Below are 51,744 nucleotides of genomic sequence, written 5' to 3'. Positions count from 1 at the left end.
TTATTACACTTCGTTTCTCACCACCGGGTTTTCCCCGACGGCGTGGTTGCACCCCGGCGCGGGGGGGCGCCCTGACGCGCCCCGCGCCCGGTCCGGGGCCCGCCCGTGGGGGGCCGGGCCCCGGACCGCCCTCCCTACGTGTCATGCACCTGAAGGGACGCACCGCCATGCGCAAGTACCTCGCCCTCGGCGCAGCCGCCGCACTGCTCACCGGCCTCGGCGCGACCGCCCACGCCACCACCCCGGCGGCTCCCTCGGCCGCGCCCCTCGCCGGCCTGCGCGTCCTCCTCTCCAACGACGACTCCATGCAGGCCGCCAGGGCGAGCAACTCCGACGGCCTCGGCCTGTACGAGCTCCGCCGCGCGATGTGCGCCGCCGGCGCCGACGTCGTCGTGATGGCCCCGTGGCAGGTGCAGTCCGGCAAGGGCACGGCCGTCAGCAACGGCGGCGTGCTCACCGCGCGGCGCCGCGCCGCCGCCGGGCTGCCCGCCGGGTACGAGGGCGACTGCGCGGCCGCCCCGGCCCACGGCGCGGTGTTCGGCGTGTGCCTGTCGGCCGGGCCGTGCGGCAAGGACACCCCGAGCGCCACGCCCGCCGACACCGTGAAGCTCGCGCTGCGCGGCGGGCTGAGCGCCGAGGCGGGCTGGCAGGACGGCCCCGACCTGGTGCTCACGGGCATCAACTCGGGCCCGAACGTCTCGGCGAACGTCAACGACTCCGGCACCGTGGGCGCGGCCGTCGCGGCGATCGACCAGGGCGTGCCGGCGGTCGCGTTCTCCTCCGCGGGCGACGAGAGCAACACGTACTTCCCGCGCGACAACTACCGCGCGAACGCCGAGTTCGGCGCCCGTTTCGTCGCCGGGCTCCGCACCCGCGGCCTCCTCACCTCCGCCTTCGCGCTCAAGGTCGACTACCCGGACGTCAGCGCCGGACAGCCCGCGAAGGCCCCGGTGTGGACCCGGGTCGGCGACGGGGCCGTGGCCCACCACGCGTACGAACGGCGCGGCACGAGCGACTCCTTCGACATCACGCTCGGCCTGTGCCCGGTGGACGGCGGCGGCGCGGGCGAGTGCGCCGAGGGCCGCGCGGACGCCGACTCGACCTGGCTGCTCGACAAGGGCCACATCACGGTCGCCCCGATCACCTGGGACCGCACCTACGGCACGCGGGTGGACGCCCGCCGCACGCTCGGCCGGATCGAGCACTACGTCACGCACGAGGCTCGTTAAGCGGTTGTCCCGGCCGCCCGCACCCTCCGAGGATGGGCGGGAGACAGCCACGTACAAGCGAGCCACGGAGTGAGCAATGAGCAGCCCCGTCACCCTCGAACGCCGTGAGGGCCCGTACGGAGAAGTCGTCCTGCGGCGGCGCGACACGGACGACGTGACGCACTACGAGATCATCGCCAACGGAACGTTCCTGATGGACACGTCCGACGGCCGCTCGGAGCGCCTGCTCGTCGACGCCGCCCTGGGCGCGCTGTCCGGCCCGTCGTGCCCGGCGGCGCCGTCCGTCCTCATCGGCGGGCTCGGCGTCGGTTTCTCGCTCGCGCACGCCGCCGCCGACCCGCGCTGGGGCCGGATCGTGGTCGCGGAGCGTGAGGACGCGATCATCGACTGGCACCGGAAGGGTCCACTCTCGGCCATCTCCGGTGCGGCGCTCGCCGATTCGCGCACCGTGATCCTGCACACGGACCTCGTGGCGCACCTGCGCACCACCACCGACACCTACGACGCCCTGTGTCTGGACATCGACAACGGTCCCGACTGGACGGTCACCGAGGACAACGAATCCCTTTATTCCGCCGAGGGTTTGGCCGTCTGCGCGGCCCGTCTGAACCCCGGCGGAATCCTCGCCGTGTGGTCGGCGCGGCCCTCCGCCGATTTCGAAGAGTCGTTGCGGAATGCCGGATTCAGCGGGGTACGGACCGAAGAGGTCCCGGTTGCCCGGGGCGTCCCCGACGTGGTCCACCTCGCCGTCCGGCCGGCGGGATCGCCTGCGTAGCCTTGACGCGGCGGTTGCCCCTAGGCTGCTGCACCGACATCGGCGACGCGAGGCGGGGCAATGGAGCAGACACACACCACGAACCACGGTGCGACGACTCCAGGGGCCCAGCGCAGAGTCCTCGTCGTCGAGGACGACGCCACGATCGTGGACGCCATCGCCGCCCGGCTGCGCGCCGAGGGCTTCCTGGTGCAGACGGCCGGCGACGGCCCGGCGGCCGTGGACGCCGCCGAGGCGTGGCAGCCGGACCTGATGGTGCTCGACGTGATGCTGCCGGGCTTCGACGGCCTGGAGGTGTGCCGCCGGGTGCAGGCCCAGCGGCCCGTGCCGGTCCTGATGCTCACCGCGCGTGACGACGAGACCGACATGCTGGTGGGCCTCGGCGTCGGCGCCGACGACTACATGACGAAGCCGTTCTCGATGCGCGAGCTGGCCGCCCGGGTGCACGTGCTGCTGCGCCGGGTGGAGCGGGCCGCGCTCGCGGCGGCGACCCCGCGCAGCGGGATCCTGCGGCTCGGCGAGCTGGAGATCGACCACGCGCAGCGGCGGGTCCGGGTCAGGGCCGAGGACGTGCACCTGACGCCGACCGAGTTCGACCTGCTGGTCTGCCTGGCGAACACCCCGCGGGCCGTGCTCTCGCGCGAGCAGCTGCTCGCCGAGGTGTGGGACTGGGCGGACGCCTCCGGCACCCGGACCGTGGACAGCCACATCAAGGCGCTGCGCCGGAAGATCGGGGCCGAGCGGATCCGCACGGTCCATGGCGTCGGCTACGCGCTGGAGACCCCGGCGCCGTGAGCCGGGCGGGGCGGGGGGCCCGGGAGAACGACCGGCACGACGACCAGGGCGGCGGCCGGCGGCGGATAGCGATATCGATCAAGACGAAGCTGGGCACCCTGGTGGTCGGCGCCGTGCTGCTGACCTCGGGGCTCGCCCTCGTGGCGATCCGGACCTCGACCGAGTTCCGCTACATCACGATCTTCGCGATGATCGCCACGCTGCTGATCACGCAGTTCGTGGCCCAGTCCCTGACCGCCCCGCTGGACGAGATGAACCACGTCGCCGGCTCGATCTCGCGCGGCGACTTCAGCCGCCGGGTGCGCGGCGCGGACCGCCGCGACGAGCTGGGCGACCTGGCCTCCACGATCAACCGCATGGCGGACGACCTGGAGGCCGTGGACCGGCACCGCAAGGAGCTGGTCGCGAACGTCTCGCACGAGCTGCGCACACCCATCGCGGCGCTGCGCGCGCTCCTGGAGAACGTCGTCGACGGCGTCTCCGCCGCCGATCCGGAGACCATGCGGACGGCCCTGAAGCAGACCGAGCGGCTCGGCCGGCTGGTGGAGACGCTGCTCGACCTGTCACGACTCGACAACGGTGTCGTCACGCTCCGGCGCAGCCGCTTCGAGGTGTGGCCCTACCTCTCGGGCATCCTGCGCGAGGCGAACCTGGCCGCGTCCCAGCGCGGGCTCTCCTCCACGTCGGGCCTGCACCGCCGTACGGACGTGCATCTGCACCTGGACGTGTCGCCGCCCGAGCTGACCGCGCACGCGGACGCGGAGCGGCTGCACCAGGTCATGGCGAACCTGATCGACAACGCGGTGAAGCACTCCCCGCCGCACGGACGCGTGACCGTGCGGGCGCGCCGGGGCCCGTATCCGGACAGCGTGGACCTGGAGGTCGCGGACGAGGGCCCGGGCATCCCGGAGGCGGAGCGGCACAAGGTCTTCGAGCGGTTCAACCGGGGCACGGTCCCGGCCCAGCAGGGCCCGGGCAGCGACGGCGGCACCGGTCTGGGGCTCGCGATCGCCCGCTGGGCGGTCGATCTGCACGGCGGTCACATCGGAGTGGCCGAATCGTCACGCGGCTGCCGCATCAGACTCACTCTTCCGGGCAGTCTTCCGCCGCGGGATTGACGTAGGGTTCGAACCGGAAGCACTCGTTCTGCGTGTACGTGGACGGGTACGTGGTCAGGGATGCGGCTGAACAGGGCCGTAGCCGCGCTTTCCCGTACCCTGACCGACGCAGAACCACGGTTGTTTCCCGCCATTCACGACCCCGAAACACCTCGTCAAGTGTGACTTGCGCGACGTTGGAGTGCCTGGCCTGCACCTCCCGGCCAGGGAGGCGTAGCCTTTATTTCCGCTGTCCATCACCTTGCGAAGCGGAAGAGGGCGGTTGCCGCCGTGTCGTCTCAGTCCCCCAGTACCCCGAGCTCCCCGGCCGACCAAGACGGGCAGGGCGTGAGCCCCGCAGCCGCCTTCGGTGCCAATGAGTGGCTCGTCGACGAGATCTACCAGCAGTACCTCCAGGACCCGAATTCGGTCGATCGTGCCTGGTGGGACTTCTTCGCCGACTACAAGCCCGGAGCACCGGAGACCCCGGCCGCCCCGGCCGCCACCACCCCGAGCGCGCCGGCCGCGCCGCAGGCGGGCCCCGCACAGGCCGCACCTGCCGCCGCCGTGCCCGCCCCGGCCGCCCCGGCCGCCCCCGCCCCGGCGAAGCCCGCGGCCGCCGCTCCGGCTCCGGTGAAGGCCGCTCCGGCCGCCCCGGCCCCGGCGAAGCCGGCCGCCGCCGCGAAGCCCGCCGCCGAGGCCCCCGCCGGCCCCGAGCTGATCACCCTGCGCGGCCCCGCCGCCGCGGTCGCGAAGAACATGAACGCCTCGCTGGAGGTGCCGACGGCCACGTCCGTCCGCGCCGTCCCGGTGAAGCTGCTCTTCGACAACCGGATCGTCATCAACAACCACCTGAAGCGCGCCCGGGGCGGGAAGATCTCCTTCACCCACCTCATCGGCTACGCGATGGTGCAGGCGATCAAGGCCATGCCGTCGATGAACTACTCCTTCGCGGAGAAGGACGGCAAGCCGACCCTGGTGAAGCCGGAGCACGTCAACTTCGGTCTGGCCATCGACCTGGTGAAGCCGAACGGCGACCGCCAGCTCGTCGTCGCCGGCATCAAGAAGGCCGAGACGCTCAACTTCTTCGAGTTCTGGCAGGCGTACGAGGACATCGTCAAGCGGGCCCGCGTCGGCAAGCTGACGATGGAGGACTTCTCCGGCGTCACGGTCTCCCTGACCAACCCCGGCGGCCTCGGCACCGTCCACTCCGTGCCGCGTCTGATGCCCGGTCAGTCGGTCATCATGGGCGTCGGCTCCATGGACTACCCGGCCGAGTTCCAGGGCACCTCCCAGGACACCCTGAACAAGCTGGGCATCTCCAAGGTCATGACCCTGACCTCGACCTACGACCACCGGGTCATCCAGGGCGCGGCCTCCGGCGAGTTCCTCCGCATCGTCGCCAACCTCCTCCTCGGCGAGGACGGCTTCTACGACGACGTCTTCAAGTCGCTGCGCATCCCGTACGAGCCGGTCCGCTGGCTCCGGGACATCGACGCCTCGCACGACGACGACGTCACCAAGGCCGCGCGCGTCTTCGAGCTGATCCACTCCTACCGGGTCCGCGGCCACGTCATGGCCGACACCGACCCGCTGGAGTACAAGCAGCGCAAGCACCCCGACCTGGACATCACCGAGCACGGCCTCACCCTGTGGGACCTGGAGCGCGAGTTCGCGGTCGGCGGCTTCGCCGGCAAGTCGATGATGAAGCTCCGCGACATCCTCGGCGTGCTCCGCGACTCGTACTGCCGCACCACCGGCATCGAGTTCATGCACATCCAGGACCCGAAGCAGCGCAAGTGGATCCAGGACCGCGTCGAGCGCCCGCACGCCCGTGTGGAGCGCGAGGAGCAGCTGCGCATCCTGCGCCGGCTGAACTCGGCCGAGGCGTTCGAGACCTTCCTGCAGACCAAGTACGTCGGCCAGAAGCGCTTCTCGCTCGAGGGCGGCGAGTCGGTCATCCCGCTGCTCGACGCGGTCATCGACTCCGCGGCGGAGTCCCGCCTCGACGAGGTCGTCATCGGCATGGCCCACCGCGGCCGCCTGAACGTCCTCGCGAACATCGTCGGCAAGTCGTACGCGCAGATCTTCCGCGAGTTCGAGGGCAACCTCGACCCGAAGTCGATGCACGGCTCCGGCGACGTCAAGTACCACCTGGGCGCCGAGGGCACCTTCACCGGTCTCGACGGCGAGCAGATCAAGGTCTCCCTGGTCGCCAACCCCTCCCACCTGGAGGCGGTCGACCCGGTCGTCGAGGGTGTCGTCCGCGCCAAGCAGGACGTCATCGGCAAGGCGGGCACGGACTTCACCGTCCTGCCGATCGCCCTGCACGGCGACGCGGCCTTCGCGGGCCAGGGCGTCGTGGCCGAGACGCTCAACATGTCGCAGCTGCGCGGCTACCGCACCGGCGGCACGGTCCACGTCGTCATCAACAACCAGGTCGGCTTCACCGCGGCCCCCGAGGCCTCGCGTTCCTCCATGTACGCCACGGACGTGGCCCGCATGATCGAGGCGCCGATCTTCCACGTGAACGGCGACGACCCGGAGGCGTGCGTCCGCGTGGCGCGGCTCGCCTTCGAGTTCCGCCAGACGTTCAACAAGGACGTCGTGATCGACCTCATCTGCTACCGCCGCCGCGGTCACAACGAGGGCGACAACCCGCAGTTCACCAACCCGCAGATGTACACCCTGATCGACAAGAAGCGTTCGGTGCGCAAGCTCTACACCGAGTCGCTCATCGGTCGCGGCGACATCACCCTGGAAGAGGCCGAGCAGGCGCTCCAGGACTTCCAGGGCCAGCTGGAGAAGGTCTTCGCCGAGGTCCGCGAGGCCACCGCGGCGCCGACCCAGGCCCAGGTCCCGGACGCCAAGCCCGACTTCCCGGTCTCCGTGACCACCGCGATCTCCCAGGAGGTCGTGAAGCGGATCGCCGAGTCGCAGGTCAACATCCCGGAGCAGGTCACGGTCCACCCGCGTCTGCTGCCCCAGCTGCAGCGCCGCGCGGCCTCGATCGACGACGGCACCATCGACTGGGGCTTCGGCGAGACCCTCGCCATCGGCTCCCTGCTGATGGAGGGCACCCCGGTCCGCCTGTCGGGCCAGGACTCCCGCCGCGGCACCTTCGGCCAGCGCCACGCGGTGCTCGTCGACCAGGAGACCGGCGAGGACTACACCCCGCTGCTGTACCTCGCCGAGGACCAGGCCCACTACAACGTCTACGACTCGATGCTCAGCGAGTACGCGGCGATGGGCTTCGAGTACGGCTACTCGCTGGCCCGCCCGGACTCCCTGGTGATCTGGGAGGCCCAGTTCGGTGACTTCGTCAACGGCGCGCAGACCGTCGTCGACGAGTTCATCTCCTCGGCCGAGCAGAAGTGGGGCCAGACCTCCGGCGTCACCCTGCTCCTGCCGCACGGCTACGAGGGCCAGGGCCCGGACCACTCGTCCGCCCGCCCGGAGCGCTTCCTGCAGATGTGCGCGCAGGACAACATGACGGTCGCCATGCCGACGCTGCCGTCGAACTACTTCCACCTGCTGCGCTGGCAGGTCCACAACCCGCACCACAAGCCGCTCATCGTCTTCACCCCGAAGTCGATGCTGCGTCTGAAGGCCGCGGCGTCGAAGGTGGAGGAGTTCACCACCGGCGGCTTCCGCCCGGTGATCGGCGACTCGACCGTCAACCCGGCCGACGTCCGCAAGGTCGTCTTCTGCGCCGGCAAGGTCTACTACGACCTGGAGGCCGAGCGGCAGAAGCGCGGTGACACGGAGACCGCGATCATCCGTCTGGAGCGCCTGTACCCGCTGCCGGGTGCCGAGCTGCAGGCCGAGATCTCCAAGTACCCGAACGCCGCGAAGTACATCTGGGCCCAGGAGGAGCCGGCGAACCAGGGTGCCTGGCCGTTCATCGCGCTCAACCTGATCGACCACCTGGACCTGGCGGTCGGCGCGGACATCCCGGCGAGCGAGCGTCTGCGCCGGATCTCCCGCCCGCACTCCTCCTCCCCGGCGGTCGGCTCGGCCAAGCGCCACCAGGCGGAGCAGGCGCAGCTGGTCGCGGAGGTCTTCGACGCCTGATCGCTCTGACCGAAGTCGTACGGAGTCGTACGACCGGAGGCCCGGCACCCCACTCGGGGTGCCGGGCCTCCGGCGTCTCCTGCCTTCGTACGGGCTGTCAGCCCAGGTTGGCCTCGAAGTCCCAGTACGGCCGGTTCCGCTGCCGCGCCGACAGCGTGTGCGGGTGCTGGGCGCCCAGCGTCCGGGTGAGGGTCAGCAGGGCGTCCTCCTCCAGCTTGCCCGCCTCCTCGTTCTCCCTGAGGCCGCGCAGGTCGGTGGCGAGCGCGACCTGGCAGGACAGGGTGAGCGGGTGCTCGTTGCCGAGGGTGTGCCGGGCCCGGCGCAGGGTGTCCCGGCTGAGCTCGGCGGCGTCGGCGACCCGGCCGTTGAAGTTGCGGGCCGCGGAGGCGTTGAGGGCGCAGCCGAGGACCCACGGGTGGTCGGGGCCGAGGGAGGCGGTGAGACCGGCGAGCGCGGCCTCCAGGATGGCGAGGGCGTCGGCGCGTTCGCCGGACGCCTGCAGGACCAGGGCGGTGTTGGCGAGGACTCCGGTGGCGACGGGGTGGGCGGGGCCGAGGAGGGCGCGGTAACCGGCCTCGGCCTCGTGGCTGAGTTCCCGGGCGTGGTCGAGGTCGCCGTGTTCGCGCAGGTAGTTGGCGTAGTTGTTGATGGAGGCGAGCGTCACGTAGTGGGTGCGGCCGTGCACCTGCTCCAGCTGTTCGAGCAGGCTGGCCATGGTGGCGCCGAGGTCCTGCTGGAAGCCGCCCTCTCGGCGCCGGCACAGGGCCAGCTGGGTGCGGGCGTAGAGGGTCTGCAGGTGCTGGGGGCCGAGGATCCGGACGTGCACGCGGACGCTGGCCTCCTGGCGGGCCAGCGCCTCGCGGTAGGCGCCGAGCAGCCGCAGGTCCTGGGCGACGTTGTTGCCGATGACGAGGGTCTGCGAGTGCCGGGCGCCGAGGACGTTCTCCGAACGGGCCAGGCAGGCGATGTCCTGCTCGTACGCCTCCTTGTAGCGGCCGAGCAGGCGCAGTGCGATGCCGAGGTTGTTCCCGGCGACGAGGGTGAGGAACTCGTTGTCGCCGAGCAGGCGTTGGGCCTCGGCGAGCACCTCGCGCTGCATCCGCTCCGCCTCCTGGTACTGCCCGAGGTAGCGGAGGTCGCTGGCGATGGAGACGGCCGAGCGCAAGGCGGCGAGCGGGTCGGGGGTCTCCGCCTCCTCGAGTCGGGCGCGCAGCGCGAGGTCGAGCTGGTAGGCGTCCCGGAAGCGTCCGTAGCGGCGCAGGATGTAGCTCTCCTGGCTGGTGAGTTCCTGCATCTCGGGGCTCACCGGGTCCATGAAGGTGGACCAGTTCTCCCGGATCCGCTCCGCGAGCCGGATGCCGGCCCGGAACTCGCCGCTGCGGAAGCAGTAGCGCAGGCAGTTGAGCACGGCGGTCTGCACGCGCGGGTTGCGGCTGGCCAGGGCCCCGGAGGGCTCCAGGTGCGGCAGCAGTTCGGCGTAGCGGGGCCAGTTCCGGCTGTCCAGCGGGTTGCCGGGGTCCGCCTCGGCGAGCAGGCTGCGGACGGCCTTGCGGTGGGCGTCGCGGTGCTCGCCGTCGGTGAGCCGGGACACGATGTCGTGGACGAGCCGGTGCATCTGGACGGACTCCTGATGGGGCACCATCTCCCCGGCGGTGACCGGGCCGCGGGACTCGCGGCTGAGCACGGAGTAGTTGACGAGGGTGTCCAGGGCCCGGGACCAGGCGGCTAGGTCGGTGACCATCCAGCGCAGGTCCTCGGGAAGTTCGGCCTGCGGGTAGGCGCGGACGATGCCGAGCGGGATGCGGCCGGGGGCGAAGGAGGCGCACAGGCTGAGCACGTCGATGGCCTGCGGCTGGGAGCGACGGAGCCGGTTGATCAGTATCGACCAGGAGGTGAGGGAGGCGTTGGGGATGCCGTCGCCGCCGGACGGCTCGTCCACGGCGGAGATGCGTCCGTCGCGGACCATGCGCAGGTACTCGCCGACCTCCATGCGGGACTCGCCGAGCCAGGCGGCGGCCTGGACGAGCGGCAGCGGCACGTCGCCGAACTCGGCGGCGACCTCGTCGGCCTCGGGCGCGGTGATGTGCGGGGCGCGCCGCATCAGGTAGGCGGTCGACTCGGCGCGGTCGAAGCCGGGGATCTCCAGGACGTCGGTGTAGTCGCCCCAGCCGCGGTTGCGGGAGGTGACGAGGACGTGGCCGGGGCCCTGGGGCAGCATGACGTTCGCGCCGTCGGTGTCGTCCCAGCCGTCGAAGACGACGAGCCAGCGGGAGTGGGGGTCGCCCCGGCGCAGCGCCTCGCGGACGGCGCGGATGCGTTCGCCGGGCTCGTTGCCGGTGGAGAGGCCGAGCTGGGCGGCGAGTTCGCCGAAGCGGTCGCGCTGCACGTTGCGGTCGTCGGAGCTGACCCACCACACGACGTCGTAGTCGGAGCTGAAGCGGTGGGCGTACTCGGCGGCGATCTGGGTCTTGCCGATGCCGGACATGCCGAGCAGGGTGCACGCGGCGCTGCCGCGCTCGGCGTCCATGAGCCGCCTCTGCAGCTCGGTGAGCAGCTCGTCCCGGCCGGTGAAGCGCGGGTTGCGGCGCGGGATCTCGCCCCAGATGTCGGGCGGGGTGTCCGGGAAGCGGACGTGCGCGCCGGCGGGCAGCCGGCGGCCGGCGGTGCGCCCCTGGTCGACGCCGAGCCGGCTGAGCAGCCGGGCCTCGGCCTCCTCCTCGCCGACGCCCCACAGGCTGACGGGTTCGAGGACGGCGGTGGCCGGGAGCAGGGTCCGGTTGGTGAGGTTGACCGCGGCGAAGCGCTCGGCGTTGGCGGCGACGAAGCCGCGCAGCACGTCGTTCCACTCGCCGGCCGCACGGGGGCCGAGCTGGAAGAACCAGTCGTCCAGGACGAGCAGCACCTGGCCGCGGGCGAGCAGCAGGTCGCCGAGCGAGTCCTCCAGGGGCACCTCGCGCGGCGGGTCCCAGCGCTGCAGGCTGGCCCGCACTCCGTGCGCGTCGAGTCGCTGGTTGATCCAGGTCGCCCACGGGCGGTGATAGCCGGGGAAGACCACGAGGACGTGCTCCGGCGCTCTCCTGGCTCCGTCCGCCGCACCGCCCGACCGCTGTTCCGCCATCTGTCGTGTCTCCCGTCCCGCTCCCGCGCAACGCAGTGTCATGTGCCGTGGGCACAGTGTTACCCAGCGGCGAGGGGAGCCGCGCCGAGGCTCGCATGATGCTGCCTCATTTGGTCCGCGAACTCCCGTCCCTCTGCAGTCAGTTCATCGGATTCAAGCAGGATCGCCAGCGCTTCACCCACCTGATCGTGGATGTCGTCGAACTGTTGCCCGGCGACGGACCGCCAGGACGCCGGCACGCCGTCGGCGGTGGCCGCCCGCCGCCACAGGTCGGCCAGGGCCAGATGCGCGTAGGCGCCGTGCAGCACGCCGGCGACGGGCCGCGGGTCCGGCCGCCAGCCGACCTGGTGCACGGCGTCCCGTCCGGGCCCGTACAGCGGCACGATCTCGTGCAGCGTGGCCAGTTTGCTGTGGTGCAGCTCGTGCACGAGCGTCTCGGCCGCCCCCGGCCCGTCGGCGGGCAGCGAGGTCAGTACGGCTCCGGGGGCCGCGCTCAGGGTGGCGCCGAGGTGCCGGGGCCCGCGCCCGACGAGCGGGACGACCACCCGGACCGCGCGGGCCACCTCGGCCGCCCGGCCGGGGTCGGTGCGCAGCAGCAGGTCGCGGGCGGCGCGCCAGCGCGCGGCCCAGGCGGCGTGGTCGGTGTCGGTGTGCTCGGCCGCGGTACCGACGAAGGCGCCGCCCGCGCCGGCCGGCACCCGGTACGGGTCGAGGTCGTCCAGGCGTGCGGCGCCGCCGGGCAGCGCGCGCACCGCGCTCCAGCCGGGCCCGTGGCCGGTGAGGACGCCGCCCGCCCGGCCGGTGCGGGTGAGGACGGCGGGTACGGCCCGGCGGGCGCCGGCCGGGCGGAACCGTACGGTCCGGTCGTCCGCGCTGATCCGGACGCGTTCACCGGCCAGCCGCAGCCGGCCCACGCCGGGCAGCGAGAGCAGGCCGTCCGGGGTCTCGACGGTCAGGTCGAGCGGGCCGGCGCAGCGCAGGGCCGCGGTGGCCGCGAGGGCGTCGAGACGGGCGAGGTGCCGGTCGAGGCCCGGCCCGGCGGGCTCGGTGAGCGCACCGGCCAGCCAGGCCCCGGTGGTCGGGTAGTCGAGGACGTCACGGACCGCGGCGGGACGCCGCCGCTCGACCCGTTCGAGCAGTTCCCAGGAGCGCTCGAAGCGGCCGAGCGCGCCCGGTTCGACTTCGGCGCGGAGTCGGTGGACCCGGACCAGGAGCGCCTTGAGGAGCAGCAGCCGCCGGGTGTGCAGGGCGGAGCCCAGAAGGGCGAGTCCGGCCGGATCGGGGCTGGTCCTGGCCAGTCGGGCGAAGGCGGCCGCGGACAGGGGCACGGCGTTCACTCCTGCCCCCCTGCCCACCTCGACGGACATCTGGCCGGAAACGACCGGTCGGTCGGGCCGTCCCACCGGAGGTCAGTCGCGGGCCTTCTCCCCGGCCTCCTCCAGCCAGGAGTCGGACAGGTCCTGCGTCTGCCAGAGCACCCGCTCGACGGCCGCGGCGAGGTCCGGATCGTCCATGAAGCGCAGGGTCCGCAGGTCCACGCCGGTGAGATCCGGCAGGCGCCGAGGCCGTCCGTCGGCCCTGTCGACGCCGGCCACCCACTCCATGTGCTCCAACACCCTCGGCTCCTCCTCACCGACCCTTGTCCCCCACGGTCGTAGCGGCGGAGCGGTTCTTCCCGACGGCCTGAAGTCAGAAACCCGTTCGACTCAACTGCGCCCATGTGCGCCCCCGTTATCCAGCCGCTCCGCCTCCGCGTCGCGCCACTCCCACCAGGGCGGCGCGATCCGGCGCCGTTCCTCGCGGGAGAGTTCGCGGGGCAGGCGGTCCGACGGGGTGCGGGAGCCGGCGCCCACCTCGGCGAGCAGCGCCCGGGTCCGCTCCACGTCCGCCCAGTCGACCTCCCGCAGCGCGCCGTCGAGCCGTCGCCACTGCTCGGCGGCGGCCGCGAGCGCGGTCCTGGCGCCGAAGGCGCGCCCCATCAGGTACAGCACCGCGCCCTGGGCGTGCAGGGCGCGGGCCAGGGTGCGGGTGCCCGGGGTGTCGCCGTGCGCGGTGTGGCTGTCCTCCGCGGCGCGCTGGTACGCGGTGAGCGCGTCGGCCAGCCGGCCGTCCCGGGCGACCTCGCTCAACTGGAGCCGCACCCAGCCCAGTTGCAGCCACACCTCGGCGCGCTCGGCGGGCCCGTCGGCCGCGCGGACGGCCTGGTCGAGCAGGTGTCGGCTCTCGAAGAGGTCGGGCAGGAAGCCGGCCCGGTCGTAGCGCAGGGCGAGCACGCTGCCGATCAGCACCCGGGCCCGGCCGCGGGCCGTGGCGTCGGCGGGCAGACAGGTGAGGGCCTCGCGCAGCACGGACTCGGCGCGGTCGACGGGCTCGGTGCCGCTGCCGGCGGCGGCCCGCCGCAGCAGGGACTCGCCCCAGGTGAGGAGCAGCCGGCCGCGCTGCTCGCCCTCGGCGGGGGTGAGCAGGGTGGCGGTCTCGTACGCCGCGTCGGCGGCGGGTCCGTCGCCGGTGACGTCGTGGAGGCGGGCCCGGGCGCTGGTCCAGCGCAGCCGGAGCGCGGTGGAGTCACCGAGCAGCGGTTCGGCCCGGTCGAGGGCGTCGGCCACGGTCGCGGGAGCGGCCGCCGCGAGGTGCAGGGCGTCGGCGAGGTCGAGCAGCACGGGCCCGGACTCGTCGAGGGCGAGCGCGGCGCTGAACGCGGCCACCGCCCCGGGCCCGTCGCCGCGCGCACCCCGGGCGAGGAGGAGGCGCCCGCGCCGTACGAGCAGGGCGTGGCGACGGGTCTCGGGCCAGTCGGCCGGGTCCCCGGCGAGCACGGCGACGGCGGCGTCGAGGCGGGCCGGGTCGCCGGTGTGCCGCCACAGGGCGTGCAGGGCGGCGGCCTGTTCGAGCCGGGCCTCGGCCCAGTCGGCGCCGCCGGGCCGGGCGGCCTCGGCGGCCCGTTGGAGCTCGGCGAGGGCCCGGGTGAGCAGCTCCTCGCGCTGTCCCCGGTCCCGTACGGCGGCGGTGCCGGCCTGCGCGTACAGCACCTGGCCGAGGACGAGCCGGGCGCCCACGGTGTCCTCGGGTCCGCCGGGCGGCCCGTCGGGGCCCTGGCCGGCGAGCGCGGCCTCGGCCATCTCGCGGGCGGTGGTGAGCAGCGACGGGTCGGACTGGCCGCGCCACTGGGCGAGCAGCCGGCGGGCGGCGGCGAGGGGTTCGGGGGTGACGAGGTCGGGCTGGTAGAAGCGCAGCACGCGGGCGGGGATGCGGGCGAACAGCTCGGAGGCGGCGCCCGCCGGCTGGTCGGGCTCCTCTCCCGGTCCGGTCGCCGCGGCCGCCTCCTCGTCGGTGGCGCCGTCGGCTCCGTGCCCGGCGAGGCGGGCGGCGGCGAGGGCCGGGAAGTTGCGCATGCCCTGGCCGAAGTGGCGCTCGACGAACTCGGAGCAGTGCTTGAGCACGAGCGCGGCGGCGCCCCGGTCGAGCGAGCCGAGGAGGTGCTCCTGCACGGCCGGCGGATAGCTGTAGCAGGGGTACGGGACGGGCCCGGGGAGGCGGCGGAGGAGGCCGCTCAGCAGCACCTCGGCGAGCTCCATGGGGCCGGTGTCGGGGAGCATCGCGCGCTGCACGAGCTGCATGACGGGCAGCGCGAGCGGGGCGGCGGCGAGATGGACGGCGAGCCGGACCGCGCCGGGGGAGGCTCCGGCGCGGAAGGCGCGCAGGAGTTCGTCGTCGCCGCGCCGGGCGGCGCCCGGCGTCCGTACGTCCGCTGTCCGCGCCGGCGCGGGGCCGATGCTGGCGGCCCAGCCGCGGACCGCTCCCCCGCCGTGCCCGGTGAGCAGCCGCGCCCAGGAGGCGAAGGCCTCGGGGGTGGGGGTGAGCACGGGCACGGCCCGGGGCTCGGCGGCGACGGGCTCCCACACCTCCTCGTCGGGCTCGAAGCGGACCTGGCCGCCGGCGGTGGCGGGCCGCAGCAGGGTGCCGGGCTCGACCGGCAGCGCCGTGCGGGCCCACAGCCGCGGCGGCAGCGGCTGGACCAGGGCGAGCGGGGAGTGCCGGGGCCACTGGGTGATGAGCTGCTGGGCGGCGCCGCGCTGCCAGAGCGGGCCGACGCAGTCGCTGACGACGAGGGTGAGGCGGCGGCCGGTGGGGTCGTGCAGCTGGTCGGCGGGGCGGAGCCTGGGGTGGCCGTCGCGGTCCGAGGTGGTGGTGACGAGCGGCGGGCCTTCGCCGGTGTCGTGCAGCCGGTGGACCTGGACGTCGCGGAAGGCGCCGGACTGCTGGCACGCCTGGCGCAGTTCCTCGACCATCCGCTGCCAGACGCCCATGGCGGGCCCGGTGTCCATGAGCAGCTGGATGTCGGGACGCGGGGCGGCGGCGGGGCGCAGTACGGGGGTGAGGATGCCGGAGGCGGCGCTGTGCTCGGCCGTGGCCTCCTCGTCGAGCCGGCCCTCGCCGGGCCGGACGGGCAGCCCGGTGGCGTAACGGCGCAGCGGGCGCAGCGCCTTCTGCAGGCCGAGGAGTCCGGGCAGGGCGTTCGCGCCGGGCGCGCGGACGGGCAGGGCGGCGCCGATGCCGGCGCCGGTGCGCGGGCGTGCGCCGCCGGACAGCCGGAGGTCGACGGTCTCGGGGCGCCGGGCGGGCGTGACGGCCGGGCCCTCCGGGTCGGACGCGTCGGGTGGGACGGTGTCGCCGATGGCCGGATCTCGACGGTGGTCGGCGGGTCCGGGGCCCGCGGCGCCGCCCGTACGGCCGGAGTCGCCGTGCTGTCCGGGCCCGGCGGACAGCGGCGGGCCCGGCACCGGATCGCCCGCCCGGACCTCCGGGTCGGCGCGCGGCAGCCACTGGGCGAGCCAGACGGCGTCCGCGACCTCCTCGGCCGTCAGGTCCTGCCCGGCGGCCCGCAGTCTGCGGGTGAGTTCTTCCAGCTGCATCCGGCGGGTCCGGTGCATCCGGCCATCACCTCGGCTGATCGAGCGGCTGCATGAGCATGTCCGCGATGCGTTCCCGGGTCACCCGCTCGGTGCGGGGGGCGTGCTGGGTCAGATAGAGCGCGTTGAGCAGCTGGTCGGTGGCGATGACCTCGCCGGGCTCGCGGTCCAGGAAGCGGTCGACGAGTCCGGGCTCGGCGGCCGCCGCGTCCGGCCCCAGATGGGCCTCGATCATGGCCGACAGCTGCTCCTCGCCGGGCGCTTCGAGCTCCAGGCGGATGCAGCGGCGCAGCAGGGCGGCCGGGAAGTCGCGCTCGCCGTTGGAGGTGAGCACGATGAACGGGAAGGTGGTGCAGCGGATCCGGCCCCCGTACACCGGCACCTTGCGGCCGTCGTCCGTGAGCACCTCCACCACTGGCTCGCGGTCGGCGAGCCGCTCCAGCTCGGGGATGGCGAACTCGCCCTCCTCCAGGGCGTTCAGGAGGTCGTTGGGCAGGTCGAGGTCGCTCTTGTCGAGCTCGTCGATGAGCAGCACCCGGGGCAGTTCGGAGGGCAGCAGGGCGGTGCCGAGCGGGCCGAGCCGCAGGTACGAGCCGATGCCGGCCGGGCTCGCGGCCGTGCCCGCGGCGTCGGCGCGGGCACGTTCCAGTTGCACGTCCTGGAGGCGGCCGATGGCGTCATAGCGGTAGAGCCCGTCCTGCAGGGTCGAGCGGCTGACGATGGGCCACCGGAGCACCCGGCCGAGGCCCAGCTCGTGGGCGACGGCGTGGGCGAGCGTGGACTTGCCGGTACCGGGATTGCCGGTGACCAGGAGCGGCCGGCGCAGGTACAGCGCGGCGTTGACGGCGTCGGTCTCGGCGGGCCTGGGGTGGTGGTTCTGCACCAGCCGGCGGCGCACCCCGAGCCGCCGGTCCGAGCCGGCCAGGGTGTCGTCGGCGCCGCCCGCGGAGAAGTCGCGCCAGGGCGGCGGCGGGGGCAACCGCCGTATCTCCTCGTGCGGATGACCGGCACCACGGTAGATCCGCCAATCGTTCACGCCTGCCCCCTCCTGGCCGCTGACACACGGGTGACTTCGCCGGGCGCGTCGACCGTACCGCTCGCCGCACCGGTCTGCCGACGCTCAAACCGGTCCGTTCGTGGCGAAGTCGAGTTCGAGGGGCGGGTCACCGGTCACCGCCCGGGTCGTCCTCGCCGAGGAACAGCGGGCCCAGCAGGGGCGCGTCGTGCGGTGGCCGGTCCGGCGGATCGCAGAGGACGGCCAGGCCCTCGGCCCAGGCGTGCTCGGCCCGGTCGCGCGGGTCGGCCTCCGTGTCGCCGGTGCGTAACCGCAGCGCGCGCACGGGCCCGTGCAGGCCCTCGGCGCCGTCGACGACCGCGAGGAGCTCGCCGGCCCGCTTGTGGAACTCGGCGCAGTCGGCGTGCTCGCGGGCCGAGTGGCGCCACAGCGCGACGGGATGCCCGGCGGCGAGCGCGGCCTCCATCGCGCGCTGGCCGTCGCCGCTGCCGACCGGCCCGCAGTAGACCGGCACGCTGCCGCCCTCCGCCTCGCGCAGGCGCGCGTACACGGCGTTCTGGCTCTCCTTGCGCCGGTGCGGGGCGTGCCCGTCCTCCGCGCCCGGGGCGAGCACCTCGGCGCGCAGCGGCACGGCGCGCAGCGGCCCCGTCTCACAGCCGCGCCGGCGCTGACGCCATTCCGGGGAGGGCTCGCGGTGGCCGCGGTGCCGGTCGCGGATGACCACCGTGCGCCGTCGGCCGAGCGGCAGCGAGCCCTCGCCGAAGGGTTCGTCGGGCGCGAGCCGCCAGGTGTCGACGGGCAGGTCGAACAGCTCGCGCGGCAGCACGGCTTCGACGCCGGCGAGGTGCTCGCCCCGGTCGCCGAGGCCGAGCGCCTGGGCGAGCGGGCCGCGGAGCGCCTCCTCGAGCTCGCCGGGGCGCACTCCCTCCGTGCCGGCGCGCACGGCGTTCATGGTGCGGCCGTCGAAGAGGAGCAGCACCTGCCAGGTGTAGCGCGGCGGGTCGCTGTAGGGCACGGGGTCGATCTCGATGCGCACGTCGGCGCGGGCGCGCGGCTCCCGCTCGGGGTCGGCGCCGGGGCGCGGTGCCGCGGGGTCGAGCAGGGCCCTGATGTCCTTGCGGATGCGCGCTCGGGCGTGGCCGGACTCGTTGTACGTCCAGGCGCTCAGCGCCCGGACGGCGGGCCCGGGGCCGTATCGCCCGGTGAGGTGGCGCACGAGGTGGGCCGCGTACAGCAGGACGGCGTCGATCCCCAGGTCGCCGGCGGCGGGGCCGTCCGGCCGCTGCGGGGCGTGCAGTTGGTGGAGCCGGACCACTCCGTCGGTCCACGAACGGGCGTCGGTCTCCAGGACGTCCTGGAACTCGTCCTCCGTGACCCGGTCCTTGACCTCGTCGACGAGGGCCATGACCTCGCCGGGGCCGGTGGGCCGCGGGAGTTCGGCGAGGTGGCCGTAGAGCTGGTTCAGCTGGACGGGGCTGACCCCGCGCGCGGTGGCGGGCCAGGCCCGCGTCTCGGCGTCGACCCAGGTGTTCCCCGAACCGGTCTGCGCGGTGAAGTGGTAGCGGTCGTGGGCCCGCAGCACCTCGTGCAGCAGCTCGCCGTCCTGGACGTCGAAGAGCTCGCGCAGCAGGGTCACCGGGGCGGCGGCGCCCTCGCGCGCGTTGCTGCCCTTGCTGACCCCGATGACGGCGGCGCGGTTCACGTCGACGACCGGGCCGCCGGAGCAGCCCTCGACGGGCAGGGACCAGCGCAGCAGCAGGGCCTTGTTCGAGAAGCCACTCGTCTCGCCGGTTTCGAGGCGCAGGCCGAGCTCGCCGGTCTGGTGGGCGTAGCCGTACAGCCGGACGGGGGCGGAGGTGACGGGCGGGCGGTCGGTGAGCCGTACGCACGCGGCGTCGTCGGCCCCCTCGACCCGGACGAGGGCCAGGTCGGGGAAGTGCCACGCGTCGAGCGTGTCCTCGGGTGCGGCGGGACGCGGCTTGGCCAGCACGACCCGGCCGACGGTCGCGCCGCCCGCCCAGGTGATGCCGACGGCCGGTTCCTTCCTCCACACCGCGCTTCCCCCTTTGGCCACGACGTGGGCGCAGGTCAGCACCCAGCCGGGGGCGATGAAGAAGCCGGTGCCCCAGAACCGGTCGCCGTGCGGGTCATACCCGTCGCCGGGCGCCGCGATGCGTACGAGCGCGGGGCGCACCAGCGCGTCGAAGGCGCTCATACGGCGCGCGGGCCGTTCTCCGGGGAGACGGCGGGCGGTGGGACGGCGGCGGCCTCGGTGGGTACGGGGCCGGGCGCGGGGACGGAGGCGGAGGTGGGATCCGGCGCGGGCGGGGGGCCGGGCGTGGGGACGGGGCCGGCTGCGGGGTCCGGCGTGGCCGCCGAGCCCGGCGCGGGACGGCGGCCCGGCTCGGTCCAGGTGAGCGAGACGTTGACGGACGCCTTGCCGCCGCCGTCCGCGAGGACGCCGATCACCTTGCCCGCCTGCGCGGAGAGTTCGATGCCGAAGCTGACGGCGACCTCGACCGAGCCCTCCGGGTCGAGCCCGGCGCGCAGCGAGCCGACCACCCCGCGCACCACGTCGGTCAGTCCCCCGGCCATCGACACGACCCGGTCGCCGAAGCCGGTGTCCTGGAAGCCGCTGCCGCGGTCCAGTTCCTCCGCTCCGCTGATCCGGGCCCAGACGGGCGTGCCGTCGTCCAGCCGTATCCGAGCGATCCCATGCGTCACAGCGGCCCCCGCTCCCCGAAACGATGATGAACGAGGCTAGACCGTGGTGCGGGAGAGGAACAGGGGACGCGGCCCGGGTCCGCGACCACGGCCTATTCTGATCGCATGTACTTCACGGACCGTGGCATCGAGGAACTGGAGAAGCGGCGCGGCGAGGAGGAGATCACCTTCGGTGAGCTCGCCGAGCAGCTGCGGACCTTCGTCGATCTCAACCCCGACTTCGAGGTGCCGGTCGAGCGCCTCGCGACCTGGCTGGCACGCCTGGACGACGAGGACGAGGACGAGTAACGCGGGTAACGCGGTAACTCCGGTCTTCCGGGGCTACGCGCTTCGCAGCCGGTCGTAGGCGAGTCCGAGCGCCCCGTCGGCGACGAGGAGCGCGCCGGCCGTCGTCCAGCCGCCGCTGCGGCGGGCGATGCCCCAGACGATCAGCGGCAGTCCGGCCGCCAGCTGGACGGCGCCGAGGAGCCGGGCCCGGGGTCCGCGGAGGTACGGGCCGAGCCGGCCGCCCTCGACCGCGTCGAGCTCGGCGCGCACGGCCTCCCGCCAGCCGGACCCGTCGAGGAGTTCGGCGCGTACGGCGTCCCGCCGGCCGGACCCGTCCAGGAGTTCGGCGCGTACGGCGTCCCGCCGGCCGGACCCGTCCAGGAGTTCGGCGCGTACGGCGTCCCGCCGGCCGGACCCGTCGAGGAGTTCGGCGCCCTGGGCGTGGGCCACGGACCGCAGCCGGTCGGCGCTCTCGCCGGGCGTGAGCCCCGCGGGCAGGGCGAGTCCGGTGCGGGCGAGGACGGCGGCGAGGCCGACGAGCCGGGCGTGCGCGTCGGCGTCACGATCGGGCCGGGTGAGCGGCTCCAGGGCCTGGACGTCGAGCACCGGGTCGAGCGCGAGGCGGGTGGCGAAGGTCCGCATGGCCTCGTCCTCTCCGGCCGGGGTGCCGTCGGCGAGCCAGACGTAGCCGACGGTACGACGGAAGCCCGAGGCCAGCGTGAATCCGGCGCGGTCCCGGTCCCACCACAGCGCGAGGACGGGCCAGCCCGTAGCGGCCACGGCGAGGGCGGTGGCCCAGCCGGTGACGACCCGGTCGACGTGCTCGCCGTCGTCGAGCCACGGCTTCCCCTCCGGCACGAGGACGCTCCACTCGGGCCCGGCGGGGGCGAGCAGCAGCTGTTCCCGCAGCAGCCCGGCCGGCGGGCGGACCGCCTCGGGTTCGGCACGGCAGAGCAGCAGCGCCCCGGCGGAGCGGGGTCCCTGTGTCGCGTTCATGGCCCTACGCTAGGCCAATTTGTCCCGGTAAGCGGGTGAATGAGGCACCCTGAGTCGACCCTGTCAGGGGTGAATCGGGGTTGACTTGACCCGACCGCGATATATCGTGTCTATCGAGAGACGCGATATGTTGCGTCGGCATGGTCCGCCGACGCGAGCCGACGACACGGGAGGCCAGCACCATGACAGAGTGGTCCGTCACCGAGCCCAGGAAGATCCCGCTGACCGACCCCGTGAGCCGGCTTCAGATCCGCATCGTCAGCGGTGTGGTGAACGTCGTGGGCACGGACGAGAGTTCCGCGCGCCTGCAGATCACCGAGATCGACGGCCCGCCGCTCGTCGTCACGCAGGAGGGCTCCACCCTCACCGTGACCTACGAGGACCTGCACTGGAAGGGCTTCCTCAAGTGGCTCGACCCCAAGGGCCACAAGCGCAGGGCGGTCGTCTCCGTCGTCGTCCCGGCCGGTGCCGACGTCGAGGTCGGCGCGGTCGCCGCCGAGACGGTGATCTCCGGCATCAGGGGCCGCACGGCGGTCCGTGGCGTCACGGGCGACACCACGCTCGTGGGCCTCGCCGGACCCGTGCGGGCCGAGACCGTCTCCGGCGCCCTGGAGGCCCAGACGGTCACCGGAGCGCTGCAGATCAACTCGGTGACCGGCGATGTGACGGTCGTCGACGCCGGCACCGCCGTGAAGGCCGAGACCGTCAGCGGGGACCTGGTCGTCGACCTCGACCCCGCCGCGGGCCTGGACGGGCCGCCCGCCGACATCCGGCTCGCCAGCGTCTCCGGCGAGGTCGCCATCCGGCTGCCGCATCCGGCGGACGCCCGGGTCGAGGCGAGCACCACCAGCGGCGCCGTCTCCAACGCCTTCGAGGACCTGCGGGTCGGCGGCCAGTGGGGCACCAAGTCCATCACCGGCACCCTCGGCGCCGGGCGCGGCACGCTGAAGGCCACCACGGTCTCCGGCTCCATCGCCCTGCTGCGCCGTCCCGACCCCGAGCCCGACGGCGACGACTGGACCGCCCCCTCCCCCGCGTCCGGAAAGGTCCTCTGACATGCCGCCCGTCTTCGCCCACGGCCGACTGCGCCTGTACCTGCTCAAGCTGCTCGACGAGGCCCCCCGCCACGGGTACGAGGTGATCCGTCTCCTGGAGGAGCGCTTCCAGGGTCTCTACGCCCCTTCGGCGGGCACGGTCTACCCGCGGCTCGCCAAGCTGGAGGCCGAGGGCCTGGTCACCCACGCCACCGAGGGCGGCCGCAAGGTCTACTCGATCACCGACGCGGGCCGGGCCGAGCTGGCCGGCCGCGGCGGCGAGCTCGCCGACCTGGAGGTCGAGATCCGCGAGTCGGTCTCCGAGCTAGCCGCCGAGATACGGGACGACGTGCGCGGCGCCGCCGGCAAGCTGCGCAGCGAGATGCGGGCGGCCGCGACCGCGTCCCGTTCCACCGGGGCCTCGTCGTTCGCCGAGGCCAAGGAGGAGCTGCGCAAGGCCAAGCAGGAGTGGAAGGAGCAGGCCCGCCAGGCGCGCGCCGAGGCCCAGTCGGCCAAGCGCCAGGCGAAGGAGTTCCAGCGCATCGCCAAGCAGGTCCAGGAGCAGGTGCAGCAGCAGGTCCAGGACGGCATGAGCCGCGGCGAGTGGCCCAAGGGCGTCTGGGAGGGCATCTCCGGCATCACGGCCCAGCTCGGCGACCTGGTCACCGGCGCCTCCCACGGCCGCACCGCCGCCCCCGAGGAGGCCGTCTCCGAGTGGGCCGCCGACATAACGGACCCCGCCGAGCCCGCCCGCGAACTGGACCGCCTCCTCGACCGCTTCCGCGACGACATCCGCGACGCGGCCCGCGACCACGGCCTGACCCCCGCCCAACTCGCGGAAACCCGCCGCCACCTGGGGGCGGCGGCGGACAGCGTCCTGTCACTGCTGGGCCGCTCCGGAAAGAAGCTGTAAGGAAGTACGGCGCCGGCCGCGGCCCCGAGCAGCACCCGAGCGCGATGGCCGCACGGGCCGAGCCGGGGCCGGGCCGGGCACGGCCGAGCCGAGCCGTGCAGTGGCCGGGCCGTGGCCATGGCCGGGCCGGACCATGCGGGGCCGAGCCATGCCGTGGCCGGGGCCGCGCAGTGGCCGGGTCATGGTGAGCCGTGGCCGGGCCAAGCCGTGGCCGGGCCGGACCATGCGGGGCCGAGCCATGCAGTGGCCGGGACCGGGCAGTGGCCGGGCCGGGCTGTGGCCGGGCCGAGCGGGCCGAGCCGAGCCATTCGGGGCCAAGGCCAGGCAGTGGCCGGGGCCAAGGCCAGCCGGGCCCGCAGGGCCCCGGCCCGGCCCGCCGCGCACCGACCCGCCGCGCACCGTCCCGCCTCAGCCGCGGGTCACCGTGACCGTGACTCGCGCGTCCGGGGCGGCGAGGACCACCGCGCGGCCCGGTTCCGGGCGCAGCACGATCGCCCTCCCCCGGGCCGCGACCTGCCACGCGCCCGGGGGCAGGGAGAGTTCGGTGGCGCGGGGGCCGCGGCGGGCGGAGTCGTACTCCAGGCGGTAGACGCCGGCCCCGGAGTCGTACGCGGAGGCACGCACGGTGCCGGCGACGGCCTCGGCGTAGGGCTCGGCAGTGAGCTCCTTGTTCGTACGGAAGGCGCCGGCGCCGTCCACCGCGCAGTAGCCACCGCCGTAGCACCACTCCCAGCCCGCCCAGCCGGAGGAGTAGCGGCCGAGCGAGGCCATGGCCTCGCGGTAGAAGCGGTGCATGTTCGGCAGCGAGTTGTTGAGCGGGCCCCACTCGCCCACCACCACGGGGACCTGATACTCCTTCGGGTACTGGGTGACGGCCTGCTCGTAGTTCTCGACCCAGCCGGCCGACGGGTCGTAGTCCCCGCCCGCTTCCATGGCGGAGTTGTAGAAGTGGGGGGCGTAGACGACCTTCGGGTCGTCGATCCGGCCGAGCCCGGTCGGCACGCCCTCGCCGACGATCGGGGTCGGTTCGACGAAGAGCCAGCCGTCCCGGTCGGCCGACCGGACCGCGTCCGCGATGCGGTTGTACATCGGGGTGAGCTGCTCGCGCTCGATCCGCCGGGCGGCGGTCGCCAGGTCCTCGCCCTCCCGCATCTCGCCCATGGGCTCGTTGATGGGGTCGTAGCCGAGGACGGCCGGGTGGTCGTGGAAGCGCTGGGCGAGCACCCGCCACATCCGGGCCTGGGCGAGCCTCAGGTCGGGGTCCTCGTAGAGGTGGGTGAAGGCACGCTGGACGGCGGGCTCGAAGTACTCGGAGAACCAGTCGTCGGGGTGCGGGGTGAAGGGCAGCCCGTCGGTCCTGGTCGCCCACGCCGGGATGCCCCGGCTGCCGAACGCGGGCCCGAAGACGTCCTGGTGGGCGTCGAGGACGACCTTCATGTCGTACTTCCGGGCCCAGTCCAGGACCCGTTCGATCTTGCGGAGGTAGTCCTTGCTGTACTGGCCGGGCCTGGGCTCCAGGTCGTCCCAGAAGACCAGCACACGGGCGAGGTTGAAGCCCTTGGCACGCATGTCGCGGAAGTGCTTCTCGGTGATGCCGGAGAGGGCCTGCTCGCCCCGGTGGGACTTGTCGGCGACGTTCCAGCCGCGCAGCTGGAGGGTGCGCCCCTGGGCGTCGGTGAGGACGGGTATCGCCTCCGCCGCCGCCTCACCGGTGTCGGCGCGGGCGGCGGTCGGAGCGAGGAGCGCGGCGACGACGGCGGTCGCGGCAAGGGTGGTTCGCAACAAGGAGAGCCTCCGGCACGACGAGGTGAGCGTTGTTCACGTTTCGCGTGCCGGAGATCCCATCAGTATTACTGGCGGGTCATCAAGAGGTCGGTCAGGAGGTCTTCAGGACGATCTTTCCGAAGAGCTCGCCGGACGCCATCTTCGCGAAGCCCTCCCGGGCCCGGTCCAGCGGCAGCACCTCGTCGATCACCGGCCGCACACCCGTGGCGGCGCAGAAGGACAGCAGGTCCTCCAGCTCGTCCTTGGAGCCCATGGTCGAGCCGACGACCTTCAGCTCCAGGAAGAAGATCCGGGTCAGTTCGGCGTGCGAGGGCCGGTCGCCGCTGGTGGCACCGGAGATGACGAGGGTGCCGCCGGGCCGCAGCGACTTGACCGAGTGCGACCAGGTGGCGGCGCCGACGGTCTCGATGACCGCGTCGACCCGCTGCGGCAGCCGCGCGCCGGGCTCGTACGCCTCCAGGGCGCCGAGCTCGACGGCCCGCTTCCGCTTGGCCTCGTCACGGCTGGTGGCGAAGACCCGCAGACCGGCCGCCTTGCCGAGGACGATCGCGGCGGTGGCGACACCGCCGCCGGCGCCCTGCACGAGGACCGAGTCGCCGGGCCGCACGCCGGCGTTGGTGAAGAGCATCCGGTACGCGGTGAGCCAGGCGGTCGGCAGACAGGCGGCCTCCTCGAAGGAGAGCTCCTTGGGCTTGGGCAGCACGTTCCAGGCGGGCACGGCGACCCGCTCGGCGAAGGTGCCCTGGTAGCGCTCGGTCAGGATGGAGCGCGGCTCGTCCGGGCCGACACCGTGGCCGGTCTGGCCGATGACGGAGTGCAGCACGACCTCGTTGCCGTGCTCGTCGATGCCCGCGGCGTCGCAGCCGAGGATCATCGGCAGCTTGTCCTCGGACAGTCCGACCCCGCGCAGCGACCACAGGTCGTGGTGGTTGAGCGAGGCGGCCTTGACGGTGACGGTCGTCCACCCGGGGCGCGCCTCGGGTTCGGGCCGTTCGCCCAGTTCGAGGCCGTTCAGGGGCTGGTCGCGGTCGATTCGGGCAGCGTAGGCAGCGAACATGCTCCTGACCCTAGGGGCGGACGGGGAGCTCGCGGAACCACGCCGAGGTGTGACGCACGTCCCTCGGGGCGATCTTGCCCCCGGCCCGCGCGAGAGCCCGCCACACGCGCCCACCCGCGCACCCACGCACCCACGCACCCACGCACCCGAGGCCCCGCCACGCGCGCCGGCCCGTACACGCGAGAGCCCCGCCCCGTACCCATGGTCGGCATACCCGAGCCCCACTACACGCGCCCACCCGTGCACCCGCCCACCCGAGGCCCGTGCCTCGTACTCTCCCGGCACACGCGAGGGCCCCGCCCGGTTCGCTTTTTCGAACCTGGCGGGGCCCTCGGGGGTGTGTTGCCGGGCCCTGACTCAGCGGCGGGCGACGCCCTCCGCGCGCGCGGCGGCGGCGACCGCGGCCGCGACGGCCGGGGCGACCCGCTCGTCGAACGGCGACGGGATCACGCAGTCGGCGGACAGGTCGTCACCGACCACGGCGGCGATCGCGTCGGCCGCGGCGATCTTCATGCCCTCGGTGATCCGGGAGGCCCGGACCTGGAGCGCGCCGGCGAAGATGCCGGGGAACGCGAGGACGTTGTTGATCTGGTTCGGGTAGTCCGAACGGCCGGTGGCCACGACCGCCGCGTACTTGTGCGCGACGTCCGGGTGCACCTCGGGGGTCGGGTTGGCCATGGCGAAGACGAACGCCTGCGGCGCCATCGCGGCGACGGCCTCCTCGGGGACCGTACCGCCGGAGACGCCGATGAAGACGTCGGCGCCGGCGAGGGCGGTCTCCAGGGAGCCGGAGAGGCCGGCCTTGTTCGTCAGCTCGGCGATCTCGCGCTTGACGTCGGTCAGGTCCTCGCGGTCCTGGCTGACGATGCCCTTGCGGTCGGTCACGGCGACGTCGCCGATACCGGCCGACAGGAGGAACTTCGCGATGGCCACACCGGCCGCACCGGCGCCGGAGATGACCGCGCGCAGGTCGCCGAGGGTCCGGCCGGTCAGCTTCGCGGCGTTGCGCAGCGCGGCGAGCGTGACGATCGCGGTGCCGTGCTGGTCGTCGTGGAAGACCGGGATGTCCAGGCGCTCCTGGAGCTTGCGCTCGATCTCGAAGCACCGCGGCGCCGAGATGTCCTCCAGGTTCACGCCGCCGAAGGACGGGGCGAGCCGGACGACGGTCTCGACGATCTCGTCGGTGTCCGTGGTGGCGAGCGCGATCGGCACCGCGTCCACGCCGCCGAACTGCTTGAAGAGGATGGCCTTCCCCTCCATGACCGGAAGCGACGCCTCCGGGCCGATGTCGCCGAGGCCGAGCACCGCCGTGCCGTCGGTCACGACCGCCACGACCTGGGACTTCCAGGTGTAGTCGTTGACCAGCTCGGGCTGCTCCGCGATTGCCGTGCACACCTTGGCGACGCCGGGCGTGTACGCGAGGGACAGGTCGTCCTTGTCCCGCACCGGCACCGTGGCCTGGATGGCCATCTTGCCGCCGCGGTGCAGCGCGAAGACCGGATCGAAGGGCTCGCCGGGAGCCCCTTCGGTACCGCTCTCGCTGCGAGGATTGACGATCTCCGCTGCCATTGGGTTGACCCCTTAAGTCTTCTTCATTTGAGGGTTGCCACTCCCTGGTAAGGAGGGGTGGGCGGGTCCCGCGGCCGCCGTGTCTGGCAGCCGCGCGGGCGCGCCGCACAACGCGCCCTGAGCCCCGGATGAGGGGTGTAAGGATCCTTCTTACCGGACGGACGGGTCCGGAGACGAGTCCATTCGGCCTCGGTGACGCGACTCATACCGAGCGCTACCGGACACGGACAGAGAGCGACACGTCACTCGATGTCCGGAAACATACTTTCCCGACCCGAATAGCGGCGTTCATGTCGTCCGAATGGCGAGATGGACGGAAGATTTTGCGGTGGTGACCCCACCCGCCCGCAGAAGATTTCGCTAGGGACGACTGGGCAAGCTCATTCCGAGGCCACCCGTTATCCGATTTTGACATCCTTGGCCGTCGGATTCGGGCAGTCCGAATGGCAAGATGCCAAATCACACGAGGTCGCGGCACTCGAAGCTGCGTGCACGACCCCTAGGCAACGTAGGCAACTCCCCTCACCCGCCGGAGGAACCCGACCATGACCGCACGCTCCACGCGCTGCACGACCGCCGCCAAGACCCGCACGTCCCGTCTTGCCGCGGTCGCCGCCATCGCGGTCGCCGGCTCGATGCTGCTGACCGCCTGTGGCGACCAGACGAACGGCGGCTCCACGAAGGAGGGTGGCTCCTCCTCCGCCGCCGCCTCCAGCGCGCCGCTGTTCTCCAAGCTCCCGGCCGACATCCAGAAGGCCGGCAAGATCAAGGTCGGCACGGACGCCTCGTACGCCCCGATGGAGTTCACCCAGGGCGAGAAGATCGTGGGCGTCGACCCCGACATCGCCGAGGCCCTCAGCAAGCAGCTCGGCGTCAAGTTCGAGTTCACCTCCGGCACCTTCGACGGCCTGATCACCTCGATCTACACCGGCCGCCAGGACCTGATCATGTCCTCGATGACGGACAACAAGAAGCGTCAGGAGGGCCTGGACGACAACGGGAAGAAGATCGGCAAGGGCATCGACTTCGTCGACTACTTCAGCTCCGGCGTCTCCCTGCTCGTCAAGAAGGGCAACCCGCAGGGCATCAACTCCCTCGACGACCTCTGCGGCAAGACCGTGGCCGTCCAGCGCGGCACGATCTACGAGGACACCTTCAAGGCGCAGGCCACCAAGTGCGGTGACAAGAAGCTGACCATCCAGGCGTTCGACACCGACGCCGAGGCCCAGACCCGCGTCAAGGCCGGCGGTGCGGTCGCCGACCTGAACGACTACCCGGTCGCCTCGTACATCGCGAAGACCTCCGGCGGCGGCAACGACTTCGAGGTCACCGGCAACCAGAGCGACGTCGGCCTCTTCGGCATCGGCGTCTCCAAGGACAAGACCCAGCTGCGCGACGCCATCAAGGAAGCGCTCGACGCGGCCATCAAGGACGGGTCCTACGGCCAGGCTCTGAAGCAGTGGAACGTCGAGGGCAGCGCCGTCAAGCAGGCGACCGTCAACGCCGGCCAGTGAGCCTCCCCGCCGTCCCCCGCTCCACCTGAAGGGCAGTCGTATGACTGACAAGATCCGCAAGGAACCGGCCGCCGCTCCGGCCGGTTCCGGCCCCACGGACAAGCCGCCGGTCCCCCCGGCCGGCCCCGGCCCGTCGGGCGTCCCCTACGAGGCGATCAAGGCCATCCCGGTCCGCCACTACGGCCGCTGGGTCAGCGCCGTCGTGGTCGTGGCACTCCTCGGCTGGCTGCTCTACGCCTTCTCCCAGGGCAACATCATCTGGAACACGGTCTGGGACAAGCTGTTCGACCCGTCCGTCCTCCACGGCCTGTGGAGCACGGTCGTCATCTCGGTCGCCTCGATGGCGCTGGGCCTCGTCCTCGGCATCCTCTTCGCCGTGATGCGCCTGTCGAAGAACCCGGTCACCGGCGCGGTCGCCTGGCTCTACATCTGGTTCTTCCGCGGCACCCCGGTGTACGTCCAGCTGCTGGTGTGGTTCAACCTGTCGCTGATCTTCGAGTACATCAACCTCGGGCCGATCTACAAGAACGAGACCGTCGACGTCATGACGCCGTTCATGGTCGCGCTGCTGGGCCTCGGCCTCAACGAGGGCGCGTACATGGCGGAGATCGTCCGCGCCGGCATCCAGTCGGTCGACGAGGGCCAGACCGAGGCCGCGCACGCGCTCGGCATGTCCCAGACGAAGACCATGTGGCGGATCGTCCTGCCGCAGGCCATGCGCGTGATCGTGCCGCCGACCGGCAACGAGTTCATCAACATGCTGAAGACCTCGTCCCTGGTCTCGGCCGTGCAGTACACCGAACTACTGCGCGCCTCGTCCAACATCGGCACCACCGCCGGCGCCGTGATGGAGATGCTCTTCGTGGCCTCCATCTGGTACCTCGCGCTCACCAGCGTGTTCAGCGTCGGCCAGTACTACCTGGAGCGCCGCTTCGCCCGCGGGTCCACGCGCAACCTGCCGCCCACCCCGTGGCAGCGGGTCAGGAAGAACCTCGTCACGTTCAAGCGTTCCCCGGAGGCGACCCGATGACCGGTCAGCCCATGGTCAAGGCCGAAGGCGTCCACAAGTCCTACGGCGCCGCGCACATCCTCCGGGGCATCGACCTGGAGGTGCAGAACGGCGAGGTGTTCTGTCTGGTCGGTCCGTCCGGCTCCGGCAAGTCGACCTTCCTGCGCTGCATCAACCACCTGGAGCGCATCGACGGCGGTCGGCTCTCGGTCGACGGCCAGCTGGTCGGCTACCGCCAGAAGGGCGAGAAGCTCTACGAGCTGAAGGACAGCGAGGTCGCGTCCCAGCGCCGCGACATCGGCATGGTCTTCCAGCGTTTCAACCTCTTCCCCCACATGACGGCCCTGGCCAACGTCATGGAGGCGCCGATCCAGGTGAAGGGCGAGACCAAGGCGGTGGCGCGCGAGCGCGCCGAGCGCCTGCTCGACCGCGTCGGCCTCGGCGACAAGACGGGCAACTACCCCTCGCAGCTCTCCGGCGGCCAGCAGCAGCGCGTGGCGATCGCCCGCGCGCTGGCGATGGAGCCGAAGCTGATGCTCTTCGACGAGCCGACCTCGGCGCTCGACCCGGAGCTCGTGGGTGACGTCCTCGACGTCATGCGGGACCTGGCCGAGTCGGGCATGACGATGATCGTCGTCACGCACGAGATGGGCTTCGCCCGTGAGGTGGGCGACTCGCTGGTGTTCATGGACGGCGGCGTGGTCGTCGAGTCGGGCCACCCGCGCGATGTCCTGGGCAACCCGCAGCACGACCGGACGAAGGCGTTCCTCTCCAAGGTCCTGTAGGTCTCCAAGGTCCTGTAGGTCGTACGTACGAGAAGGGGCGGTACGGGCACGAGCCCGCACCGCCCCTTCTCGTCGTCCCGCGGTCCTACCTCACGGCGAGGAGGAGCGTGTCGGAGGGCGAGGCCCAGACGGCCCGGGCCTCGGCGAAGCCGGCGGCGCGGAGGGTGTCGGCGTGCCAGCGGGGCGAGGGCATGTCGCCGTCGGCGTGCTCGCCGTAGATCTCGTAGCGGCGGGCGGTGGGCCCGGCGAGGACCGGGTCCTTGGCGGCGAGCGCCCACCAGTCGGCCCAGTCGAGCACGCCGGCGGCCTTCTCGGCGTCCATCCGGGCGTGCCGCCGCGCCCGCTCGGCGGCGTTGATGCGCGGGGTGGTCTCGTCGATCATGTGGTCGGCGTTCATGAAGACGCCGCCGTCGCGGACGAGTCCGGCGAGCTGCCCGTAGAGGGCCGCCAGGGGCTCGCTGTGCAGCCAGTGGAGGGCGGTGGCGGTCAGGACGGCGTCGTACGAGTCGTGGGGCAGCTCGCGCGTCCAGGCGGGGTCCTTGAGGTCGGCGGTGACGAAGGTGACGCGCTCGTCGCCCTCGAAGTAGCCCTCGGCGATGGCGAGCAGGGCCGGGTCGAGGTCGACTCCGGTGCTGGTCGCCTTCGGGAACCTTTGGAGCAGCCGGTCCGTGATACTTCCCGTACCGCACGCGAGGTCGAGCACGCGGGGCTCCGGTCCCACGACGGCCTCGACCATGTCGAGCATCACGCGGAAGCGTTCCTCGCGGTCCGGCATGTACCACTCCTGCTGGCGGTCCCAGCTCTGCTGCCAGGCCGTCCAGTCGGTGCGGGTCGTGTCGGTCATGCTTCTGCCTCCACCCTCTTCGTAATACCCTCAAAGGGAAAGCGTCGCTTACCCTCCCCCGCCTTGACCCTAGCCCGCCGGAGTAAGGACTACAAGTGGAACTGGCCTATTACTCGGACTACGCCGTGCGTCTGGTCAACACCGAGGAGCCGGCCCGCAGCAAGGACTCCCTCACCTCCGTCGACGCGGTCCGCGAACTCTTCGGGGAGGCCTCCCAGATGGCCCGGCGGGTGACCGACGCCGACGTGACCCGCTTCCGCTCGGTACGGGCCCGGCTGCGCGCGGTCTTCACCGCGGCCGACGAGGGCGACCACACCGGGGCCGTGGACCTCCTCAACTCCCTGCTGCTGGAGTTCCCGGTCAGCCCGCAGATCTCGGGGCACGACTACCTCGACGAGGAGGGCCGGCCGCGCTGGCACATGCACCTCGCCGATCACCCGTCGAACGCGACCGCTGGCTACGCGGCCATCGCCGCGATGGGCCTCGCCTTCCACCTGACGGAGTTCGGCGCGGACCGGCTCGGCCTGTGCCAGGCGTCCCCCTGCCGCAACGCCTACCTCGACACCTCGACCAACCGCTCCCGCCGCTACTGCTCCGACCGCTGCGCGACCCGGGCCAACGTGGCCGCTTACCGGGCCCGCAAGCGCCAGGAGGCGGCGGAGGCCGAGCGCACCGGCCGCACGGCCGTGAGCAGCCAGGAGAGCACCACACCGGCCGACCGCTGACGCCCGGGCGTGACGGGCCGGTACCGGGCCCGCACCCGCCCGAGCACCAGCTGCTCGGGCACGACCCCGAACACCCGGCTGTCGCCCTCCGCGGCCGGGTTGTCGCCCAGCACCCACCAGCCCTCGTCCCGCCGCTCCACCAGCCGCTTCACGATCAGCAGGTCCTGCTGCAGCGGATGCCGCAGCACGGCCACCTGCCCGGGCCGCAACCGCGCCCCGTAGTGCACGAACAGCTGATCGCCATGGAGCAGCGTGGGCACCATCGACACCCCCGTCACCTCGGCGATCCCGAACGGGGCCCCGGGCTCCCGCCCGGGCTCATGCCCCGATTCCACCATTCGGCACCTCCCGGTCCGATCGTCCACGAGTCCCATGGTGACCCTGGACTTTTGTCCTAAGCCCCTGGGGGCGCTCGCGAAATCCCGCTTCTCACCGAGTAATGTCCCACCTGAGAAGACGATCACGAGGAAGGACAGCAGCATGCTCTCCCGCCTGTTTGCCCCCAAGGTGAAGGTCAGCGCCCACTGCGACCTCCCCTGCGGCGTGTACGACCCGGCCCAGGCCCGCATCGAGGCCGAGTCGGTCAAGGCCGTCCAGGAGAAGATGTCGGCGAACGAGGACCCGCACTTCCAGGCCCGCGCCACGGTCATCAAGGAGCAGCGCGCGGAGCTCGCCAAGCACCACGTCTCGGTGCTCTGGAGCGACTACTTCAAGGCCCCGCACTTCGAGAAGTACCCCGAGCTCCACGTGCTCATCAACGACACCCTGAAGGCCCTCTCGGCCGCCAAGGCGTCGACGGACCCGAAGACGGGTGAGAAGGCGCTGGAGCTCATCGCCGAGATCGACCGCATCTTCTGGGAGACGAAGAAGGCCTGACCTTCCTCCCCACCTGCCCCGAAGGGGCCCGACCGTTCACCGGCCGGGCCCCTTCTGCGCGTCCTGGGCGCCGGTCACTGGGCTCCGTGAAATGACCGCGCAGTCGCCGCCGCAGCTGACCACCGAGATCACCGAGTACGCCGACCAGCTGCTCGCCATGGCCGAGACCCTGCTCTGCGACCCCCGCCACTTCTTCCGCTCGTACTCGGCCGCCGAGATCGGCCGCCTGATCACCGCACCGTCCCCGAGGAGCGTTCCCTCCCGATGACCGACGGCACCGCCCGCGTCCGCGAGCTCAACCTCTACCGCCAGTACTTCGAGCTCGTCGCGGCGGGCACCAAGACGATCGAGGTGCGGGTCAAGTACCCGCACCTCGGCGACCTCGCCGCCGGCGACACCATCCGCTTCCGCATCAAGGACACCGACGAGACCTGCGACGTCGAGGTCCTCCGCGTCACCGAGTACCCCGACTTCGAGGCCCTCCTCGACGGCGAGGGCCCGTCAAACGTCAACCCGACCGCCACCCGCGATCAGCAGCTCGCCAACATCCGCTCCATCTACTGCCCCGAGAAGGAAGCCCTCGGCGCCCTGGCCATCGAGATGAAGCTGGCTCGCTGAGGCGCGCAGCCGTGAAGGGGTGCCCCGTGTGTACTGGGCGGGCGTCACCTTTGCCGAGGTCGGTATGCACCCGTGGAGCGACCGTTGTCAGTGGCGGAGTGCAGACGGCCGACATGAGAGCCTCCTCGTCCACCACACCAGGCTCTTCCCAGACTCCTCGCCGAAGGCCCGGCCGACGCCTGGCGGCGAAAAGGGTGGCGTGCGGGGCCGACGGAACCGGGTAACGTCTTTGTCATGTTCTTCCAGACGCCGATTCACGAGTGAGAGCGTGATGGGCCTCTGCTGACGTTCTTCGACGTCGCCGCCCGTCCCCCACCGACGAATCCGTAGATCACTTCACTTCATTACCGGGAGAACCCGTGACCGACAGCAAGAACATCAACAACCCCGTGGGCCAGGGCGGCGGCCAGCGCAAGAAGCTGTCCCGCACCGAACGGCAGAACAACGGTCCGCACCGCAACCTCGACCGCCAGAATGCAGCGGACAAGAAGGCGGAGCTGGTACGGAAGATGCGCCAGAAGACAGGCGCGGCTGAGGGTGCCGGGCAGACGGGCGACGAACCCACGCAGAGCTGACGCACCGCCGCCGCAGGGTGGCACCGCACGGGGCAGGGCCCGGACCGCGACTCGCGGGCCGGGCCCTGCTGCCGTACCGGGGCGTGGCCGGTCCCGCTCACCGGACCACATCCACCCCCTTTGGCTGGGCAGCTTGTTCTCGTTCGAAAACGTGTACACGTGGCGTTGTGAAGAAGGGTGGCGGGTGCACCGCGTTGCCGAGGCTGTGCGACGGGGTGCGGTGACGAGACCCGCTCTCCGTCACTCGGCCGGGAGCGCGTATCGGCGCTTCTCCTTCGACGTCGCGCCCAGGCGGTCGTAGAAGCGGATGGCGCCGTCGTTCCAGGTGGGGGTCTGCCACTGGATCTCGGGGAGGCCGAGGGTGCGGGCCTCGCGGCGGACGGCCGCCATCAGGAGGGCGCCGAGGCCGTGGCCGCGGGCTTCGGCGGTGAGGTAGAGGCAGTCCATGTGGAGGTATTCGGCGGCGTCCCAGGTGGAGAGTTCCGGGGCGCAGGTCGCGTAGCCGGCGAGGGTGCCGTCGGGGAGTTCGGCGACCAGGCAGCGCAGGCGCGGGGCCTCGGTGTCGAAGAGGAGGCGGTGGAGGCGGGCGGCCAGGTCGGGCGGCGGGGGCGACGCCTGCTCGTAGGCGGCGTGTTCGGCGGCCAGTTCGGCGACCCGGGGGAGGTCCTCGGGGTGGGCGTGGCGGGCGAGGGGGACGGCCGCCGCCGCCGGCGCCACCCGCTGCTCCGCGTGATCGTTCATGCCGTCATCATGCACGGCCCCGCCGTCCCCCCGCCCCGCAGCCACCTCCGGTACGGCGCCGCGCGCAGTGCCACCTCGCGGTAGGCGGCGGCGAGGGCCGCGTACGGGCGGTCGAGGGGAGCACCGGGGGCGGCGAAGAGGAGGAGGCGGACCGCGAGCGGGTCGCCGCGGAGGGGGCGGACGGCCATGTCGTGGCGGGGGCCGGAGGTGGGCTGACAGGGGGCGACGGCCTCGCCGAGGGCGATGAGGGAGGCCGCCGTGTGGTAGTCGGCGTGCAGCACCGGCGGGTCGAGGCCGGCGGCGGTCAGCACGCGGCGCAGGCCGTCCCATTCGCCGTCGACGGCCGGGTCGACGGTCCAGCGGTCATGGGCCAGCTCGGCGAGGTCGACGACCTCGTGGGCGGCGGCCGGGTGGTCGCGGGCCATGGAGACGAACTGGGGCTCGCGCTCGACGAGGACGCGCGCCCGGAGGCCGTCCGGGACCCGTAGGGGGCAGCCCTCGACCTCGTGGACGAAGGCCACGTCGAGCTGGCCCGCGGCGACCGTGCGCAGCAGGGTGTGGGCGGAGACGTCGACGCGCAGCGCGATCTCGGGGGCGATGTCACGGCGGAGCCGGCGCAGCCAGCCGGGCAGGGCGCGGCTGGCGGTGGAGCCGACACGGAGGGCCGGGCCGCCGGTGCGGGCGGCGACGGCACGGGTCTCGGTGATCAGCGCGGCCATGCCGTCGACGAGGGGGCGGGCCCGGCTGAGTACGGAGCGGCCGAGCGGGGTGGGGTGGCAGCCGGTGCGGCCGCGGGAGAAGAGCTCGGCGCCGAGCGCGTTCTCGATGCGGCGCAGCTGGGTGGTCAGGGAGGGCTGGCTGACGCCGAGTTGGCGGGCGGCCTTGTGCAGGCTGCCGGCGTCGGCGATGGCGCACAGCGCCCGCAGGTGCCTCACCTCCAGCTCCATGCCCCGAGGTTAGGGCGGCCCTCGCGCGCACACCAGAGCGCCAACCGGCCGGTGATTCACCGGAGTTATCGCCGAATGACATCATCCCCCGGCGTCCCGGCTCCCCCGACACTCTCCTCAACCCCACAGGAGGAGCCCCCACATGCGACACCCGAAGATGCTCACGTCCTTACTGACCGCCGCCCTCGGCGCCGGCCTCACGCTCTCCCTCTCCGCCGCTCCGGCCGCCGCCTCCGCCCCCTCGGTGGCCTACGCCGGTTCCGCCGCGGAGGCCAAGGCCAACCAGGCGTTCTTCGACGCCGTCATGAAGTCGGTCGCGAAGAAGCGGGCCGCCACGCCTGGTGCCGACGCCGTCACCGTGGTCTACAGCACCGCCAACGCACCGAGTTTCCGCACCCAGATCGCCCGCTCGGCGCAGATATGGAACAGCTCGGTGGTCAACGTCCGCCTGGTGGAGGGGTCCAACGCGGACTTCGCCTACTACGAGGGCAGCGACTCCCGTGGCTCGTACGCGAGCACCGACGGGCACGGCAACGGCTACATCTTCCTCGACTACCAGCAGAACCAGCAGTACAACTCCACCCGCGTCACCGCCCACGAGACCGGTCACGTCCTCGGTCTCCCCGACCACTACAGCGGCCCGTGCAGCGAGCTGATGTCCGGCGGCGGGCCCGGCACGTCCTGCCAGAACGCCTACCCGAACAGCCAGGAGCGCTCCCGCGTCGACCAGTTGTGGCGCTACGGCCTCGCCTCGGCCATGAAGAACTGACCGCGGCGAGACGGATACGGCGGCAGGGCGGCCCGTACGGGTCGCCCTGCTCGTGTCTGTCAGGAGGCGGAGTCAGGCCGCCTGCGGCAGCCGGCGGCCGAACTCGGTGCCCGGCGGCAGCTGGCGCCGGACCCGGGCCAGCGCCTCCTCGAAGTCACCGCCCGCGATGCCGGACTCGAAGGCCGCGCCGGCGTAGTGCAGGGTCAGGCTGAGGTCGGCGCGGTCGCCGAGGGTCAGCAGGCAGCTCAGGGTGGCCTGCTGGGTGACGCCGTCCGCGACGACGGGGAGCGGCAGGTCCCACTCCAGGACGCACCCGCCGAGGGCCTGCCCGCCCTCGTCCGCGGCGCTGAGCGCGGCGAAGCTCGCGCCCGTGTACTCGATTCCCCTGATGCGGGTGGCCACGTGGCTCCCGTCGGCCGTGATGACGATCGCTTCCGCACCACGGCGGTCCCGGTACCAGCCGGTCCAGACTTCTGTCGACTCCGATGACATGCGCGGACTGTAGCGGTATGACCGGCTCCGGCGCGCGGCCGGTCACCCGGCGGCCGGACTTCTCCCGGTCTCGCCGTTCTTGCCGGTCACGTGCGTGGTAGCGGCTTCCGCGCCGACTTCGGACACTGCCTGTTCCGGAGGTTCGTACAGCTCGCACCCCGGGTTGCGGCACGGCTGCACCTCCCACTCCGGCACCCAGGCCCCGAGGACCTTGTGCCGGCGCGCGAGGACCTGGCGCGGCTCTCCGCAGGCCGGGCAGGGATGCTCGGCCCGCGGGTCGCGGGTGGTCCGGGGAAGCTCCTCGGTCATGCCTCCAGGGTAGGACCCGGCCCCGGGGACCGCTCCCCCGTCACCGCACCCTCGTCACCGCTTCCTGGTGTACGTGCGCACGACGACCCCGTTGCCGAAGCTCCGTACGCCTTCGAGCGCGAAGTCCCGGACGGCGAAGTCCGCGCCGAACATCGGCATGCCGGAGCCGTACACCTGCGGGTACGTCTTGATGACCAGCTCGTCGATCTCGTCGACCAGCTGCCCCGCGACCTGCGCGCCGCCGCAGAGCCAGATGCCCAGCGAGCCGTCCTCGGCCTTGAGCTCGCGGACCCGGGCGGCCAGGTCGCCGGCGACGAGCTCGACGTTCGGGTCGGGTGACTCGGTGAGCGAGCGGCTCGCGACGACCTCCCGCAGATGGGCGTACGGGCTGGTGATGCCGGCGTCCAGGGCGAGGCGGTACGAGCCGAGGCCCTGGATGACCGTGTCGAAGCGCTTGTTGGGCACGTCCGCGAGGCCGAAGGCCGCCCGGAAGGCGGTCGGGATCGTGTCCGGGTACTCGGTGTTCATGAAAGCGGCGTACTCCTCGTCCATGAACTGGAACATGGACGAGGCGTCGCCGTGGGGATCGCCGATGAAGCCGTCGAGGGAGCAGGCGACGTAGTACGTGAGCTTGCGCAAGCCGGATCTCTTTCCGTAGGCGGATGCGGTCCGTCCAGCAGACCACTGCATGCATAGTGCTTCACATGTAGTGGTAAATGCAAGCCCTTTTCGTCCGCCGGTACGGCTCCGCTCAGCGCCTCCGCTCAGCGGCTGCGCCGCGTCACGAACTCCGCGAGCGCCAGCAGGTCCCCCGCCGCCGACAGGTCCGGCACCGCCCGGGAGAGCTGCTCCACCGCGCGGGCCATCCGCTCGGCGGCCTGGTTCTGCGCCCAGTCCCGGCCGCCGGCCCGCTCGACCGCGTCCGCCGCCGCCCGTACCGCGTCGGCGTCCAGGACCGGGCGGGCGTACAGCGCGGCCAGCTCCTCGCCCGCCGGGGTGCCGGAGGTGAGCGCGGCCACGACGGGGAGCGACTTCTTGTGGGCGACGAGGTCGGCGCCGGCCGGCTTGCCGGTGCGGCCCGGGTCGCCCCAGATGCCGATGAGGTCGTCGATCAGCTGGAACGCCAGCCCGGCCTCGCGGCCGAAGGCGTCCATCGCCGCGACGGCCTCCTCCCCCGCCCCCGCGTACAGCGCGCCGAGCGCGCATGCGCAGCCGAGCAGGGCGCCGGTCTTGGCGGTGGCCATGGCCACCACCTCGTCCAGGGTGACCTCGTGCGGCCCGCGCTGCTCGAAGGCGCAGTCCGCCTGCTGGCCCGCGCACAGCTCGATCACGCAGGCAGCGAGCCGGGCGGAGGCGGCCGCGGCGGCCGGGTGCGGGTCCTCGGCGAGCAGCCGCAGCGAGAGCGCGTTCATCGCGTCGCCCGCGAGCAGCGCGTCCGGGATGCCGAACACGGCCCAGGCGGTGGGGCGGTGCCGGCGGGTGGGGTCCTCGTCGACGATGTCGTCGTGGAGCAGGGTGAAGTTGTGCGCCAGCTCCACCGCCGCCGCGGCCTTCACGGCCGGGGCCGGGTCCGCGCCGAACGCGCGGGTCGCGGCGAGCACCAGGGCCGGCCGGATGGCCTTGCCGCCCTGCCCGTCGGCCGGGCTGCCGTCGGCCTCCTCCCAGCCGAAGTGGTACGCGGCGATACGCCGTATGGAGCCCGGCAGGGAGGCGACGGTCGTGCGCAGTTGGGGTTCGACGGCGCCGCGCGTCCGGTCCAGGAGCAGCACGGCGCTCTGCCCCTCGGTACCGGTCGCGGTGTCCGGACTGGTCATGGTCATGTGTGCAGTCACCTTCGTCACGGCCTGGGTGGTGGGACGGGCGGCGGCGGCCGGTGGGCGGCCGCGGCCCGCGCGGAGCCGGGCGTCCGGGTGCGGGGCCTGTCGGCGTGGCCCCGCACCCGGTGGCCGGCTCAGCGCCGGCGGCCGACCTCCACGTTCTCCAGGACGCCGAGGGCGTCGGGGACGAGGACGGCCGCCGAGAAGTAGGCGGTGACCAGGTAGGAGACGATCGCCTGCTCGTCGATGCCCATGAAACGGCAGGACAGGCCGGCCTCGATCTCGTCCGGCAGGCCGATCTGGTTGAGGCCGATCACGCCCTGGTCGGACTCGCCCGTGCGCATGCAGAGGATCGAGGTGGTGCCGGTGTCGGAGACCGGGATCTTGTCGCACGGGTAGAGGGGCACCCCGCGCCAGGTCGTGATCCGGGTGCCGTCCACGTCGACGGTGTCGGGGACGAGGCCGCGCCGGTTGAGCTCGCGGCCGAAGGCGGCGATGGCCACCGGGTGGGCCAGGAACAGCCTCGAGTCGCGCCGCATGTACAGCAGCTCGTCGAGGTCGTCGGGGCCGGGCGCGCCGTCGTAAGGCTGGATCCGCTGCCCGTAGTCGCAGTTGGCGAGGAGGCCGAACTCCCGGTTGTTGACCAGCTCGTGCTCCTGGCGCTCGCGCAGCGCCTCGACCGTGAGCCGCAGCTGCTGCTCGGTCTGGTTCATCGGCTTGTTGTAGAGGTCGGCCACGCGCGTGTGCACCTTGAGGACGGTCTGGGCGATGCTCAGCTCGTACTCGCGCGGGGACGCCTCGTAGTCCACGAAGGTGTGCGGGATGACGGCCTCGCCGACATGGCCGGCGGAGAGGTCGATGGCAGCCTCGCCGTACGCGTTGGTGGGCCGCTGGGGCAGCGCCGCGAACTCCGCGAGATGGCCGGCCAGCGCGCCGGCCCGCTCGGCGAGACCCAGCACGTCGGCCCGGGTGAGCTCCAGGACCGTACAGGCCGTGGCCGCGCGGGCGGTCCACTCCCAGCTCGCGTCCGCGGCGACGAGGGCTTCCTCGCCGAAGTAGGCGCCGTCGGCGAGGACGCCGAGGACGGTCTCGTCCCCGTAGGGCCCCTCGCCGATCTGCTCGACCCTGCCGTGGGCGAGGAGGTGGACCCGGTCGGTGGTGTCGCCGCGGGTGGCGATGACCTCGCCCGGCGCGTACGCGCGCTGGCGGCAGCGGCCCGCCAGCTCGGTCAGGACGTCCTCTTCGTCGAACCCGCGCAGGGCGGGGAGTTCGCCGAGTTCCGCGGGGATGACGGCGACCCGCTCGCCGGTCTGCACGAAGGTGACGCGGCCGTCACCCACGGCATGGCTGAGCCGCCGGTTCACCCGGTAGGTGCCGCCCTGCACCTGCACCCACGGCAACGCCTTCAGGAGCCACCGGGAGGTGATCTCCTGCATCTGCGGAGCCGACTTGGTGGTGGACGCGAGGTTCCGCGCGGCAGCGGTGCCGAGGCTCTGCTGCGGTGGTGCCTGAGCCGCGCGGGTCTCGTCGCCGACCGAACCAACGGACATGGAACTCCCTCTCGTACGACAAAGCTGCGAGAGGAAGCCTTCCAGCACGGAGCGTGCCCGCGCCATTACACAAAAGAGTGGGTGTGGATCGCGCCCGCCTGGGCATTGCACGCGTTCTCCTACTCGAACGGAGCATGCCTTCCGTCGCCCTCCTGTCCGGATCGGCTCGCACACCGCCCGAACGGATGGCAGCGGAGCGGGCTCCTCCGGTACTCCGGAAGCACTGCGAGAGCACGGCGAAACCCCTGCGGAACCACCGCACTTCGCCTGCCCGAAAGGAGCCGGTCATGGCCCCACCCATGTCCGCGAGCCGCTTCCTCCACGCACTGCGCGACGAAGGTCTGACGGTCGTCGAGGTCGGCGACTGGCGCACCCACAACCGCAACCACAAGGGCCCCTGGGGGCCCGTCAACGGCGTGATGATCCACCACACCGTCACCCGCGGCACCGACAACACCGTCCGCATCTGCCGGGACGGCTACGACTCCCTGCCCGGGCCGCTCTGCCACGGCGTGATCGCCAAGGACGGCACGGTCCACCTGGTCGGCTACGGCAGGGCCAACCACGCCGGCCTCGGCGACCCCGACGTGCTGCGGGCGGTCGTCGCCGAGCAGCGGCTGCCGGTCGACGACCAGGCCACCACGGACGGCAACCGGCACTTCTACGGCTTCGAGTGCGAGAACCTGGGCGACGGCCACGACCCGTGGCCCAAGGTGCAGCTGGAGGCCATCGCCAAGGCCGCGGCGGCGCTGTGCCGGGTGCACGGCTGGACCCAGCGCTCGGTCATCGGGCACAAGGAGTGGCAGCCGGGCAAGGTGGACCCGCGCGGCTTCACCATGGGGTGGCTGCGCGAGCAGATCGCCGACCGGCTGCGCTGACCGCACCGCACACCGCAACCGCGGACCGCGGACCGGTCGGGCTGACCGCGAGCGCGGACCGACCGGGGCGACGCGAGCGCGGACCGACCGGGGCGACGCGAGCGCGGACCGACCGGGAGGGAAGCGAGCGCGGACCGACCGGGAGGGAAGCGAGCGCGGACCGACCGGGAGGGAAGCGAGCGCGGACCGGCTGGGAGGGAAGCGAGCGCGGACCGGCTGGGCCGACCGCGCACCGGCACCTCCGGCCACGCCCCCGAACGGGGACAATGGCCGGGTGAACGCGTTCGATCCCGCCCTCCTGCGGCCCCGGCTCCCCTCCCCTCTCCAGCCGGTCGAGGACGAACGCTTCACCCGGCACGGCCTGACGCTGCTGCTCAAGCGGGACGACCTGATCCACCCCGAGCTGCCGGGCAACAAGTGGCGCAAGCTCGCGCTCAACCTGCGGGCGGCGGCCGGGCGCCCGGTGCTCACCTTCGGCGGCGCCTACTCCAACCACCTGCGGGCGACGGCCGCCGCAGGCCGGCTCCTCGGCTTCGCCACGATCGGCGTCGTGCGCGGCGAGGAGCTGGCCGGCCGCCCGCCGAACCCCTCGCTCGCGCGCTGCGCGGCGGACGGCATGCGGCTGGTGTTCGTGGACCGGGGCACGTACCGCCGCAAGCACGAGCCCGACACCCTGGCGCGGATCCTGGAGCGGGCCCAGGCGCCCGGTGACGTGTACGTCGTCCCCGAGGGCGGCAGCAACGCGCTCGCCGTCCAGGGCTGCGTGGAGCTCGGCCGGGAGCTCGTGGGCGAGGCCGACGTGGTCGCGGTCGCCGTCGGCACCGGCGGCACCCTGGCGGGCCTCGCGGCCGGGCTCGGGCCCGGGCAGCGAGCACTGGGCGTGCCGGTCCTCAAGGGCGGCTTCCTGGGGGCGGAGGTCCTGGCCCTGCAGGAGGCCGCGTTCGGCGGGCCGCGCGGCGACTGGTGGCTGGACGAGCGCTTCCACGGCGGCGGCTACGCCCGTACGACGCCCGGACTCGACGCCTTCGCACAGGATTTCGAGGAGCGGCACGGTTCGTGGCACGCACTCGCCATCGAGCGGCTGTATGTGGCCAAAATGCTCCACGGCCTGCTGACGCTCGCCGAGGAGGGCGCCTTCACCCCCGGCACCCGGATCGCGGCGGTCGTCACCGGCGCACCGGACCCTCGGGAAGGGGCTCAGCCGGCCTCCTCCCGGTAGGCCGCCGCCTCCTCCAGGTCGAGCCGGCGCAGCAGGCTGCGCATCATCTCGTCGTCGATCCGGCGGGCGTCGCGCAGCTTCACGAAGACCTCGCGCTCGGCGTCGATCATCTCCCGCGCGAGCCGCCGGTAGGTGTCGTCGGCCGTCTCCCCGGTCAGCTCGTTGACCGCGCCGAGCCGCTCCCACACCGAGTTGCGGCGCCGCTCCATGACGGTACGGAGCCGGTCGGAGATCGGCTCGGGCAGGGCGTTGCGCGGGTCGGCGAGGAGGACGTCGAGGCGTTCCTCGGCGGCCCGGGACGCCTCGCTCTGGGCCTGCGCCTCGGCGAGGGTCTCCTGGTAGCGGTCGCGGCCGGGCAGCTTCAGGACCCGGATGAGCGGCGGCAGCGTGAGGCCCTGGACGACGAGGGTGCCGATGACAGTGGTGAAGGTGAGGAAGAGGACCAGGTTGCGGGCCGGGAACGGGACGTCGTCGGTGAACTTCGGGATGGAGAAGGCGATGGCGAGCGAGACCACACCGCGCATCCCGGCCCAGCCGATGACCACCGGTGCCCGCCAGTCCACCCCGGGCTCGCGCTCGCGGATCCGGGGGGAGAGCCACCGCGGCACGAAGGTGGCCGGGAAGACCCAGACGAAGCGGGCGACGACCACGAAGACGAAGACCCCGATCGCGTACCAGACCGCCTCCCCCATCCCGTACGGCCCGAGCCCCCGGACGACGAAGGGCAGCTGGAGGCCGATCAGCGCGAAGACGGCGGACTCCAGGACGAAGGCGACCATCTTCCAGACGGCCTCCTCCTGGAGCCGGGTGGCGAAGTCCACCTGGTACGCCTTGTGGCCGAGGAAGAGGCCGACCACGACGACGGCGAGCACCCCGGACGCGCCGACCTCCTCGGCGGCCGCGTAGGCGATGAAGGGGATCAGGAGGGAGAGGGTGTTCTGGAGCAGCGCCTCGCCCAGCCGGCAGCGGATCCAGTGGATCGGCACCATCAGGACGAGACCGACGCCGATGCCGCCGACCGCGGCGAGCAGGAACTCCCCGACGCCGCCGGCCCAGCTGATGCCGGCGCCCACGGCGGCGGCGAGGGCGACCTTGTAGGCGGTGATCGCGGTGGCGTCGTTCACCAGCGACTCGCCCTGGAGGATCGTGGTCATCCGGTTCGGCAGGCCGATCCTGCGGGCGATGGCGGTGGCGGCGACCGCGTCCGGCGGGGCGACGACCGCGCCGAGGACCAGGGCGGCGGTCAGCGGCAGGTCGGGCACGAGGACGTACGCGAGCCAGCCGACCACGACGGTCGCGAAGAGCACGTAACCGACGGAGAGCAGGGCGACGGGCCGGATGTTGGCGCGCAGGTCGAGGTACGAGGAGTCGACGGCGGCCGTGTAGAGCAGCGGCGGCAGGATCAGCGGCAGCACGACGTGCGGGTCGAGGGTGTAGTCCGGCACCGTCGGCACGTACGAGGCGAGCAGGCCGGCCGCGACCAGGAGCAGCGGCGCGGGCACCGGGGTCCTGCGGGCCAGGCCCGCCACGGCGGTGCTCGCCGCCACCAGTGCCACCAGCTGCAGTGCGTCCATGACCGTCCCGTCCCCTGTCGTCCCTCGTCCTGGCCCCCACGGCCTCCACGGCCGCCGTGGAGACCGCCGTAGCGCCGCCGTCGCTGTCCGTGCCGGCGCTGTCGGTGCCACGTCGTAACCTGGCCATCATGAGCGAGTGCCTGCACGTTCCCGAACTGCCGCGCCCCGAACCGGCGCCGCTGCACGACACCTGTCCGGAGTGTCTGGCGGACGGGACGCACCCCGTCCAGCTGCGGCTCTGTCTGAGCTGTGGGCACGTGGGCTGCTGCGACTCCTCGGCGGGACGGCACGCGACGGCGCACTTCTCGGCCACCGGTCACCCGGTGATGCGGACCTTCGAGCCGAACGAACGCTGGCGATGGTGCTTCGTGGACGGTTCGATCGTCTGACGGCTGGGTAGGTCAGCCCTCCGCGGGTTCTCCGCGGCCGCCGGGTGGGGGGCGGTCCTTCCGGGCCCCCGGCGACACGGCGGGACGGATCGCGATAGCGTCTCGGCGGACTGCGCAACCACTGCGTACCGCCTGGTTCGGGGGGCCTTCTCCCCGGGCCCCGAAAGAGCATGTGCCACCTTGGAGGTGAGGGTGTCCCAGATCGCAGGCGAGCCCGGGACCCAGGACTTCGTGGAAGTCCGGCTGCCCGCTGCGGGTGCCTACCTGTCCGTGCTGCGTACGGCCACGGCCGGCCTCGCGGCGCGCTTGGACTTCACCCTCGACGAGATCGAGGACCTGCGGATCGCCGTCGACGAGGCGTGCGCGATCCTGCTCCAGCAGGCGGTGCCGGGATCGGTGCTGAGCTGCGTGTTCCGTCTGATCGACGACTCGCTCGACGTCACGGTGTCGGCTCCGACGACGGACGGCCGGGCCCCGGAGCGCGACACCTTCGCGTGGACGGTGCTGTCGGCGCTGGCCGGGAAGGTGGAGTCGTCCGTGGCGGACGACAAGACGGTCTCCATCAGCCTGTACAAACAGCGCGGCGCGGGGCCAGGCCCGGCGTGAGGCGCGGGGACGCGACGGCCGGCTTCCCCGAGCAGCAGGCCCGGCCGCATCCGGAGGCCGACGCCGAGGCCGGGGCCGCCGGTGTCGATGACGAGGTCGAGGTCGACGTCGCTACGGATCACGCAGAGCAGGCGGACCAGATGAGCGAGCACGAGCAGCACGAAGAGGCCCCGGCGGCGGCCGAGCCGCGTGAGGCCCCGCACGGGGCTCCCGACCCGCACGACCGCAGCGGGGCGCGGGCCCTCTTCATCGAGCTGCGCTCCCTGCCGGAGGGATCGCCGGAGCGTGCGGCGCTGCGCGACCGGCTGGTCCGGATGCACCTGCCGCTGGTGGAGCACCTGGCCCGGCGGTTCCGCAACCGCGGCGAGCCGCTCGACGACCTGACGCAGGTGGCGACGATCGGCCTGATCAAGTCGGTGGACCGGTTCGACCCGGACCGCGGGGTGGAGTTCTCCACGTACGCGACCCCGACGGTGGTCGGCGAGATCAAGCGCCACTTCCGTGACAAGGGCTGGGCGGTACGGGTGCCGCGCCGCCTCCAGGAGCTGCGGCTCTCGCTGACGACGGCGACGGCGGAGCTCTCGCAGCAGCACGGGCGCTCGCCGACCGTGCACGAGCTGGCGGAGCGGCTCGGGATCTCCGAGGAGGAGGTCCTGGAGGGCCTGGAGTCGGCGAACGCCTATTCGACGCTCTCGCTGGACGTGCCGGACACGGACGACGAGTCGCCGGCGGTCGCGGACACTCTGGGCGCGGAGGACGAGGCCCTGGAGGGCGTCGAGTACCGGGAGTCGCTCAAGCCGCTCCTGGAGGACCTGCCGCCGCGCGAGAAGCGGATCCTGCTCCTTCGCTTCTTCGGGAACATGACCCAGTCGCAGATCGCGCAGGAGGTCGGCATCTCGCAGATGCACGTCTCCCGGCTGCTCGCGCGCACGCTGGCGCAGCTGCGGGAGAAGCTGCTCGTGGAGGAGTGACCCGCCGGCCCCGGGGTCTTACGGGGTGTCCTGGCCGGGGCGCTTGATGCCGAGCGCCTCGGTCGTGGCCGGGTTCACCAGGAGCACGAGGCCGGTCACGGCGAGGACCGCGAGCGCGATGCCCGCCGGGATCATGACGCTGTTCGCCTGGAGCAGCTGCCAGGCGACCGGCAGCGCGAGGATCTGGGTGATCACCGCCGGGCCGCGGCTCCAGGAGCGGCGCCGCAGCAGCCCGCGGGCGGCGGCGAGCGGGATGAGTCCGAGGGCGACCAGGGTGACCCCGCCCATCAGGGCCGAGGTGAGGTCGCCGGTCCGGTGGATGAGGCTGGTCACCAGCATGTAGAGGCCGCCCGCGGTCAGGGCGAGGCCCTCGACGCCGGCCACCACCGCGGCTGCGGTGAGCCGCCCGGGCCGGGCGCCCTGCTCCGTGTCCCGCTCCGTACTGCTCATGTCGGCACTGCTCGCACTGCTCATGCTGGAAGGGTAGCGGGGGCCCGCCCGGAGGTGCCCGGCCCCTGGACCGGGACTGCGTCCGGTACCGCCGGGTAGGTACGCTGGCGACCATGCGCGCGCTTCTCGTGGTCAACCCGGCAGCTACCACCACCAGTGCCCGCACGCGTGACGTGCTGATCCACGCGCTCGCCAGCGAGATGAAGCTGGAGGCGGTCACCACCGAGTACCGCGGGCACGCCCGCGACCTGGGACGCAGGGCCGCGGAGTCGGACGACATCGATCTCGTGGTGGCGCTCGGCGGCGACGGCACGGTCAACGAGGTGGTGAACGGGCTGCTGCACGCGGGGCCCGATCCGGAGGGGCTGCCGCGGCTCGCGGTGGTGCCGGGCGGCTCGACCAATGTCTTCGCGCGGGCGCTCGGGCTGCCCAACGACGCCGTGGAGGCGACGGGCGCGCTCCTCGACGCGCTGCGCGAGCAGCGGACACGGACGGTGAGCCTCGGGCTGGCGTCCGGGACGCCGGGCACGGACGACGAGGCGGTACCCGAACGCTGGTTCACCTTCTGCGCCGGCTTCGGTTTCGACGCGAGCGTGATCGGCCGGGTCGAACAGCAGCGCGAGCGGGGCAAGCGTTCGACCCATGCGCTCTATCTGCGTCAGGTGGTGCGCCAGTTCCTGGGCGAGCGGAACCGGCGGCACGGGACGATCACCGTGGAGCGCCCGGGTGAGGATCCCGTGGAGGATCTCGTCCTCTCCATAATCTGCAACACCTCTCCCTGGACCTACCTGGGCAATCGTCCGGTGTACGCGTCCCCCGAGGCGTCCTTCGAGACGGCTCTCGACGTGCTCGGTCTGACCCGTCTGTCGACCCCGTCGGTGGCCCGGTACGCGACCCAGCTGCTGACCTCGACCCCGGAGCGCGGGCCGCACGGGAAGCACGCGCTGACTCTGCATGATCTGACCGACTTCACCTTGCATTCGAAGGTGCCCCTCCCCCTCCAGATGGACGGAGACCACCTGGGACTGCGTACGAGCGTGACGTTCACAGGCGTACGCCGTGCACTGCGTGTGATTGTGTGACCAGAAGGACCGAAAGTCCTTCCACTCGAACGTTTAGGCTGCCCTCCACCCCCCAGAAGTACGGCTGTGACCGAGCCGACACCGAGGAATCAAAAAAAACTTTCCGGAAGGGGTTGTATCCGTTGCTGGGGTTTGGGAGTCTCTTCTTGGCGATCGGGACGGCCCGCAAGACCGGCCTCCACTGAGAGCCAGAACCCCTCCTCTGTAACAAGGACCACACCAGTTGACCTGGCAGTCGGCCCTTCCCTTGCGGGGGGATTCGTGAAAGCGTTCACATTCACAAGCAACTCGCACGTAACACCTGAGAGAGGTAGCAGCCATGGACTGGCGTCACAACGCCGTTTGCCGCGAGGAAGACCCCGAGCTCTTCTTCCCCATCGGCAACACCGGTCCTGCGCTGCTGCAGATCGAGGAAGCCAAGGCCGTCTGCCGCCGCTGCCCCGTCATGGAGCAGTGCCTGCAGTGGGCGCTCGAGTCCGGCCAGGACTCCGGCGTCTGGGGTGGCCTCAGCGAGGACGAGCGCCGCGCGATGAAGCGCCGCGCCGCCCGCAACCGGGCGCGCAACGCCAGCGCCTGAGCCACCTGCACAGCCTGAGGCACGCGGCGCGTACACCGTGTACGCACTCACCGCCCCCGAGCCGCAGCGCGCGCAGTAACCCACAGCATTCGAGCCCCGGACCGATTCACTTCGGTCCGGGGCTCGCTGCTGTGAACTCCCCCTCAGGGAGAGGGGGTTACTCCGGCGGGATCACTTCTGCGGCTGGACGGGGATGTCGAGCACCACTCGGGTGCCGCGCTCGGCAGCCGGCTGCATGTCGAAGCTGCCGCCGAGCTCACCCTCGACCAGGGTGCGGACGATCTGGAGGCCGAGGTTGCCGGCCCGCTGCGGGTCGAAGCCCTCGGGCAGACCGCGGCCGTCGTCCTTGACCGTGATCAGCAGCCGGGCGTCGGCGCGGGGTTCGCCGCGGACTGCGGTGACCTCGACGGTTCCCGTCTCCCCCGGCGCGAAGGCGTGTTCCAGGGCGTTCTGCAGGATCTCGGTGAGCACCATGGAGAGCGGGGTGGCGACCTCGGCGTCGAGGATGCCGAAGCGGCCGTTGCGCCGGCAGGTGACCTTGCCCGGGGAGATCTCGGCGACCATCGCGATCACGCGGTCGGCGATGTCGTCGAACTCGACCCGCTCGTCCAGGTTCTGGGACAGCGTCTCATGGACGATGGCGATCGAACCGACGCGCCGGACGGCCTCGTTCAGTGCCTCGCGGCCGCGGTCGGAGTCCATCCGGCGGGCCTGCAGCCGGAGCAGGGCGGCCACCGTCTGGAGGTTGTTCTTCACCCGGTGGTGGATCTCCCGGATGGTGGCGTCCTTGGTGATCAACTCGCGCTCGCGGCGGCGCAGTTCGGTGACGTCCCGGAGCAGCACGAGCGAACCGATGCGGGTGCCCTTGGGCTTGAGCGGGATCGCGCGCAGCTGGATCACGCCGCCGTTGCCCTCGACCTCGAACTCGCGCGGGGCGTAACCGGAGGCCATCTTGACCAGGGCCTCGTCGACCGGGCCCCGGGACGGGGCGAGTTCGGCGGTGACCTGGCCGAGGTGCTGGCCGACCAGGTCGGCCGCGAGGCCGAGCCGGTGGTAGGCGGAGAGGGCGTTGGGCGAGGCGTACTGCACGATGCCGTCCGCGTCGAGGCGCATCAGTCCGTCGCCGGCCCGCGGCGAGGAGTCCATGTCGACCTGCTCGCCGGGGAAGGGGAACTCGCCGGCGGCGATCATCTGGGCGAGGTCGGAGGCGGACTGGAGGTAGGTGAGCTCCAGCCGGGACGGGGTCCGCACGGTGAGCAGGTTCGTGTTGCGGGCGATGACGCCGAGGACGCGGCCCTCCCGGCGTACGGGGATGGACTCGACCCGGACCGGGACCTCCTCGCGCCACTCGGGGTCGCCCTCGCGCACGATCCGGCCCTCGTCGAGCGCGGCGTCGAGCAGCGGCCGGCGGCCGCGCGGGACCAGGTGCCCGACCATGTCGTCCTGGTACGAGGTGGGGCCGGTGTTCGGCCGCATCTGGGCGACCGAGACGTAGCGGGCCCCGTCGAGCGTGGGCACCCAGAGGACGAGGTCGGCGAAGGAGAGGTCGGAGAGCAGCTGCCACTCCGACACCAGCAGATGGAGCCAGTCGAGGTCGGACTCGCTCAGAGCGGTGTGCTGGCGGACGAGGTCGTTCATGGAGGGCACGTGTGCGAGCGTACCCGCGGAATTAACAGGCGGTGAACCTGGATCTCCGGGCGTCCGTGGTGGAGGATGGGCCCCGAAACGACCGCTTGCACGCGGATGGACAGACAAGAATGGTCTAGTCCACAATGCTTCACATACGAGCCTCCATCCTCCCCGCACAGGAGGATGGACGAGGTACCCGGCGCTCTCTGCCCTGACTGCGCCGAGACCTCCCACACGGCCGCGGGACCGCACATCCCCGGTCGGGCAACTCCGGGCTGCGGTGCCGGACGGGTTGAGGGTCCCGTCCCGGCGCCGCGGCCCGCGGGCATTTCCGGGCCCTTTCATGCCCCCTTCCCCCTTCCCCTCCACTACCCGTACCCGTCAGCGCCCCGTCCCCTCACCGGGCTCCGAGTGGCCCGTGGGGCGGGTGCGGCCGACGATGAGAGGGGGTTGTTCACGGGGCGGAACGGCCATGGGCCGAGGGCCTGCGCTCTGCTAGATTTGGGGCTAGATTGGTCTATACCACACGGGTGACCACATCGGCCCTCAGCGGCCCCTCACCAGATCGGCAGGCACAGCGTGGAAGTTGTCATCGTCAAGGACGCCAAGGCGGGCGGCGAGCTCATCGCGGACGGCATCGCCGGCCTCCTGCGCCGCAAGCCCGACGCGCTGCTCGGCGTGGCCACCGGCTCGACCCCGCTGCCCATCTACGACGCCCTGATCGCCAAGGTGGCCGCGGGCGACGTGGACGCCTCCCGGGCGCGGATCGCCCAGCTCGACGAGTACGTGGGGCTGCCGGCCGGGCACCCGGAGTCGTACCGCTCGACGGTGCTGCGCCAGGTCGTGGAGCCGCTCGGGCTCTCCCAGGACGCCTTCATGGGCCCGGACGGCTCGGCCGAGGACGTCCAGGCGGCCTGCGAGGCGTACGACCGGGCGCTGGCCGAGGCCGGCGGCGTCGACCTGCAGATCCTCGGCATCGGCACCGACGGGCACATCGGCTTCAACGAGCCGTGCTCCTCGCTCGCCTCCCGCACCCGGATCAAGACGCTCACCGAGCAGACCCGCGTCGACAACGCGCGCTTCTTCGACGACGACATCGAGCAGGTGCCGCACCACGTCATCACCCAGGGCATCGGCACCATCCTGGAGGCCCGTCACCTGGTGCTGCTCGCCACCGGCGAGGGCAAGGCCGAGGCTGTGGCGCAGACGGTCGAGGGCCCGGTCGCCGCGCTGGTGCCGGCCTCCGCGCTGCAGCTGCACCCGCACGCGACCGTGGTCGTGGACGAGGCCGCCGCCTCCAAGCTGAAGCTGGCCGACTACTTCCGCCACACCTACGCGAACAAGCCGGCCTGGCAGGGCATCTAGAACCACCGCGTACGGCGGAGGGGCCCGGCACCAGATCCAGGGTGACCTGCCCCCACCCCCTGAAAACCCCCGCCT

General features: G+C 72.6%; 48 protein-coding genes. 25 read left to right on the top strand and 23 right to left on the bottom strand.

What is annotated here, in order from left to right; all coding sequences use genetic code 11:
• The first annotated feature begins 143 nt into the window (after nucleotides 1–143).
• The 5 genes from surE (at nucleotide 144) to ACWEV0_RS23045 (ending at nucleotide 7,970) form a co-directional block, all read left to right on the top strand.
• Nucleotides 144–1,229, top strand: a complete 1,086-nt coding sequence (gene surE / locus ACWEV0_RS23065) for a 5'/3'-nucleotidase SurE (protein WP_453151286.1) — start codon at nucleotides 144–146, stop codon at nucleotides 1,227–1,229.
• A gap of 76 nt (nucleotides 1,230–1,305) precedes the next feature.
• Nucleotides 1,306–2,004, top strand: coding sequence for a spermidine synthase (locus tag ACWEV0_RS23060; RefSeq protein ID WP_453151285.1), 699 nt, complete (start codon nucleotides 1,306–1,308; stop codon nucleotides 2,002–2,004).
• A gap of 60 nt (nucleotides 2,005–2,064) precedes the next feature.
• The gene (locus tag ACWEV0_RS23055; protein WP_451610630.1) at nucleotides 2,065–2,799 is read left to right on the top strand and encodes a response regulator transcription factor; all 735 of its coding nucleotides are present in this window, start codon (nucleotides 2,065–2,067) and stop codon (nucleotides 2,797–2,799) included.
• A 65-nt stretch (nucleotides 2,800–2,864) separates the two neighbouring features.
• Entirely contained in the window at nucleotides 2,865–3,917 is a 1,053-nt protein-coding gene (locus ACWEV0_RS23050) for a HAMP domain-containing sensor histidine kinase (protein ID WP_453151290.1), read from the top strand.
• A gap of 270 nt (nucleotides 3,918–4,187) precedes the next feature.
• Nucleotides 4,188–7,970 carry a multifunctional oxoglutarate decarboxylase/oxoglutarate dehydrogenase thiamine pyrophosphate-binding subunit/dihydrolipoyllysine-residue succinyltransferase subunit gene (locus tag ACWEV0_RS23045; RefSeq protein WP_453151284.1) on the top strand — a complete coding sequence of 1,261 codons (3,783 nt, stop codon included), beginning with the start codon at nucleotides 4,188–4,190 and terminating at the stop codon, nucleotides 7,968–7,970.
• A 97-nt stretch (nucleotides 7,971–8,067) separates the two neighbouring features.
• On the opposite strand, the gene fxsT is transcribed toward ACWEV0_RS23045, so the two are convergent.
• From fxsT to ACWEV0_RS23010, 7 genes are all read right to left on the bottom strand, one after another.
• Nucleotides 8,068–11,088 carry an FxSxx-COOH system tetratricopeptide repeat protein gene (gene fxsT / locus ACWEV0_RS23040; protein ID WP_453151283.1) on the bottom strand — a complete coding sequence of 1,007 codons (3,021 nt, stop codon included), beginning with the start codon at nucleotides 11,086–11,088 and terminating at the stop codon, nucleotides 8,068–8,070.
• Between the two features lie 59 nt (nucleotides 11,089–11,147).
• Entirely contained in the window at nucleotides 11,148–12,416 is a 1,269-nt protein-coding gene (locus ACWEV0_RS23035; protein WP_453151282.1) for an aKG-HExxH-type peptide beta-hydroxylase, read from the bottom strand.
• A gap of 81 nt (nucleotides 12,417–12,497) precedes the next feature.
• The gene (locus tag ACWEV0_RS23030) at nucleotides 12,498–12,704 is read right to left on the bottom strand and encodes a hypothetical protein (RefSeq protein ID WP_453151281.1); all 207 of its coding nucleotides are present in this window, start codon (nucleotides 12,702–12,704) and stop codon (nucleotides 12,498–12,500) included.
• Between the two features lie 90 nt (nucleotides 12,705–12,794).
• Complete coding sequence (locus ACWEV0_RS23025) at nucleotides 12,795–16,019, bottom strand: SAV_2336 N-terminal domain-related protein (protein ID WP_453151280.1); 3,225 nt, start codon at nucleotides 16,017–16,019, stop codon at nucleotides 12,795–12,797.
• 7 nt (nucleotides 16,020–16,026) lie between these two features.
• A complete protein-coding gene (locus ACWEV0_RS23020; protein WP_453151279.1) occupies nucleotides 16,027–17,034 on the bottom strand; it encodes an AAA family ATPase in 1,008 nt (335 codons plus the stop codon).
• A 127-nt stretch (nucleotides 17,035–17,161) separates the two neighbouring features.
• Complete coding sequence (locus ACWEV0_RS23015; RefSeq protein ID WP_453151278.1) at nucleotides 17,162–19,228, bottom strand: VMAP-C domain-containing protein; 2,067 nt, start codon at nucleotides 19,226–19,228, stop codon at nucleotides 17,162–17,164.
• Nucleotides 19,225–19,737: a CU044_2847 family protein gene (locus ACWEV0_RS23010; RefSeq protein WP_453151277.1), complete on the bottom strand. Its 513-nt coding sequence runs from the start codon at nucleotides 19,735–19,737 to the stop codon at nucleotides 19,225–19,227. Before ACWEV0_RS23010 ends, ACWEV0_RS23015 begins: the two co-directional genes overlap by 4 nt.
• A gap of 105 nt (nucleotides 19,738–19,842) precedes the next feature.
• Between ACWEV0_RS23010 and ACWEV0_RS23005 the strand changes: the two genes are divergently transcribed.
• The gene (locus tag ACWEV0_RS23005; RefSeq protein ID WP_403792198.1) at nucleotides 19,843–20,025 is read left to right on the top strand and encodes a DUF6104 family protein; all 183 of its coding nucleotides are present in this window, start codon (nucleotides 19,843–19,845) and stop codon (nucleotides 20,023–20,025) included.
• 33 nt (nucleotides 20,026–20,058) lie between these two features.
• Here ACWEV0_RS23005 and ACWEV0_RS23000 read toward each other — a convergent pair whose 3' ends face one another.
• Nucleotides 20,059–21,000 carry a hypothetical protein gene (locus ACWEV0_RS23000; RefSeq protein WP_453151276.1) on the bottom strand — a complete coding sequence of 314 codons (942 nt, stop codon included), beginning with the start codon at nucleotides 20,998–21,000 and terminating at the stop codon, nucleotides 20,059–20,061.
• 182 nt (nucleotides 21,001–21,182) lie between these two features.
• Here ACWEV0_RS23000 and ACWEV0_RS22995 point away from each other — a divergent pair, with 182 nt between their 5' ends.
• Both ACWEV0_RS22995 and ACWEV0_RS22990 read left to right on the top strand, forming a co-directional pair.
• On the top strand, nucleotides 21,183–22,055 hold the full coding sequence (locus tag ACWEV0_RS22995; RefSeq protein WP_453151275.1) for a DUF4097 family beta strand repeat-containing protein: 873 nt from the start codon (nucleotides 21,183–21,185) through the stop codon (nucleotides 22,053–22,055).
• A gap of 1 nt (nucleotide 22,056) precedes the next feature.
• Nucleotides 22,057–22,947 carry a helix-turn-helix transcriptional regulator gene (locus tag ACWEV0_RS22990; RefSeq protein WP_453151273.1) on the top strand — a complete coding sequence of 297 codons (891 nt, stop codon included), beginning with the start codon at nucleotides 22,057–22,059 and terminating at the stop codon, nucleotides 22,945–22,947.
• Between the two features lie 408 nt (nucleotides 22,948–23,355).
• On the opposite strand, the gene ACWEV0_RS22985 is transcribed toward ACWEV0_RS22990, so the two are convergent.
• The 3 genes from ACWEV0_RS22985 to ACWEV0_RS22975 all read right to left on the bottom strand — a co-directional run bounded on the left by ACWEV0_RS22985 (nucleotide 23,356) and on the right by ACWEV0_RS22975 (nucleotide 27,358).
• Nucleotides 23,356–24,732 carry a cellulase family glycosylhydrolase gene (locus ACWEV0_RS22985; protein WP_453151272.1) on the bottom strand — a complete coding sequence of 459 codons (1,377 nt, stop codon included), beginning with the start codon at nucleotides 24,730–24,732 and terminating at the stop codon, nucleotides 23,356–23,358.
• Nucleotides 24,733–24,823: 91 nt separating this feature from the next.
• The gene (locus ACWEV0_RS22980; RefSeq protein ID WP_453151271.1) at nucleotides 24,824–25,789 is read right to left on the bottom strand and encodes a zinc-binding dehydrogenase; all 966 of its coding nucleotides are present in this window, start codon (nucleotides 25,787–25,789) and stop codon (nucleotides 24,824–24,826) included.
• 357 nt (nucleotides 25,790–26,146) lie between these two features.
• On the bottom strand, nucleotides 26,147–27,358 hold the full coding sequence (locus ACWEV0_RS22975) for an NAD(P)-dependent malic enzyme (protein ID WP_453151270.1): 1,212 nt from the start codon (nucleotides 27,356–27,358) through the stop codon (nucleotides 26,147–26,149).
• A gap of 545 nt (nucleotides 27,359–27,903) precedes the next feature.
• On the opposite strand from ACWEV0_RS22975, the gene ACWEV0_RS22970 reads away from it, so the two are divergent.
• From ACWEV0_RS22970 to ACWEV0_RS22960, 3 genes are read left to right on the top strand one after another with little or no spacing between them, the layout of a single operon-like run.
• The gene (locus tag ACWEV0_RS22970; RefSeq protein ID WP_453151269.1) at nucleotides 27,904–28,872 is read left to right on the top strand and encodes an ABC transporter substrate-binding protein; all 969 of its coding nucleotides are present in this window, start codon (nucleotides 27,904–27,906) and stop codon (nucleotides 28,870–28,872) included.
• A 40-nt stretch (nucleotides 28,873–28,912) separates the two neighbouring features.
• On the top strand, nucleotides 28,913–29,902 hold the full coding sequence (locus ACWEV0_RS22965; RefSeq protein ID WP_453151268.1) for an amino acid ABC transporter permease: 990 nt from the start codon (nucleotides 28,913–28,915) through the stop codon (nucleotides 29,900–29,902).
• Nucleotides 29,899–30,666 (top strand): amino acid ABC transporter ATP-binding protein, encoded by a 768-nt coding sequence (locus ACWEV0_RS22960; protein ID WP_453151267.1) that lies wholly within the window; start codon nucleotides 29,899–29,901, stop codon nucleotides 30,664–30,666. The genes ACWEV0_RS22965 and ACWEV0_RS22960 overlap by 4 nt, the downstream gene beginning before the upstream one ends.
• 85 nt (nucleotides 30,667–30,751) lie before the next feature.
• On the opposite strand, the gene ACWEV0_RS22955 is transcribed toward ACWEV0_RS22960, so the two are convergent.
• Nucleotides 30,752–31,510, bottom strand: coding sequence for a class I SAM-dependent methyltransferase (locus ACWEV0_RS22955; RefSeq protein WP_453151266.1), 759 nt, complete (start codon nucleotides 31,508–31,510; stop codon nucleotides 30,752–30,754).
• Between the two features lie 95 nt (nucleotides 31,511–31,605).
• Between ACWEV0_RS22955 and ACWEV0_RS22950 the strand changes: the two genes are divergently transcribed.
• Entirely contained in the window at nucleotides 31,606–32,235 is a 630-nt protein-coding gene (locus ACWEV0_RS22950; protein ID WP_451608663.1) for a CGNR zinc finger domain-containing protein, read from the top strand.
• Here ACWEV0_RS22950 and sodX read toward each other — a convergent pair.
• Nucleotides 32,139–32,573, bottom strand: coding sequence for a nickel-type superoxide dismutase maturation protease (gene sodX / locus ACWEV0_RS22945; protein ID WP_453151265.1), 435 nt, complete (start codon nucleotides 32,571–32,573; stop codon nucleotides 32,139–32,141). The genes ACWEV0_RS22950 and sodX overlap by 97 nt on opposite strands.
• Nucleotides 32,574–32,715: 142 nt before the next feature.
• Between sodX and sodN the strand changes: the two genes are divergently transcribed.
• From sodN to ACWEV0_RS22925, 4 genes are all read left to right on the top strand, one after another.
• Nucleotides 32,716–33,111: a superoxide dismutase, Ni gene (sodN, locus tag ACWEV0_RS22940; RefSeq protein ID WP_451608661.1), complete on the top strand. Its 396-nt coding sequence runs from the start codon at nucleotides 32,716–32,718 to the stop codon at nucleotides 33,109–33,111.
• Between the two features lie 91 nt (nucleotides 33,112–33,202).
• Nucleotides 33,203–33,379, top strand: a complete 177-nt coding sequence (locus ACWEV0_RS22935; protein ID WP_453151264.1) for a hypothetical protein — start codon at nucleotides 33,203–33,205, stop codon at nucleotides 33,377–33,379.
• Nucleotides 33,376–33,729, top strand: coding sequence for an ASCH domain-containing protein (locus tag ACWEV0_RS22930; RefSeq protein WP_453151263.1), 354 nt, complete (start codon nucleotides 33,376–33,378; stop codon nucleotides 33,727–33,729). The genes ACWEV0_RS22935 and ACWEV0_RS22930 overlap by 4 nt, the downstream gene beginning before the upstream one ends.
• 359 nt (nucleotides 33,730–34,088) lie before the next feature.
• Nucleotides 34,089–34,304, top strand: coding sequence for a DUF6243 family protein (locus tag ACWEV0_RS22925; RefSeq protein WP_453151262.1), 216 nt, complete (start codon nucleotides 34,089–34,091; stop codon nucleotides 34,302–34,304).
• Nucleotides 34,305–34,544: 240 nt separating this feature from the next.
• Here ACWEV0_RS22925 and ACWEV0_RS22920 read toward each other — a convergent pair whose 3' ends face one another.
• Both ACWEV0_RS22920 and ACWEV0_RS22915 read right to left on the bottom strand, forming a co-directional pair.
• Nucleotides 34,545–35,045 (bottom strand): N-acetyltransferase family protein, encoded by a 501-nt coding sequence (locus ACWEV0_RS22920; protein ID WP_453151260.1) that lies wholly within the window; start codon nucleotides 35,043–35,045, stop codon nucleotides 34,545–34,547.
• On the bottom strand, nucleotides 35,042–35,992 hold the full coding sequence (locus ACWEV0_RS22915; RefSeq protein WP_453151259.1) for a LysR family transcriptional regulator: 951 nt from the start codon (nucleotides 35,990–35,992) through the stop codon (nucleotides 35,042–35,044). Before ACWEV0_RS22915 ends, ACWEV0_RS22920 begins: the two co-directional genes overlap by 4 nt.
• 142 nt (nucleotides 35,993–36,134) lie before the next feature.
• Between ACWEV0_RS22915 and snpA the strand changes: the two genes are divergently transcribed.
• Nucleotides 36,135–36,761, top strand: coding sequence for a snapalysin (snpA, locus tag ACWEV0_RS22910; protein WP_453151258.1), 627 nt, complete (start codon nucleotides 36,135–36,137; stop codon nucleotides 36,759–36,761).
• Nucleotides 36,762–36,833: 72 nt separating this feature from the next.
• On the opposite strand, the gene ACWEV0_RS22905 is transcribed toward snpA, so the two are convergent.
• The 5 genes from ACWEV0_RS22905 to ACWEV0_RS22885 all read right to left on the bottom strand — a co-directional run bounded on the left by ACWEV0_RS22905 (nucleotide 36,834) and on the right by ACWEV0_RS22885 (nucleotide 40,929).
• Entirely contained in the window at nucleotides 36,834–37,253 is a 420-nt protein-coding gene (locus ACWEV0_RS22905; RefSeq protein ID WP_453151256.1) for a DUF6304 family protein, read from the bottom strand.
• Nucleotides 37,254–37,295: 42 nt separating this feature from the next.
• Nucleotides 37,296–37,562 (bottom strand): hypothetical protein, encoded by a 267-nt coding sequence (locus ACWEV0_RS22900; RefSeq protein ID WP_453151255.1) that lies wholly within the window; start codon nucleotides 37,560–37,562, stop codon nucleotides 37,296–37,298.
• 54 nt (nucleotides 37,563–37,616) lie between these two features.
• Entirely contained in the window at nucleotides 37,617–38,201 is a 585-nt protein-coding gene (locus ACWEV0_RS22895; RefSeq protein WP_453151254.1) for a dihydrofolate reductase family protein, read from the bottom strand.
• 125 nt (nucleotides 38,202–38,326) lie between these two features.
• Nucleotides 38,327–39,382: a family 2 encapsulin nanocompartment cargo protein polyprenyl transferase gene (locus ACWEV0_RS22890; protein WP_453151253.1), complete on the bottom strand. Its 1,056-nt coding sequence runs from the start codon at nucleotides 39,380–39,382 to the stop codon at nucleotides 38,327–38,329.
• A gap of 131 nt (nucleotides 39,383–39,513) precedes the next feature.
• Nucleotides 39,514–40,929 (bottom strand): family 2B encapsulin nanocompartment shell protein, encoded by a 1,416-nt coding sequence (locus ACWEV0_RS22885; protein WP_453151252.1) that lies wholly within the window; start codon nucleotides 40,927–40,929, stop codon nucleotides 39,514–39,516.
• Nucleotides 40,930–41,216: 287 nt separating this feature from the next.
• Here ACWEV0_RS22885 and ACWEV0_RS22880 point away from each other — a divergent pair, with 287 nt between their 5' ends.
• Nucleotides 41,217–41,807: an N-acetylmuramoyl-L-alanine amidase gene (locus ACWEV0_RS22880; protein WP_453151251.1), complete on the top strand. Its 591-nt coding sequence runs from the start codon at nucleotides 41,217–41,219 to the stop codon at nucleotides 41,805–41,807.
• A gap of 274 nt (nucleotides 41,808–42,081) precedes the next feature.
• A complete protein-coding gene (locus ACWEV0_RS22875; protein ID WP_453151250.1) occupies nucleotides 42,082–43,026 on the top strand; it encodes a 1-aminocyclopropane-1-carboxylate deaminase/D-cysteine desulfhydrase in 945 nt (314 codons plus the stop codon).
• On the opposite strand, the gene ACWEV0_RS22870 is transcribed toward ACWEV0_RS22875, so the two are convergent.
• Nucleotides 43,005–44,600 carry a Na+/H+ antiporter gene (locus ACWEV0_RS22870; protein WP_453151248.1) on the bottom strand — a complete coding sequence of 532 codons (1,596 nt, stop codon included), beginning with the start codon at nucleotides 44,598–44,600 and terminating at the stop codon, nucleotides 43,005–43,007. The two genes, ACWEV0_RS22875 and ACWEV0_RS22870, sit on opposite strands and share 22 nt — an antisense overlap.
• Before the next feature lie 128 nt (nucleotides 44,601–44,728).
• On the opposite strand from ACWEV0_RS22870, the gene ACWEV0_RS22865 reads away from it, so the two are divergent.
• From ACWEV0_RS22865 to ACWEV0_RS22855, 3 genes are all read left to right on the top strand, one after another.
• On the top strand, nucleotides 44,729–44,989 hold the full coding sequence (locus ACWEV0_RS22865; RefSeq protein ID WP_403792242.1) for a UBP-type zinc finger domain-containing protein: 261 nt from the start codon (nucleotides 44,729–44,731) through the stop codon (nucleotides 44,987–44,989).
• A gap of 192 nt (nucleotides 44,990–45,181) precedes the next feature.
• Nucleotides 45,182–45,595 carry an ATP-binding protein gene (locus ACWEV0_RS22860; RefSeq protein ID WP_403792244.1) on the top strand — a complete coding sequence of 138 codons (414 nt, stop codon included), beginning with the start codon at nucleotides 45,182–45,184 and terminating at the stop codon, nucleotides 45,593–45,595.
• Nucleotides 45,592–46,566, top strand: coding sequence for an RNA polymerase sigma factor SigF (locus ACWEV0_RS22855; RefSeq protein ID WP_453151247.1), 975 nt, complete (start codon nucleotides 45,592–45,594; stop codon nucleotides 46,564–46,566). Before ACWEV0_RS22860 ends, ACWEV0_RS22855 begins: the two co-directional genes overlap by 4 nt.
• 18 nt (nucleotides 46,567–46,584) lie before the next feature.
• Here the strand turns inward: ACWEV0_RS22855 and ACWEV0_RS22850 are convergent, their stop codons facing one another.
• Nucleotides 46,585–47,016 (bottom strand): hypothetical protein, encoded by a 432-nt coding sequence (locus ACWEV0_RS22850; protein ID WP_453151289.1) that lies wholly within the window; start codon nucleotides 47,014–47,016, stop codon nucleotides 46,585–46,587.
• A gap of 113 nt (nucleotides 47,017–47,129) precedes the next feature.
• Here ACWEV0_RS22850 and ACWEV0_RS22845 point away from each other — a divergent pair, with 113 nt between their 5' ends.
• Nucleotides 47,130–48,098 carry a diacylglycerol/lipid kinase family protein gene (locus tag ACWEV0_RS22845; RefSeq protein ID WP_453151246.1) on the top strand — a complete coding sequence of 323 codons (969 nt, stop codon included), beginning with the start codon at nucleotides 47,130–47,132 and terminating at the stop codon, nucleotides 48,096–48,098.
• A gap of 319 nt (nucleotides 48,099–48,417) precedes the next feature.
• A complete protein-coding gene (locus ACWEV0_RS22840; RefSeq protein WP_003953983.1) occupies nucleotides 48,418–48,675 on the top strand; it encodes a WhiB family transcriptional regulator in 258 nt (85 codons plus the stop codon).
• Between the two features lie 171 nt (nucleotides 48,676–48,846).
• Here ACWEV0_RS22840 and ACWEV0_RS22835 read toward each other — a convergent pair whose 3' ends face one another.
• Entirely contained in the window at nucleotides 48,847–50,313 is a 1,467-nt protein-coding gene (locus ACWEV0_RS22835; RefSeq protein ID WP_453151287.1) for a sensor histidine kinase, read from the bottom strand.
• A gap of 570 nt (nucleotides 50,314–50,883) precedes the next feature.
• Between ACWEV0_RS22835 and nagB the strand changes: the two genes are divergently transcribed.
• Nucleotides 50,884–51,669: a glucosamine-6-phosphate deaminase gene (gene nagB / locus ACWEV0_RS22830; RefSeq protein ID WP_453151245.1), complete on the top strand. Its 786-nt coding sequence runs from the start codon at nucleotides 50,884–50,886 to the stop codon at nucleotides 51,667–51,669.
• The last annotated feature ends 75 nt before the right edge of the window (nucleotides 51,670–51,744 follow it).

This window comes from Streptomyces sp. NPDC003943, from assembly GCF_053605265.1.
Note: the sequence above shows the minus strand (reverse complement) of the source record. Positions and strands in the feature narration are given on the sequence as shown.

Excerpts from the sequence above, each read along its gene's own strand:
- surE (WP_453151286.1), top strand. The coding sequence starts at position 144 with ATGCACCTGAAGGGACGCACCGCCATGCGCAAGTACCTCGCCCTCGGC.
- ACWEV0_RS23060 (WP_453151285.1), top strand. The coding sequence starts at position 1,306 with ATGAGCAGCCCCGTCACCCTCGAACGCCGTGAGGGCCCGTACGGAGAA.
- ACWEV0_RS23055 (WP_451610630.1), top strand. The coding sequence starts at position 2,065 with ATGGAGCAGACACACACCACGAACCACGGTGCGACGACTCCAGGGGCC.
- fxsT (WP_453151283.1), bottom strand. The coding sequence starts at position 11,088 with ATGGCGGAACAGCGGTCGGGCGGTGCGGCGGACGGAGCCAGGAGAGCG.
- ACWEV0_RS23025 (WP_453151280.1), bottom strand. The coding sequence starts at position 16,019 with ATGCACCGGACCCGCCGGATGCAGCTGGAAGAACTCACCCGCAGACTG.
- ACWEV0_RS23015 (WP_453151278.1), bottom strand. The coding sequence starts at position 19,228 with ATGAGCGCCTTCGACGCGCTGGTGCGCCCCGCGCTCGTACGCATCGCG.
- ACWEV0_RS23005 (WP_403792198.1), top strand. The coding sequence starts at position 19,843 with ATGTACTTCACGGACCGTGGCATCGAGGAACTGGAGAAGCGGCGCGGC.
- ACWEV0_RS23000 (WP_453151276.1), bottom strand. The coding sequence starts at position 21,000 with ATGAACGCGACACAGGGACCCCGCTCCGCCGGGGCGCTGCTGCTCTGC.
- ACWEV0_RS22995 (WP_453151275.1), top strand. The coding sequence starts at position 21,183 with ATGACAGAGTGGTCCGTCACCGAGCCCAGGAAGATCCCGCTGACCGAC.
- ACWEV0_RS22990 (WP_453151273.1), top strand. The coding sequence starts at position 22,057 with ATGCCGCCCGTCTTCGCCCACGGCCGACTGCGCCTGTACCTGCTCAAG.
- ACWEV0_RS22980 (WP_453151271.1), bottom strand. The coding sequence starts at position 25,789 with ATGTTCGCTGCCTACGCTGCCCGAATCGACCGCGACCAGCCCCTGAAC.
- ACWEV0_RS22975 (WP_453151270.1), bottom strand. The coding sequence starts at position 27,358 with ATGGCAGCGGAGATCGTCAATCCTCGCAGCGAGAGCGGTACCGAAGGG.
- ACWEV0_RS22970 (WP_453151269.1), top strand. The coding sequence starts at position 27,904 with ATGACCGCACGCTCCACGCGCTGCACGACCGCCGCCAAGACCCGCACG.
- ACWEV0_RS22965 (WP_453151268.1), top strand. The coding sequence starts at position 28,913 with ATGACTGACAAGATCCGCAAGGAACCGGCCGCCGCTCCGGCCGGTTCC.
- ACWEV0_RS22960 (WP_453151267.1), top strand. The coding sequence starts at position 29,899 with ATGACCGGTCAGCCCATGGTCAAGGCCGAAGGCGTCCACAAGTCCTAC.
- ACWEV0_RS22955 (WP_453151266.1), bottom strand. The coding sequence starts at position 31,510 with ATGACCGACACGACCCGCACCGACTGGACGGCCTGGCAGCAGAGCTGG.
- sodX (WP_453151265.1), bottom strand. The coding sequence starts at position 32,573 with ATGGTGGAATCGGGGCATGAGCCCGGGCGGGAGCCCGGGGCCCCGTTC.
- sodN (WP_451608661.1), top strand. The coding sequence starts at position 32,716 with ATGCTCTCCCGCCTGTTTGCCCCCAAGGTGAAGGTCAGCGCCCACTGC.
- ACWEV0_RS22935 (WP_453151264.1), top strand. The coding sequence starts at position 33,203 with ATGACCGCGCAGTCGCCGCCGCAGCTGACCACCGAGATCACCGAGTAC.
- ACWEV0_RS22930 (WP_453151263.1), top strand. The coding sequence starts at position 33,376 with ATGACCGACGGCACCGCCCGCGTCCGCGAGCTCAACCTCTACCGCCAG.
- ACWEV0_RS22920 (WP_453151260.1), bottom strand. The coding sequence starts at position 35,045 with ATGAACGATCACGCGGAGCAGCGGGTGGCGCCGGCGGCGGCGGCCGTC.
- ACWEV0_RS22915 (WP_453151259.1), bottom strand. The coding sequence starts at position 35,992 with ATGGAGCTGGAGGTGAGGCACCTGCGGGCGCTGTGCGCCATCGCCGAC.
- snpA (WP_453151258.1), top strand. The coding sequence starts at position 36,135 with ATGCGACACCCGAAGATGCTCACGTCCTTACTGACCGCCGCCCTCGGC.
- ACWEV0_RS22905 (WP_453151256.1), bottom strand. The coding sequence starts at position 37,253 with ATGTCATCGGAGTCGACAGAAGTCTGGACCGGCTGGTACCGGGACCGC.
- ACWEV0_RS22900 (WP_453151255.1), bottom strand. The coding sequence starts at position 37,562 with ATGACCGAGGAGCTTCCCCGGACCACCCGCGACCCGCGGGCCGAGCAT.
- ACWEV0_RS22890 (WP_453151253.1), bottom strand. The coding sequence starts at position 39,382 with ATGACCATGACCAGTCCGGACACCGCGACCGGTACCGAGGGGCAGAGC.
- ACWEV0_RS22885 (WP_453151252.1), bottom strand. The coding sequence starts at position 40,929 with ATGTCCGTTGGTTCGGTCGGCGACGAGACCCGCGCGGCTCAGGCACCA.
- ACWEV0_RS22880 (WP_453151251.1), top strand. The coding sequence starts at position 41,217 with ATGGCCCCACCCATGTCCGCGAGCCGCTTCCTCCACGCACTGCGCGAC.
- ACWEV0_RS22870 (WP_453151248.1), bottom strand. The coding sequence starts at position 44,600 with ATGGACGCACTGCAGCTGGTGGCACTGGTGGCGGCGAGCACCGCCGTG.
- ACWEV0_RS22865 (WP_403792242.1), top strand. The coding sequence starts at position 44,729 with ATGAGCGAGTGCCTGCACGTTCCCGAACTGCCGCGCCCCGAACCGGCG.
- ACWEV0_RS22850 (WP_453151289.1), bottom strand. The coding sequence starts at position 47,016 with ATGAGCAGTACGGAGCGGGACACGGAGCAGGGCGCCCGGCCCGGGCGG.
- ACWEV0_RS22845 (WP_453151246.1), top strand. The coding sequence starts at position 47,130 with ATGCGCGCGCTTCTCGTGGTCAACCCGGCAGCTACCACCACCAGTGCC.
- ACWEV0_RS22840 (WP_003953983.1), top strand. The coding sequence starts at position 48,418 with ATGGACTGGCGTCACAACGCCGTTTGCCGCGAGGAAGACCCCGAGCTC.
- ACWEV0_RS22835 (WP_453151287.1), bottom strand. The coding sequence starts at position 50,313 with ATGAACGACCTCGTCCGCCAGCACACCGCTCTGAGCGAGTCCGACCTC.